This is a genomic window from Neorhizobium turbinariae, from assembly GCF_023223505.1.
Lineage (GTDB): Bacteria > Pseudomonadota > Alphaproteobacteria > Rhizobiales > Rhizobiaceae > Neorhizobium > Neorhizobium turbinariae.
Map to the genome: position 1 here is coordinate 226,856 of NZ_JALPRY010000010.1, position 56,591 is coordinate 283,446.

Sequence of the window (56,591 nt, forward strand, 5' to 3'; positions counted from 1 at the left end):
AGGCCGCGGGCAAGCTTGCGCGGTACGCCGGAGCCTTGGACGGCGATGACGCGCTTGGCGATGTTCTTGCCGAGATCTCCGACGCGCTCCAGATCGGCCGCGATGCGCAAAGTGCCGACGATTTCGCGCAGGTCGGCCGCCATCGGCTGCCTCTTGGCGATCGTCAGGATTGCCTTGTCCTGGATCTCCCGCTCGGCCTGGTCGAGGATCACGTCGTCCGAGATCACCTTCTGCGCCAGCCCCGTGTCGGAGTTGATGAGGGCGCGCAGGGCGTCGGAGCACATCTCCTCGGCAAGGCCGCCCATCTCGGAGATGCGGCGGCTCAGGTATTTCAGCTCTTCGTCATAGGCAGACAGGATATGCGTCGGTGCCATTTATCGGTCCTCAAGAAAATGCGGCGGGCGGATGTTTCGGCAGGTCAGCCGAACCGGCCCATGATGTAGTCCTGGGTGCGCTGGTCATCCGGATTGGTGAACATCTTGTCGGTCTCGTTTTCCTCGACCAGCTGGCCGAGGTGGAACATAGCGGTGCGCTGCGAAACGCGCGCGGCCTGCTGCATGGAGTGGGTGACGATGACGATCGTGTAGTTCGCCCGCAGTTCGTGGATCAACTCCTCGACCCTGGCGGTTGCGATCGGGTCGAGGGCGGAGCACGGTTCGTCCATCAGGATGACTTCCGGTGACACGGCAATGGCTCGGGCAATGCAGAGGCGCTGCTGCTGGCCGCCGGACAGCCCGGTGCCGGATTCATGCAGGCGATCCTTCACCTCCGTCCAGAGACCGGCACGCTGCAGGCTGGCTTCAACGATATGGTCCATGTCCGCCTTGTTGCGGGCAAGGCCGTGGATCTTCGGGCCATAGGCGACGTTTTCGTAAATCGACTTCGGGAACGGGTTTGGCTTCTGGAAAACCATGCCGACGCGGGCGCGCAACTCCACGACGTCGATTTCCCTATCGTAGATGTCATCGCCATCGAGGGTGATCCTGCCGGTCACCCGGCAGTTTTCGATCGTGTCGTTCATGCGGTTCAGCGTGCGCAGGAAGGTCGACTTGCCGCAGCCCGATGGGCCGATCAGCGCCGTGACGGTGTTTTCGCGCACGTTCAGGTTCACGTCGAAAAGGGCGCGCTTGTCGCCGTAGTAGACGGAGACGTCCCGGCCGACCATCTTGTAGGACACTTCATTCATCTTCTCGTCCAGCGCCTTTTCAACTGCTGCTTCCGACATCATGTTCATTTTGGGTGTTCCCTACCAGCGCCGTTCGAAGCGGCGCCGCAACAGGATCGCGCCGACATTCATCACAATCAGGAAAAGGAGCAGGATGATGATCGCTCCCGAGGTGCGCTCGACAAAAGCGCGCTCCGCTTCATTGGCCCACATGTAGATCTGCACCGGCAGCGCCGTGGACGGATCAAGCGGCGTCGTCGGGTAGTTGGCAACGAAGGCCACCATGCCGATCAGCAACAGCGGTGCGGTTTCACCAAGCGCGTGAGCGAGGCCGATGATGGTGCCGGTGAGGATGCCGGGCATGGCGAGCGGCAGGACGTGGTGGAAGATCGTCTGCATCTTGGAGGCGCCAAGTCCAAGGGCCGCGGCGCGGATCGAGGGTGGCACCGCCTTCAGCGCCGCGCGCGTCGCGATGATGATCGTCGGCAGCGTCATCAGTGTCAGCACCAGGCCGCCGACCAGGGACGCCGACCGCGGCAGGCCCGCGAAGTTGATGAAGACGGCCAGCCCGAGCAGGCCGTAGACGATCGACGGGACGGCGGCGAGATTGTTGATGTTGACCTCGATGAGGTCGGTCAGCCGGTTCTTCGGGGCGAACTCCTCGAGGTAGATCGAGGCGGCAACGCCGATCGGCAGCGACAGGACGAGCACGATCAGCATCATGTAGAAGGAGCCGATCAACGCCACGCCGACACCCGCAGCCTCCGGCCGGCTGGAATTGCCGTTGACGAAGATGCCGGTGTTGAAGTGCTTGGCGAGTGCACCGCTTTCAGCGAGCTGGTTCATCCAGCCCACCTGCTTGTCGTTCACCTTGCGGTTTGCCTCCGGCACATCGAGGCTGATCTGGCCCTTGAAGGCGGAGTCGAGATCGCCGGCGGCAAGCAGGGAGACCGTTTGCGTGGTGCCGATCAGCGCCGGGTTGGCGACGACCATGTCGCGCAGCTGCGAGCGTACGCCGTCCGAGATCATCTTGTTGACGTCGCGAAGGCCCGCACGGTCATTTTCGGCAACACCCAGCACCCTGGCGACGGCGTTGCGGGCCAACAGCGGATAGTTCGCGGTCATCAGCTTCTGAGGGTTATCCGCACGCTCGTTCTTCGGATCGATGATCGCTTCAGTGAACTCCACCGGCACGGTGATCATCGTCTGCTGGAAGGCCGTGTAGCCCTTGGAGACGACCGAGGAGACCAGTAGGAACAGGAAAACGATGCCGAAGGTGAGCGCGGCAATGCCATAGGCGCGGAAGCGGCGTTCGGCGGCATAACGGCGCTTGATGCCGATGTCGCGCCGCGCAGGCCTGGGCCTGGCGAGCCCGGCTGCGGAGGAGATGGCATCGGTCATTCATACTGCTCCCGATACTTGCGCACGATGTAGAGCGCGTAGATGTTGAGGCACAACGTGATGGCAAACAGCGTGATGCCGAGCGCAAAGGCGACCAGCGTCTGCGGCGAAGTGAATTCAAGGTCGCCCGTCAGCTGGCTGACGATCTTGACGGTGACGGTCGTCATCGGCTCGAACGGGTTCCACTGGATGCGCGCGGCGACACCTGCCGCCAGCACCACGATCATGGTTTCACCGATGGCGCGCGAGGCGGTCATCAGGATCGCGCCGACAATACCGGGCAAGGCCGCGGGCAGCGTGACGCGCTTGATGGTTTCGGAGCGAGTGGCGCCAAGGCCGAGCGAGCCGTCGCGCAGGGCGCGTGGTACGGCAGTGATGATGTCATCCGACAAGGACGAGACATAGGGGATGAGCATGATGCCCATGACAAAGCCGGCCGTCAGGACGCTTTGTGCCTGGATGAAGTTGGCATAGTTGCCGGTGACCAACCCATTGAGCTGGGAGGACAGGTCACGCAGGAAAGGTCCGACGGCCGTCAGGGCAAAGAAGCCGTAGACGATGGTCGGGATGCCGGCCAGCACTTCGAGCAGCGGTTTTGCCACCGAACGCACCTGCCGCGATGCGTATTCCGACATGTAGATGGCCGAGAACAGGCCAACGGGCACCGCGACCAGCATGGCGACAAAGCCGATATAAAGCGTGCCGAGGAGAAGCGGGATGAGGCCGAACTGGCCTTCCGAAGCGGTGGCGCCGGCTGCTGCAAACCGCGGATCCCAGACGGTGCCGAAGAAGAACTCCCAGGCGGGGACGCGGGTGAAGAAATGCGTCGCTTCCGTCAGCATCGACAGGACGATGCCGATCGTCGTCAGGATGGCGATCGAAGAGGCGACGATCAGGCTTGCCAGAACCGCCTTTTCAACCTTGTTGCGGGCCCGGAAACGCGGCGCGACCCGGCTCAAGCCGAAGAAGGCTCCCGCCAGCGAGACGGCAAGCGCGGCGACCGTCACCATAGTGCGGCTTGCTGCGGTCATCTGGTTGAGTTCGCCTGCAGCCTGCACCATGAAGGGTTTCGGCTCGCCGGCCAGCGGAACACCTCTGGCGCCGAGGGCCGCACGAAGCTCGGCAGGATCACCGCCGATGCGATCGATTTCTTCTGTAGACAACACCGACATGCCGCGGGCAAGCGAGCTGACCATGCCGAAGTTCAGGCCCTGTTCGGCCTGCGACAGCGTCGTTACCTCTTCCGGGAATTCGGAGCGGACGGCCGCGTTGATATAAAGCGGGCTGGCAATCAGCCATAGGACGAGAAGGGCAAGTGCCGGAAGCAGCGCCCAGAGCGCCACGAAGGAACCGTAATAGCCGGGTCGGGAATGCATCCTGGAAGAGGCGCCGCGGGCAATCGCATTGGCGCGCCAGACGCCGGCGGCATAGGCCGCAACACCGATGACCGCCAGGATCAGCAAAAGGATCGATGTACTCATTCTATCTCCCGGCGCCCCGCCAGCGACTCCTTGCCGCCAACTCCGCCACATGAAAATCGGCGCCGCCCCTGGAGGCGGCGCCGCAGGCGATTACATGGTCTTGCCGGCCAAAACGTCGTTGCGCACCTGTTCGCGCTGGTCATCCGGCGCGGCAACCAGGCCATATTCGGCAAGCGGGCTGTCCGGGCCGATCATGTCGTCGGACACGAAGAACTCGACATATTCCTTGAGGCCCGGGATCACGCCGAGATGCGCCTTCTTGACGTAGAAGAAGAGCGGCCGGGATACCGGGTATTCGCCCGACGAGATCGTTTCCACCGACGGCACGACATCCTTGACGGTGGCGACCTTCAGCTTGTCCATGTTGTTTTCGTAGAAGGCGAGCCCGAAGACGCCGAGACCGGTCTTGTTGGCGGCGATGCGGGCGAGCGTCTCAGTATAATCGCCATCAATATCGACCGCTGCGCCATCCTTGCGGACTGCGACGCATTTGGCGGCCGCCTGCTTGGCATCGGTGATCGAAGCCTTGATGACTTCCTGGGCGCCAGCTTCCTTGCAGCCTTCCGCCATGATCTTTTCTTCGAAGACTTCACGGGTGCCGTGCTTGGAGCCCGGGATGTAGGCGGCAATCGGGCCCTGCGGCAGGGTCGGGTTGATTTCCGACCAGTTCTTGTAGGGGTTGGCGACGAGCTTGCCGTCCACGACAACTTCAGCGGCAAGCGCGTTGTACAGATCCTTCGGCTCGATCTTCATGTCGCCGTTGCTGGACGCGGCCGCAAACACGATGCCGTCATAACCGATGCGGATTTCCTGGATGTCTGTGACACCCGCTGCCTTGCAGGCCTCCAGCTCATTCTTGTTGATCGGGCGCGAAGCATTCGCGATGTCGATCGTGCCTTCGCCAACACCGGCACAGAAGGCCTTGAGGCCGCCGCCGGTGCCGCCGGACTCAACCACCGGCGCCTTGAAGTCCGGGAAGGTTTCGGCAAACGTTTCAGCGACAATCTTGGCATAGGGAAGAACAGTCGAGGAGCCAGCGATCTGGACCTGGTCGCGTGCGGCGGCGGCGCCAGCAAAGGCAACAGAGGCCACGAGGGCTGCTGCAGAAAGTTTCAGCATGGTCATAGGTGTCTCCCGAAAGGGCTGGTGTGAATGCGGAGGTCGCCAGCTCTGGCTTTTGCCGATGTCCGGCCCGCATCTCTTAGCTCCCGTAGCTCCACCCTTTTATGTCAGTTCGGTGAAACATTTGTGACACGCTAACGTGCTGACTTCGCTTGCCTTTCATGGAGGCCTCATCGAGGTGAAGGCCGTTTATGTCAGAAGCGGACGGTGAACTCGCTGCCCTCGCCGACCTGCGAGCGGACAATCAGCCGTGCGCGGTGGCGCGTCAGGATGTGCTTGACGATCGCAAGCCCAAGGCCGGTGCCCTTCTTGGAGCGGCTGTCGGCCACGCTGACGCGGTAAAAGCGCTCGGTAAGCCGCGGCACATGCTCGGACGGGATGCCGGGGCCACGATCGGTAACAATCACCTCGGCCGGTTCATCGCCGCCGCCCTTCAGGTGCACGTCCACCACTTTTCCGTCCTGCCCGTATTTGCAGGCGTTCTCGATGAGGTTCTCGAAGACCTGGACAAGCTCGTCCCGGTCACCCAGCACCTCCACCGGCTCCTGCGGCAGGTGCATGCGGATCTCGACCCCCAGATCATCGGAAAGCGGCAGCAGCGCGTCGCGCACATGGCTCAGTACCGGCTTCAGGTCGATCCTCTGGTCGGGCGCGATATGCGACTTCAGCTCGAGACGGGAGAGCGACATCAGGTCGTCAACAAGCCGGCTCATGCGGGTCGCCTGTTCGAGCATGATGGAGAGAAACCGTTCCTGCGCCGCGGGATCGCCCTTTGCCGGCCCCTGCAGTGTTTCGATGAAGCCCCGCAGCGAGGCAAGCGGCGTGCGCAGTTCATGACTGGCATTGGCAACAAAATCCGAACGCATGCGGTCCAGGCGCCGCAGTTCGGAGATGTCGCGGAACGACAGGAGATAGAGCTTGCGGCGATCGGCACTGATGCTCATGCCTTCTGGTTCGACCACCGGGATGGGCGCGATGCGTGCGATGAAGACCCGCTCCGACGGCAGGCGCTCGGAATGCTCCAGCTGGTCAGGTTCATCGCTTGTAATGGCGTCACGTACCATGTCGAGAATCCCGGGCGAGCGGATGCGGGCCGTGAGGTGCGAGCCGAAGGGAAGCGAGCCGAAAGCGACCTCAGCCGCCCGGTTCTGGAACAGGACGCTCGCATCGTTCGCAAGCACGAAGCCCGGAGTGTCATAGGCGCCAAGCGTGGCCGCGATGGGCGGCAGCGGATCGTAGTTGAGGACGTCCTCTTCCACGACAACCGGAACCGGTGCCGTGGCATCATCCGGCTTGCGCAGAAGCACCACGATGACAAGCAGCGCCCAGGCAAGCACGACGGGCACCCACGCGACGCCGGACACGAGGGCGATCAAGCCGACGAGCGTCAGAAGCAGCAGCAACAGCCGTTCGCGACGAACCTGCCGCCTGATCTGCGGCAACCGCTGACGCCACTTCTCCCCCACCAACACCACCTGACAACCCGCTGCTCTTCGACATCAACCTGCGCAGATATACGCGCTTCATGACAGATATGCATCGGGTGCCGTGGTTATGGTGAAAAGTCCTCGAAGCGCGGTGGTCGAGACCTGATGGCGCCATAGATAACCGCGTCAGGCCCTGACCGAGGACAAGAGACCATGAAGGAAGCCGAGACCAGCCGCGCCGTGACGCTCGATATCAGAGGCAAGTCCAGGCAGTTTGATATCGACAACCCCGAACTGCCGGGCTGGATCAAGGACCATGCGCTCAACTCCGGCGGCTTTCCTTATGACGACAAGATGGACAAGCAGAAATACCGGAAGCAGCTGGAAAAACTGCAGGTCGAGCTTGTTAAGGTGCAGTACTGGCTGAAGTCGTCTGGCAAGCGTGTCATCGCGCTGTTCGAAGGCCGGGATGCCGCCGGCAAGGGCGGCATGATCTCGTCCATCCGCGCCTTCCTCAACCCACGCTCCGCCCATATCGTCGCGCTCGACAAGCCGACCGATCGCGAACTCGGGCAATGGTATTTCCAGCGCTACATCGCGCACTTCCCAAGCGCCGGCGAAATCGTGCTCTTCGACCGCTCCTGGTACAACAGGGCGATCGTCGAGCCCGTCATGGGTTTCTGCACCCCGCAGCAATACGAGGACTTCCTCAAAGCCGTGCCGCGCTTCGAGGACACGCTTCACGACGAAGGTTTCATCTTCTTCAAGTTCTGGCTCGATATCGGCCGGGAAATGCAGCTGAAGCGCTTCCATGACCGCCGGCACGAGCCGCTGAAGGTCTGGAAGCTGTCGCCAATGGATATCGCCGCACTCGGCAAGTGGGACGAGTATACCGAAAAGCGTGACGTGATGCTGGACCGGACCCACAACGAGGAGACACCGTGGGTGGTCGTGCGGGCCAACGACAAGCGGCGCGCCCGCATCAACCTCATCCGGCACATGCTGCTGTCGCTCGACTATGACGGCAAGGACAAGGACGCGATCGGCGAGATCGACGACAAGATCCTCGGCTTCGGCCCGAACTTCCTGAGTTAAGCCTCTACTGGCCGGGCAGGATCCGCACCGAATAGATGAGCACCGGGCGGTCAGCGCCATCGATGCCCGTGTTGACGATCAGCCGGCCCGGCTGGTTGGGCGCCAGTGACCGCTCGAAGGTGACCTTGAACAGGGCATCCAGCCGTTCCTGCGTCGCCGTGAAGCGGTGGCGGCTGCAACGCCCGAGGCTGCCGAACTCGCAGCGCACGGAGAGCTGCGTCGAACGGTCCTCGCCCGACTGCAGCGAGAGCGCGATCGTGGAGGTCTTGCCGGCCATTTCCTGCAGCACCTCGACCGGCACCTCGAAGGCCACGTCTCCGCCCTCGCCCGGCACCGCCGATGTGAGACGCACCGCCTGGCCTTCCGAACCATCGAGCGTTTCGACACGGGCCTGCGCGCCCGGCTTCAGCTGCGCACTGGCGGAGGGCTTGAAGATCTCCACCCATTCGTCGGAAAAGCCACGGCGCGGATCAAAGGCTGTCGACGCTTGGCCAGCGCGGTTGCTGCCCGCTTCGTCGGCCGCCTTTACCGCTTCATCGATGATCGATTGCACCATGCCTGACTGGTAGAACCAGAAGCAGGCCGCGCCGACTACCGCAAGCGTGATGACCCAGGTCATCAGGTGCGACAGGAAGCTGCGACGCCGGCGTGGCTTGGCGGCCCGTTCTGCCGGCACATCCAGCATGGTGTCCGACGCGCCGCGGCCTTTCCTCGTCGGCTTCCTGCTTTTCCTGCCTTTGGCGACAACCTCTTCGGTCGGCAGCGGTGCATCGATGCGTTCTTCCGGCGTCGCGCCGAAATCAGCAAACCCACCGGATTGATCCTCGACCTTCGTTTCAGGCGCTGAAACGACGGGGGCATTGGCGACACGTCGCAACCCGTCGTCGGGTGCAACCGCTGGCGCCTGCATCGGGGGTTCGGACCGCGCGCCAACCGGAGGATCGACCGAAACCGGCGTAACACTGGCGGGGTTGGCGACAAACGCCTCCGCCTCGTGCTCCTCAGAAAGGCGGCGCACCTCTTCCATCTCGATCTCGTGGATCTTCTGCTCCAGCAGCTCGCGCTGCTGCATAATCATCAACCTGTCGGAGACGCCCTGCTTCTGCAGCCCGGCATCCAGCGCCTGCCGCGCCGACTGGTAGATGCGGGCCCTAATATCCCGATCTGCCCGATTCGAGCGATCCAGTGCATTCCTGATGGCCGTTTCCAAACCGCTCAACTGCCGGTCCTTCTTCACGTTTCGCATATGCCGAAATTTAAGGTTTCGGTAACCTCTCCGGGGTGCGACTGCAAGCTCTGCCCGACCTGCCATCCCCCGGAACCTTGGCCGCGACTGTCGATCATTCCCCTCATGGGCAGTAATCTCGTCGCAAAAATGTCTTCAACGCCGCTTTTCCGGCAGACGCGCATCTGCTAGTTCAACGATTGACGTTTGCGTAAACGTAATTCGGGGAGGTCAAGATCATGTTGCCAGCAATCCTGAAAGACGGACTGCGCCTGCCGGTGGTGGCATCGCCGCTGTTCATCATTTCCCATCCCGAACTGACGCTGGCGCAATGCAAGGCGGGCGTCATCGGTGCGTTCCCGGCGTTGAACGCCCGTCCGGAAAGCCAGCTCGACGAGTGGCTGGCGATGATTACCGAAGAGCTTGCCCGCCACAACGCCGCCAACCCGGAACGTCCCGCCGCGCCTTTCGCCGTGAACCAGATCGTGCACACGTCCAACAAGCGCCTCGAACACGACCTGATGATGTGCGTGAAATACAAGGTGCCGATCGTCATCTCTTCACTGGGCGCCGTGCCGGAAGTGAATGCAGCCATTCACTCCTATGGCGGCATCGTGCTTCATGATGTGATCAACAACCGCCACGCCAATTCGGCGATTCGGAAGGGCGCCGATGGATTGATCGCGGTTGCGGCTGGCGCCGGCGGCCATGCCGGCACCCTGTCTCCCTTCGCCCTCATCCAGGAAATCCGCCAATGGTTTGACGGACCACTGCTGCTCGCAGGGGCTATTGCGACGGGCGGCGGCATCCTTGCGGCCCAGGCGATGGGCGCGGACATGGCCTATATCGGCACGCCCTTCATCGCGACGCGCGAGGCACGCGCCGTGGACGGTTACAAGCAGATGATCGTCGATTCAAATGCCGCCGACATCGTGTATTCGAACTATTTCACCGGCGTGCACGGCAACTACCTCAAGGGCTCCGTCACCGCCATGGGCCTGGATCCGGATGCCCTGCCGGTTGCCGATCCGACCAAGATGGACTTCGACCAGGCTGTGACTGGCCCGAAGGCCTGGAAGGAAATCTGGGGCGCGGGCCAGGGCGTCGGCTCCTTGAAGGAGGTCGTTTCGACCGCTGAGCTCGTTGACCGCCTGGACGCCGAATACCAGGCGGCGCGCTCTCGGCTCCTGGGATAACGGCCCCGGTCTTTCGGGAAAAATGCCGGGAGGCAAAAAGGCCGCTTGAAAATCAGAGTCATTGGCTGTATCAGCCGCATCACATCGCAGCCGGTTGTTACCAGATGCTGCGTGGGCCGCTTTAGCTCAGTTGGTAGAGCACATCATTCGTAATGATGGGGTCACGTGTTCGAGTCACGTAAGCGGCACCATTTTCCTTCCAGAAAACAAAACTAGTCAGCGCAAAGAGCCGAGCAATGCCTGCTTGCGCAGGCACCAATCCTAAAGCCCTGCGACGTTGTAGTTCTGGCCGATGAAGCTCAGCGCCTGTTCCTCGCTGGCGTGTTTCTTCATGGAAAGGATCACGCCGCCTTCGGGCGGGCGGGTGCTGACGACCCAGCCGCAGCGCTTGCGCTCGATGACAATGGTGTTTTCGGTGAATGCTTCGGGTTTCGACATCGTGCCTCCGTCCGAAACTTCTTAAGATTTTATGAATCGGATCACGAGGCGCGTTCGCCGCTATCCCCAACAATCATGGTGAGGGAGCAGAAGCAGAAGGAAACTGGCGGCGCTAGAGCTTGCGGTAGCGGCGCGCCACGTAGACGACACTGCCGTTTTTCAGGCCCTTGTAGAGCATCGAGCCTTTCGAGCCTGAGAACTCGCTCATGAAGCGCTTCATGCCCCAGGACCTGTTGATGCGTTCGCTCTTGCGGGCTTCGGCGGCGTCAAGTGCGGCCAGGACCCGGGCGCTGATGTCCCGCCGCTCGACGAGTTCAAGGCCAGGAACCGCGAGATGCTCGTCGAGGGCCGTGAGCTGGTTCTTCGGACGCATGTCGGCGAAGGTGAACCAGCCGCCTGGCTTCAGCACCCGCGCCACTTCGCGCCCAAAGGCCGGCACGTCGCCGTAACAATGCGAGGATTCAATGTTGACGATGATATCGAAGCTCTCGTCCCCAAACGGCATGGCTTCAGCATCACCGTTCTCGAAGGAGAGCCCTGGGGTATCGTCGTTCAGCCGGCGCGCGCGGCGCACGGTATCGGGCGAATAATCCATGCCGGTGACGGAGGATGGCGAGTAGTAGCGGGCGATATAACGCGAACCGCCGCCTCGCCCTGAACCAACCTCGAGCACCCTGGCACCCTCAACGGGCAGGCCGGCGACAGCCTGCTGGTAAAGCCCGATGAAGACGCGCTCCGGCTCGTCCTCCGGCTTCAACGGAAACGGCTCGCCTTCCGGCAGGTAACCGTAGTTCATGAAGCGCCAGTCAGCGTCCGTCCAGAACAACGACAGGAGGTTATAGACGCGACGCCACACCCATTTCTGGGCGCGCGGAAACTTGCCCGGCGTGGCGATGTCGAGGACGCTTGCAAAAAGGCGGCTGGCCATCCCTTGCCCGCCCTCAGACAGACGGCGTTGGTGCGCCGGCCTGTTCCTTGAGGGACAGAAACTCCTTGTAAAGCCAGTCGCGGCCCTTGCGGACCAGTTCGTGATCGTCCTTGTTCGCCGGGTTGAAGCCCGGCAGGTAATATTTCAGCACCAGCGGCGCGCATTTACGCCAATAGCCGGGCGAGATGAACAGCACATAAAGCAACCGCAACCAGAACTTAGGACCGGTCTTGATGCCGTCGTTCTTGGCAAAGATCTTCAGGTTGCGCAGCGTGATCATCAGGAACTCGAAGGCCACCACATTGAAGGCCATGGTGCGCAGCATGTAACGCTTGATTGGCGAATATTTGCGGGTCGCCATGGCGAGCACATCGAGCGCCACCGCCTTGTGCTCCAACTCTTCCAGCGCATGCCACATCCACAGCCGCCGGTAAGCCGGTGCGGCGTTATCGAAGAGATGCGGGTTGCGCAGCGTCACAGTCGACAAGGTTGCCGTCAGATGTTCGATGGCGCAGGTGACCGCCAGCCGGAAGACCGGCAGGTTGTCTGTCCGCAAGGTCTTGCGGATCGGCGCTTCCATGGTCTCGACATCATAACCGAGCTTTTCGAGCGCCTTGTTGTAGTCCTCGTGCTCGCGGGTGTGGAAGGCTTCCTGCACGGCATAACCGTTGATTTCGGCAGCCAACTCCTTGTCGTCGAGCTTCGGCGCGTAGTGCTTCAGGGAGCGGATGAAATAACGCTCGCCTTCCGGGAGGAAGATCGACAGGCCGTCGATCAGCGCAGTCTTGTGGAAGTCATTGTCGAGCCAGTGCCGCGTGGGGTTTTCCAGGATGCCGAAGCGAATGTCGCGCGGGATGATATCCTCGTCGTCATTGCCGGGAGACGCACCATCCCACCTCGCGCTGCTGCCGATTCCATTGGACGCTACCGTCGCCATGTCACTATTCCTGCTGTGTCTGCCAAAGATACGCCCGATCGGACGAAGGCTGTTCTTCTCAACCTTAACTTTACCCAAAGCGGGCACGGCGGGCAACCGGAAGGAAATCCTCCACTTCAGCCGCGGCGTTCCTTGACGAAGCTACGGGCACAACGGAATATCCCGCCGCTGCCGTTCGGCGGCTCATTGATACCCCGAGGAGAATTCATGCCGCTTGATCCGAAAATCATCGAAACACTGAAAGGCGTTTCCACCGCCACCCTGACGACGGTCCTTTTGAAGAAGGGGCTCCGAAACGTCTGGATGCGCGGTACCAAGCCGATGAAGCCGGGTCAGGGGCGGGTTGTCGGCCAAGCCTTCACGCTGCGTTTCGTGCCGGCGCGCGAAGATCTTGCGACGCCTGAAAGCTGGGCTTCGCCGATTTCCACCCGTGCTGCGATCGAAGCCATGCCGGAAGGCTGCATTGCGGTTGTCGGCGCCATGGGCGTGCTCGATGCCGGCATCTTCGGCGACATCTTGTGCGCTCGGATGGTGAAGCGCGGCGTGGCCGCACTCGTCACCGATGGCGTGGTGCGCGATGCCGAAGGCGTGCTCGGCACGGGCATGAACGTGTGGTGCAATGGCGTGGCTGCTCCGCCGTCCGTCGCGGGCCTCACCTTCGTCGGCTGGCAGGAGCCGATCGCCTGCGGCGGCGTGGCGGTCTATCCCGATGACATCGTGGTCGTTGACGAGGATGGTGCGGTGCTGATCCCGGCAAAGCTTCTCGACACGGTTCTGGCGGAGGCCGTGGAACAGGAGCGCATGGAAGGCTGGATCATGACGGAAGTCGATCGCGGCGTGCCGCTGCCCGGGCTCTACCCGATGAATGCCGAAACCAAGGCGCGTTACCAGGCTTGGAAGGATGGCCAGAAATGACATTCGGAACGCAATCAAAAGGCGTTTACGCCATCGCCACCACGCCCTTCTTCGAAGACGGCTCGATCGATTTCAACTCGATCGACAAACTGACGGATTTCTACCAGGACAGCGGCTGCACGGGCATCACCATTCTCGGCATCATGGGCGAGGCGCCGAAGATGGAGCCGGACGAAAGCCGCGCCATCGTCAAGCGTGTTGTTTCTCGCGCAAAGATCCCGGTGATCGTCGGCGTGTCCGCGCCCGGTTTTGCAGGCATGCGATCGCTGGCGCGCGAGTCGATGGACGTGGGTGCTGCCGGGGTGATGATTGCGCCGCCCCCGGCGCTTCGGACCGACGACCAGATCGTCAACTACTTCGCCGGCGCCGTGGAAGCGGTGGGCGAGGACGTGCCGTGGGTGCTGCAGGATTATCCGCTGACGCTGACGGTCGTGATGTCGCCGGGCGTGATTGCCAGGATCATTACCAACCACCCCTCCTGCCTGATGCTGAAGCACGAGGACTGGCCGGGACTTGGGAAGATCTCGAAGCTGCGCGCCATGCAGAAGGCGGGCGAGTTGCGGGAATTCTCGATCCTCTGCGGCAATGGCGGCATGTTCCTGGACTTCGAGCCGGAGCGCGGCGCCGATGGCGCGATGACCGGCTACGGCTTCCCCGACATGCTGACCGAACTGGTGCAGCTTTCTGCCGACGGAAAGCGCGACGAGGCGCACGACCTGTTTGACGCACACCTGCCGCTCATTCGTTATGAGCAGCAGCTTGGTGTGGGCCTTGCGGTTCGCAAGCACGTGCTGAAGCGTCGCGGCGTGATCGCCACGGACGCACAGCGCAAGCCGGCGCAGATGCTGACGCCGACGGCCAAGGCCGAAGTGGATTATCTGCTGGCGCGCATCGCGAAAAAGGACAAGCGCGCCGCGCTGTGAAAAACCGGCGCGCCTCCTAAAGGGCGAGGCGCGCCACCCTTTCCGCGATCGCAAGCGATGCGGTGAGCCCCGGGCTTTCGATGCCGTAAAGCGCGATGTAACCGATGTGACCGGTCTGTCCGGGACCCTGGATGATGAAGTCGCCCCCACCTCCCCCATCTGGACCAACGACCTTCGGGCGCATGCCGGCATAGGCTGGCTGAAGCGCGCCGTCCGGCAGGTCCGGCCAATACCGGCGGATCGCCGCATAGAACTTATCGGCGCGGCTCGGGTCGACATCGTAGTCGATGGTGTCGACCCACTCGACGTCCGGGCCAAAACGCGGCTGCCCGGCAAGATCGATGGTGAGATGCACGCCAAGCCCGCCCGGCTCAGGGACCGGGTAGATCAAGCGACTGGCCGGAGCGCGACCTGCCAGCGAGAAATAACAGCCCTTGGCATAATGACGTCCGGGGATCGTCGAGCGTTCGAGGCCGTCGATCGCATCCGACACACTCCAGGCGCCGAGGCCGGCGGCGTTGACGACAAGCCGCGCCTCGATCTCGACCGGATCATCGCCACCGACCGAAAGGCGCACGGCGCCATCGGATAAGCTGCCAGCGGTAACCGGCGAATTCAGGATGATGTGCCCACCGTTCGCTTCGATGTCGGTGCTGAAGGCTTCCATGAGTCCATGGCTGTCGATGATGCCGGTGGATGGCGACACCAGCGCGGCGTAACCCCGGATCGCAGGTTCGATCCCGCCCAGTTCCTTGCCGCCGATGAGATGGCAATCATCGACGCCATTGGCATCTGCCTGTTGCAGGAGCTTTTCGAGATAGGCAACCTCCGCCTCGTTGGAGGCCACGACGAGCTTGCCGCAGCGCCGATGCGGGATGTGCCGGGCGGCGCAATAATCATAAAGCTTGTTCTTGCCGGTGACGCAAAGTTCGGCCTTCAGGCTGCCGGTTGGATAATAAAGGCCAGCATGGATCACCTCGCTGTTGCGCGATGAGGTCACGCTGCCGATCATCGGTTCCGCTTCGAGCAGCACCACCTCGCGGCCGGCGAGCGCCAATTCCCGGGCGATGGCCAATCCGACCACGCCGCCGCCGATGACGACGCAATCCAGTTCCAGCAACTCTGCCATTCACGCTCCGCGGTCTTGCCTTTCGACGTTCAAGCCGGATGATATACGACCAAGATGCTTCGGCTACGCCCATTTCCCGCTTCGGAGGAGAATTCACGACATGCAGGATTTCGCCCAGTGAAGATCGTGTTCCTTGATCGCGATACGATCGGCCCGTCGGTGACAATCACCCGTCCCGCTTTTGCGCATGAATGGGTGGAATACGGCAAGACCGCCGCCGAAGACGTGGCCGAGCGCATTGCCGAGGCGGACGTGGTCATCACCAACAAGGCGCCGGTGCGCGAACAGGCGATGGCCAGCGCGCCCAACCTCAAGATGATCGCCGTGGCAGCCACGGGTTACGACGTCATCGACCTCAGTGCCGCCAAGGCACGCGGCATCGTTGTCTCGAACGTGCGTGGATACGCGGTGAACACCGTACCGGAACACACGTTCGCTCTGATCTTCGCGCTTCGGCGCTCGATCATCGGCTTCCGCCAGGACGTCATCGATGGCGAATGGCAGCGCGCCAACCAGTTCTGCTTCTTCAACCACCCGATCAAGGATCTCGCCGGCTCGACGCTTGGGATCTTCGGGCGCGGCACGCTTGGCCAGTCCGTCGGGCGGATCGGCGAAGCGCTGGGCATGAAGGTCGTCTACGCGGCCCGCAAGGATGCAAGCGAGGTTGGGCCGGGTTACACCGCATTTAACGAGGTGCTGGAGACTGCTGACATCATCACCTTCCACATGCCGCTGACGCCGCAGACGCGCGACCTGATCCGGCTTGAGGAATTCCGGCGGATGAAGAAGCACCCGCTGGTCATCAACACGGCGCGCGGCGGGCTGGTGAACGAAGCCGATCTCGTGACGGCGCTCGATGAAGGGTTGATTGCCGGCGCCGGCTTCGACGTGCTGACCAAGGAGCCTCCGGCGTCGGATAATCCGCTCCTGAAGATCCTCGAACGGCCCAATGTCATCGTGACGCCGCATGTCGCCTGGGCGAGCGACGAGGCAATGCAGACGCTCTGGGGGCAGGTGATCAGCCATATCGAGAATTTCCAGAAGGGTGAGCCCAGCAACGTCCTCTGAGACAAAGGATAAAACGGCCTCCACTGGCAGCCGCCTGAAGGATTACAACCGGCTTTAGCGAAACATTTAGGTGTCGCGTCCAAGATGTGTTCCAGATCAATGGCAATGTTTCTGGGAGAAGGCCGCCATGACGGAGGCAATCGAAGATACAGTCCGTGAATTCATCGCCGAAAACTTTCTGTTTCGGGCAGATGCCGAGGTATCGGACGAGCAGTCGCTGCTCGACACCGGCGTGATGGACTCGACCGGGGTGCTCGAACTGATCGCGTTTCTGGAACAGACCTACGGCATCACGGTTGCTGACGAGGAAATCGTGCCGGAAAACCTCGACAGCATCAGCAACATGACGAGTTACCTTTCGACCAAGCTCGCTGCTGCCTGAGATGCGCATCGAGGCTCGCCTTCGGGACAGCGTCAGACGTTTCGCCGCCAAGACAGCGCTGGTTGTCGGCGATCACCACCTGACCTATGCCGAGCTTGATGCTTTCTCGGATCGTCTCGCCCATTCCCTGATCTCCCAGGGCGTGCAGCACGGCGATCGCGTCCTGATGTTGCTGGAGAACGGCACTGAGGCTGTGGTCTCCTTTTTCGGCATCTGGAAGGCCGGAGCGGTCGCCTGCCCGCTGCATCCGTCGACCAAAGCCGACAAGCTCGCCGCTATCATCGACAGCACGGACGCGCGTGTCCTCATCACCCAGGCGCGCCATCGCAACACCGCCGGCGCCGCCGTCGAAAAAGCAATTTCCAAACCCCTCCTCGTCGTGGCGCAGGGCGAGGACAGCGGCGTACAGTGCTTTGAGGACATGATGACGGGAGCGCCCGATGCTCCGCTCCCGGTCTTTCACGACTGCGACGAGCTGGCGCTGCTGATCCATACCTCGGGTTCGACCGGGCTGCCGAAGGGCGTGATGCTGAGCCACGTCAATATCGATGCGGCCTGCACCGCTATCGCCCGTTACCTCAAGAATTCGGCCGATGATGTCGTGCTGAGCGTGCTGCCCCTCTCCCACGGCTACGGTATCACCCAGATGGTCACCATGGCGTCTGTAGGCGGAACGCTGGTGCTGGAGAAGAGCTTCGCCTTTCCGCGCAAGGCGATGGAGCGCCTCGCGGAGGTAAAGGCAACCGGCTTCCCCCTTGTCCCGGCGATGGCGGCGATGATCAACGGCATGACGGACCTGCCGCCGGGGTCGTTTCCGCATCTTCGCTACGTGACCAGCGCGGCCGCGGCCATGCCACCCACCTTCATCCAGCGGCTGCAGCAACTTTTGCCGCAGACCGAACTGTTCATCATGTACGGCCAGACGGAATGCCTGCGGGCGACCTATCTGCCTCCGGACGAACTTGAGCGCCGGCCGCTTTCGGTCGGAAAGGCCATTCCCGGCACGCGAGCCTTCGTGGTGGATGAGGATGGCCTGCCGGTGCCGCCCGGCGTGGTGGGCGAGTTGGTGATCGAGGGGCCGCATGTGATGCGCGGTTACTGGGGCGACGGGCTTGCAACCGTGCGTGCCTTTCAGCCGACGACGCAGGGGCAACGGTTGCGCACCGGCGACCTGTTCTCGATGGATGAGGACGGTTTCCTGTATTTCATCAGCCGCAGCGACGACATCATCAAGACGCGCGGCGAAAAGGTCAGTCCGCAGGAGGTGGAGCGGGCGCTCTACGCCCTCCCGGGTATCAAGGAGGCGGCCGTCGGAGGGATCGATGATCCGATCTTCGGCCAGACGATACGAGCCTATGTCGTGCTTTGCGAGGGCGCCATGCTCAGCGAGCGGGACATCATCCGCCACTGCGCGGGCGTGCTTGAGGATTTCATGGTGCCGAAAAGCGTGGAGTTCCGGGACGCGCTGCCACGCACCCCAACCGGCAAGATCCGCTTGAGTGCAGACAAGACAAGATCAACCGAACAAGGAAACGTGGCATGAGCCAGAGCCTGATGCGTGCGCCGACAGCAAGCCGTTTCTCTGTCGACGCCCTGAAACTGGATGTGGAAGCGGAGATCGAACGCATCTGCGGCTGGCTGCGGGAAACAGTACTCAAGGATCTTCGCAAGCGGGGCGCGGTGCTTGGACTTTCTGGCGGCATCGACTCCAGCGTCACGGCAGCCCTTTGCGCCCGCGCTCTCGGACCGAACAAGGTGACCGGCATCTTCATGCCCGAACACGACTCCGATCCGGAAAGTCTTCGGCTTGGCCAGGCACTCGCGCAGGCGATCGGGATCGAGACGGTGCTAGAGGATATCGGTCCTGCGCTGGCTGCCGCCGGTTGCTACGCGCGGCGCGACGGCTTCATCCGGCAGGTCGTGCCGGAGTTTGGCGAAGGCTGGGGCTGCAAGGTGGTTCTGGAAGATGCGCTGACCGGGCGCGGCTACAACATCTCCTGGCTGGTGGTAGCCAACCCGGCGGGCGAACAGAGCCGCCACCGCATGCCGCTCGATGTCTATCTCGGGATGATCGCGGCCGCGAACATGAAGCAGCGAACCCGCAAGCAGATCGAATATTACCACGCCGACCGGCTGAATTTTGCCGTGGCCGGCACCCCGAACCGGCTGGAATATGACCAGGGCTTCTTCGTGAAAAACGGTGACGGCGCGGCCGATTTCAAGCCGATCGCGCATCTCTACAAGAGCCAGGTCTACCAGCTGGCGGAAGCGTTGGGTGTTCCGGCCGAGATCCGCCGCCGGCCGCCGACGACCGATACCTGGTCACTGCCGCAGGGACAGGACGAATATTACTTCTCGCTACCTTACGACAAAATGGACCTCTGCCTGTTCGGCCTCAACCAAGGGATTTCCCGCGAAGAGGTTGCCGATGCGGTGAACATCACGCCGGATCAGGTGGACGCCGTGTGGCGCAATATCGCCGCCAAGCGCAAGGTCGCGCATTACCTGCACGCCGAACCGGCGACCATGCTCTGAGGGACTTCAGTCGAACCGATCGCCGATCAGTCGCATCCAGCTTTCGCCGGCAATGCCGCTGATCAGGGCTTCGCCGGCGCGGATCGGCTCGAGCAGTGTCTTGTCGCGCGCGGCGGCGACATAAAAGGAACGTGCCTGGAAGACCGCCTGGCGCAACATCAGGCCGGGCGTTAGCCACGGATGGGCGGCGCCACGAACGGCAGCACAGCCGTAATCGTAGGCGTGGGCCAGAAGATCATCGAGCAGGTCATCGACGTATTTTGGTGCGGCCACGGCCTGGAGCACCCAGCCGACCTGTCCAACCGCGGCGAAATAGGCGTAAGCGGCAACCGGCCGACCATCGGAAGCATAACCCACCCGCCACTCTGGATAACCGAGATTGCGCTTCTGCTCCGCATGCCGAAGGAGCCAGCCGAGCGTGTCGCCATTCCAAGCGGGGCGCAGGGGATAAAGATCCTTGAGCGCGAGGAGCGCCTGGCCGAACACCTCGGGCGTCACGTCCTTGAACACCACCTTGCCGCTTACGGCTCGCTTGAAAAATGCTCCGCGCCCAAGGCCGATCGCCCGGTCAGCAATGCGCCCCAGCGGCCGGAGCAGCCTTGCCGCGGCGACCCGCCGCTCCATGAGTTGCACACCCGTGGAAGACGGTCGCAAGACCTTCATCCAGTTCATGCTGTAGCCGGGATCGAGCGGGTGACCCGCCTTCTGCCACATGCCAACGGCGGTCACGTTTGCCGTTTCGGTCAGCGAAAGATCCTGCGGACCCGACAGAAAGGAGCGCACGAGCCGCGCGCCCGCCAGCGGGTTTTCCCTGCCGTTCTCCACCATCAGCGAGCCGGCAAAGGCTGCCCGGATCTCGCGTCCCGAAAGCTCAAGCCGCGATGGAAGCACGCCCATGAAGCCGGTGACCTTGCCGCCAGCCTCCTCGTGGACCTTGGAGCGAATCTCAGGATCCGCCCATGGATGACCGAAGAACGCTTCTTCCAGGTAACCCGGAAGCGTTGCCGGCATCTTTTTCGACCCGCGAAAGGTCTTCTGGAACAGTCGAGCGACTGCTTCGACGTCCCTGCGCTCGAAGTCGCGGACTATGCCCGCTTCCCTACCTGCCGCCATGGTAGCTCCCTTAACTGTACCACCATGTATCAGCACAATCGAACAGGTGAAAAGAGGCCCGTTCGGGCCTCTCTTCAAAGTGTTGTTTTACATCCAGTACGGCGGAACGCCGTAGTAGTCGTAGATCGTCCGGCCCTTGTCGTCGAACCAGGCATCGTCGTTGAGGTCGCGATAGCGGGGAGCAGCCGTGATCTGGTCCTTGGTCAGGTCGATGCGGTAGCCATCAAGCTGTTCGTCGTAATGCAGCTTTTCCCAAGGCAGCGGGTAATAATCATCACCAATCCCGAGGAAGCCGCCGAAGCTCAGCACCGCATAAGCGACGCGGCCACCGCGCTTTTCCAGAAGAACGCGGGCGATCGAGCCGATGTGCTCGCCATCAGCGCCGTAGACGCGTGTGCCTTCCACCTTGTCGCTGGCGATCAGCGACGGCGTGTCCTTCACGTAAGGGTCCTGGCCGGCCTTCGGTTCATGATGCAGCATGACGCAGCTCCTTGTTTCTGTTCGATCGGTACCGCTGAAGAACGCGGCTGTGCATGACCCGGTTCCGCCGCTCTCGGAGTCGTTTGACGTTTACGTCAAAGTTATATAGCTGTTGAAAATCGAGGCTCTGGCTATCGGCCTCACGGACGTGGCATAGTCTCATACCTGCAGCAAAGTGGAGGCTTTGCCGCGGTCGTGCGAACAGCGCGAACAAGAGAAAAAGAACAAGGAGGGGTTGGCAATGAATGAAGTGACGGCACAGACGCAAGCGCAGCCTGCAAAGTTTTGGCTTGCCTCTTACCCACCCACCGTACCGGCCGAGATACCGCCGCTGAAGCATCAATCGCTGGGTGAACTTTTCGAAGACAGCTGCCAGCGTTATTCAGACCGCCTCGCCTTTACCAGCATGGGCAAGTCGCTGACCTTCAGGGAACTGGAGGTCGAAAGCCGCAAGGTTGCCGCCTGGCTGCAGGCGAAGGGCCTCACCAAGGGTGACCGCGTCGCCGTGATGCTGCCGAACGTGCTGCAGAACCCCGTCATCGTCTACGGCATCCTTCGGGTCGGCATGGTCGTCGTCAACGTCAACCCGCTCTACACGCCGCGCGAGCTCGCCCACCAATTAAAAGATTCCGGCGCCAAGGCGATCTTCGTTCTTGAAAACTTTGCCCACACCTTGCAGCAGGCATTGCCGAGCACGGACGTGAAGCATGTGGTCGTCGCCACCATGGGCGACATGCTCGGCATCAAGGGGCACATCGTCAACCTGGTCGTGCGCAAGGTGAAGAAACTGGTGCCGCAATGGGCCCTGCCCGGCTCGACGAGCTTCAAGCAACTGGTTGCCGAAGGTGCACGCTTGTCTGTGACGCCGGTGGAGGTTTCCTCGTCCGACGTCGCGTTCCTGCAATATACCGGCGGCACGACCGGCGTTTCCAAGGGCGCGATCCTGACCCATGCAAACCTGCTCGCCAACAAGGAGCAGATGGCCATGTGGCTGGAGACGGCCTTTCTCAGCAAGCCTCGGCCGGATCAACTGCAGTTCCTCTGCGCCCTGCCGCTCTACCATATCTTCGCGCTGACCGTGAACTCGCTGATGGGCGTCGCGACCGGCAGCCACAATATCCTGATCGCCAACCCGCGCGATATTCCGGCCTTCGTCAAGGAACTGCAGAAGTACAAGGTCCACGTCTTCCCGGGCCTCAACACGCTGTTCAACGCGCTGATGAACAATGCGGATTTCCAGAAGCTCGACTTCTCGTCGCTGCTGCTGGTGTTTGGCGGCGGCATGTCGGTGCAGCGGCCGGTTGCCGAACGCTGGCTGAAGATGACCGGCTGCCAGATCACCGAAGGTTACGGCCTGTCGGAGACCTCGCCGGTCGCCACCGCAAACCGGCTCGACACGAAGGAATTCACCGGCATGATCGGCCTGCCGATCCCGTCGACGGAGGTTTCCATTCGTGACGATGACGGAAAGGAAGTCGAGCTTGGTGATGTCGGAGAGATCTGCATCCGCGGACCGCAGGTCATGGCCGGTTACTGGAACCGGCCGGACGAGACAGCCAAGGTGATGACCGCGGACGGCTATTTCCGCACCGGCGACATGGGCTACATGGACCGTCAGGGTTACACCAAGATCGTTGACCGCAAGAAGGACATGATCCTCGTGTCCGGCTTCAACGTGTACCCCAACGAGGTCGAGGAAGTCGTCGCCATGCATCCGGGCGTGCTGGAATGCGCCGCGATCGGCGTGCCGGACCAGCATTCGGGAGAGGCGGTCAAGCTCTTCATCGTGAAGAAGGACCCGAACCTGACTGAAGCCGACGTCAAGGCACACTGCGCAACGAACCTGACCAACTACAAGCGGCCGCGCTATATCGAGTTCCGCACTGAGCTGCCGAAGTCGAATGTCGGCAAGATCCTGCGCCGGGAGTTGCGCGGCTAGGCTTCAAAGCGTTGCAAGGCTGCGACAGAGCACGGCCAAGCATATCAAGACCAGCGTCCACTGGTGCTTTCGCGGTGGACGTTGGGCTGCTTCATGGCCTAGGCCATCTCGTTGGTTGACCCGTGGAGTGAGCGTGAAAAACGACCCCGTGAGATTATCCCGTTGGTTCTGCGCGGTGCTTGTCGTCGCGCTGCTGGCGGGTTGCGCCGGGCGGCCGGAAGGCGTGCTAATTCCAACAACCGAGCGCGCCGCCGGCACCTCACGCGTCGATGTACTGGTTGCGACCACGCGGCGTCCGAGCGAAGAGCCGGGCATCCTGTTTTCCGGCGAGCGCGGCAAGGAACCGCAGGTTACCGAAATCGCAGTCTCCATTCCGCCTGACAGCAAGCGCGAAGTGGGCCAGGTTCAGTGGCCGAAGAAACTGCCGCCGAACCCGGAGAAGGAGTTCGCGACGGTTTCGGTGACACCGCTGGAGACGGCCGGTGCCACGGCATGGCTGAAGCGCACCCTGCCGAAGAGCCGGCGCGTGCTTGTCTTCGTGCACGGCTTCAACAATCGCTATGAGGATGCGGTCTACCGCTTTGCGCAGATCGTTCACGACTCGAAGGCGGATGCAGCACCGGTGCTGTTTACCTGGCCGTCGCGCGGCAGCGTGTTTGCCTATAACTACGACAAGGAAAGCACCAACTATTCCCGCGACGCTCTTGAAGCGCTGCTACGCAGGCTGGCGCGGGAGCCGGCCGTCGGCGAAGTCACCATCATGGCTCATTCCATGGGTTCGTGGCTGACGGTCGAAGCGCTGCGGCAGATGGCGATCCGCGACGGACGCGTGGCACCGAAGATCCAGAACGTCATCCTCGCTTCGCCGGACCTCGATGTGGATGTCTTCAGCCGCCAACTGGCGGAGATCGGCCCGAAGCGGCCGAGCTTTACTCTTTTCGTGTCGCGCGATGACCGGGCGCTCAGCCTGTCGCGCCGCATTTCCGGCAACGTGGACCGGCTCGGCCAGGTCGATCCGATGGCAGAACCCTATCGCACCGAGTTCGAGAAAGCCGGGATCGTCGTCCTCGACCTCACGGCACTGAAGGGCAATGACCAGCTCAACCACGGCAAGTTCGCAGAAAGCCCGGAAGTGGTGCGGCTGCTCGGCAATCGCCTGATTGCAGGCCAGACGGTGACGGATTCCCATGTCGGCTTTGGCGAGCGGCTGGGTGCTGTGGCCTTCGGCGCGGCGCAGAGCGTCGGCAGCGCGGCAAGTGTCGCCGTCAGCACGCCGATTGCGGTTTTCGACCCGACCACGCGTCGCAACTATCGCGATCAGGTGGACCGTTTCGGCAACTCCTTGGGCGGAACAGTCGTTACGGCTGTGGGTCAATAAGATCCACATAATGGTCCGGCATGGCCCATGACATGGCTTGATTTGGAGGGGAAAGGGAATAGGTTCCCGCCATACCTTCCGAATGCGAGGACATGCCATGCAGGCCATCATTGAAGAGCTGAAGACAACTGCTGCCCGGACCAATGCGACCGATATACGGGCCGCCTTTGCAGCCGATCCCGGCCGTTTCGACAAGTTCAGCGCCAGCTTCGATGACCTAATGATGGACTATTCCAAGACCGCGGTGAACGATGACGTGTTGCGGCTGCTGGAACAGCTGGCGGAGACGGGCGGCGTTGCCGACAAGCGCGAGGAAATGTTCTCCGGCGCGCCGATCAACTTCACCGAAGGCCGCGCGGTTCTGCACACGGCGCTGCGCAACCGCTCCAACACGCCGGTGCTGGTCGACGGCAAGGACGTCATGGCGGACGTCAATGCGGTGCTTGCCGCCATGGATCGGTTCGCGGACGGCATCCGCTCCGGCGCGCTCAAGGGTGCGACGGGCAAGGCGATCACAGATGTCGTCAACATCGGGATTGGCGGCTCCGACCTTGGCCCGGTCATGGCGACGCTGGCGCTTGCGCCCTTCCACGACGGTCCGCGCGCGCATTTCGTTTCGAATGTCGATGGCGCCCATATTGCTGATACGCTGAAGCTGCTCAATGCCGAGACGACGCTGTTCATCATTGCGTCCAAAACTTTCACCACCATCGAGACCATGACCAACGCTGCCTCGGCGCGCGCCTTCATTGCCGACAAGCTCGGCAACGACGCGGTCAAGCATCACTTCGCGGCCGTTTCGACCGCGCTGGACAAGGTAGCCGCCTTCGGGATTGAACAGGACCGGGTATTCGGCTTCTGGGACTGGGTCGGCGGACGTTATTCGATCTGGTCGGCGATCGGCCTGCCGCTGATGATCGCCATAGGTCCGGACAACTTCGGAAAGTTCCTCGACGGCGCGCATGCCATGGACACGCATTTCCGCAGCGCTCCGGTTCGCCAGAACCTGCCGATGCTGCTCGGCCTGATCGGCTTCTACCATCGCAACGTGCTGGGTTATTCAACGCGCGCGATCCTGCCTTACGACCAGCGTCTGCTGCGTTTCCCGGCCTATTTGCAGCAGCTCGACATGGAATCGAACGGCAAGGGCGTGACGATCGACGGAAAGCCCGTCGAAGCCAATTCCGGACCGGTTGTCTGGGGCGAGCCCGGCACCAACGGCCAGCACGCCTTCTACCAGCTCATCCACCAGGGCACGAGCATCATACCGGCCGAATTCATGATCGCCGCGAACGGCTTCGAGCCGCATCTGCGCCACCAGCACGACCTGCTGATCGCCAACTGCCTGGCGCAATCGGAAGCCTTGATGAAGGGCCGCACCTTCGAGGAAGCCAAGGCGCAGCTCACTGCCAAGGGCATGGACGACAAGCAGGCCGATTTCATCGCGCCGCATCGCGTCTTCACCGGCAACCGTCCGTCGATCACCTTCGTTTATGACAAGCTGACACCGTTTGCGCTCGGCCGCCTGATCGCGCTTTACGAGCACCGGGTGTTTGTTGAAGGCGTGCTTTTCCGCATCAACTCCTTCGACCAGTGGGGCGTGGAACTGGGCAAGGAATTGGCGACGGGCCTGCTTCCGGTTGTGGAAGGCAAAGAAAGCGCAGAGAGCCACGACTCCTCGACCCAAGGCCTCGTCAAGGCACTGGCCGGGATGAAGAAGGCCTGAGAGTTATCTGTCAGAAGCGAGCACCCCGGATAAGGCCGGGGTGCTCCTAAAGAATACCGGCTTAGAGCCCGATCTCGTGCGCGAAGGGTGGGTTTGCGCCAGCGCGTGATACAGTGACGGCCGCGGCCTTTGCGCCAAGCGCCAGCGCCTTGTTCACCTGATCCTCCGTCAGCGCCGCAATCTTTTCCTTCGTGAGGAGGTCCTGCATCTTGAACGATGCGAGGATGCCGGCATCGAAGGTATCGCCAGCGCCGACCGTATCCACCACCGTCACGCGCTCGCTCGGCACCGAGGTCTTGAAGCCCCGCGTATACCCCGTAGCGCCCTCGGCGCCGCGTGTCAGCACAACAAGCTTGGCGCCTGCGTCCAGCCAGTGGTTGGCAAGCGTGTCATGGTCGCCTTGCATGCCGAACCATTCCAGGTCCTCGTCGGAGAACTTGATGATGTCCGACATCGCCGCCATGCGGCGCACGCGGTCGAGATGCTTTTGCTTGTCCTTGATGAAGCCAGGGCGGATGTTCGGGTCAAAGGAGATGACGCGCTTGCCATGCTCCCTCGCCATCAGCGCCTCGTAGGTGCTGCCGCATGGTTCCGGGATGAGACTGATCGCACCGAAATGCATCGCCTCGCAATCATCCCCCAGCGCCGGCAGGTCGTCGAGGCTGAGCATCCGGCCAGCGGTTCCCTCGTCATAGAAGGCATAGCTCGCCTGCCCGTTGACGAGTTTGACGAAGGCGATGGTCGTCGGACGCGAGGAGACAGCCGAGAAGCTGGCGTCGACATTGCTCTGCGCCAGCGTCTCGCGCAGAATGTCGCCCATCATGTCGTCCGAGAGGCCGGTAAAGAAGCCGGTCGGCTGGCCGAGCCTGCCAAGTGCGATCGCGGTATTGAAGACCGCGCCGCCCGCATAAGGCGCAAAACCCTTCTCTCCCAGCGTGGTTTCACGCGGCAGCATGTCAATCAAGGCTTCGCCGCAGCACAGGATCATTCTTCCCTCCCGGTCTTGTTCCTGCTTCTCGCTTAACTGAGCTTTTGTCGCTTGCCTAGAGCGAAAGCTCACTCACGCCGCCATTGCGGCCGGACCAGGCGAGAGGTGCATCGAGGAAGGCTTCGACTTCGCGCAGCGTCGTTTCGTCAAACAGCTTGCCGTTGCGTGCGACCGCCAGCACGTTGCGCCAGGTGGCGATACGGTGAAGCTGGACCTTGCCATTGGCAAGACGCTGCCCGGCTTCCGGGAAAATGTCATAGAAGAAGAGCGCAATGCCGTGGTCGACCACGCCGCCGGCGGCACGGATGGCGTCGATGAAGGTGAACATGCTGCCGCCAGCCGTGGTCAGGTCCTCGATGACGAGGACGCGAGCACCTTCTGGCATATAGCCTTCGATCTGCGCGCTGCGGCCATGGCCTTTCGGCTTCTTGCGGACATAGATCATCGGCAGGCCAAGCCGCTCAGCCAGGAAGGCCGCGAAGGGAATACCGGCCGTCTCGCCACCCGCGATGCAATCGAACTTCTCGAAGCCAGCGTCGCGCATGATGGTCGCGGCTGCAAAATCCATGATCGTGGAGCGGATACGCGGGTAAGAAATGAGCTTGCGGCAATCGATATAGACCGGGCTCATCATGCCGGAGGCCAGCTTGTAGGGCTTGTCCGCACTGAAATGGACGGCGCCGATTTCCCAGAGCATCTTGGCCATCAGCTCTGCCATCACGTCACGATCGGGAAATGTGGTCTGTATCATCCGCGCTATCCTTCTAAAGAACCACGCGCCGCAATAGCAGGATGCTGGGATTGCCGCCAGACGAGCAGAGAAATAAAGCCTGGATCAGGCGCTGGTTCGTGTCCCGGTGACGGTAACCGGCCGCAGGTAGTCGGCAACCACCACGCGATCACGCCCGCCGCGCTTTGCCTCAAAGAGCGCGTTGTCGGCTCGGCTGAGCACTGCCTCGAATGGCTCGCCACCGGCTGACCCGACCGCGATGCCGGCGCTGACGGTGCATTGCAGGATCGCGTCTCCAACCGGAATGGTCCTGGCGGCGAAGGCGCGGCAGATATCCGTCGCCACCTTTTCCGCCCTGCCCGGCAGGACATTCTCCAGGATCATCGTGAACTCTTCGCCGCCGAGGCGCGCAACCGTCTGGCCCGGCGTGATCCCGGACCTTAAGTCTTCGGCGAACAGCTTCAGGACCAGGTCACCGGTTGCGTGGCCGAAGCGGTCGTTGATCGACTTGAACCGGTCGACATCGAAGACCACGACGGCGGTCGATGGCTTCAGGACGCGGTGGCCGTTTTCCTCGAACAGGGCACGACGGTTCATCAGCCCGGTCAAGGCATCCGTCATCGCCTCGTGACGATGGTGGGCTGCCATGCGCCATTGATGCAGGGCAAGCGACAAGGCGCCGATCCCGGTCATGCCGGCGATGCAGACGCCGAGGTTGAGGTTTTCAGCCCAATTGTCCGGCGCCTGGCCAAGGGTCCATTGCTTTTCCGTGATCAGCACCAAGGCGCAAAGGACGAAGCTCAGGCCGCTCAGGGCGTAAAGGATTGCCATGCCGCATAACGGGCCGGGCGCTTCGCGGCGAGCGGCGACATATTGCCAGCCTGTGCCGACCAGGAGGGCCGCGGCAGCGACGTTCATGACAATCAGTCCAACACCATCGAGATCTGCCAGCAACGGCGGCAGGCCGACGGCGATGCAGAGGATGGAAAGAACCGCTGCCAGCATCCAGGGCTTGCGCCCGGTCCGGAACTGGACTGAGGCGGCATAGGTCGCCGAAAAGCCGGTGACCAGGAAGATATACGCCATGCAGACCCACATCTCCCCGCTCTGCAACGTATAGGAGCTATAGGCGAAAATGCCGGTGACAATCAGCGCCAGCGCCACCACCAGCGTGAGCAGAAAGGAATCTGTTCGCCGTGAGAACCACGTGCCGAAAAGCGTCACCACCAGGCATGCTGCGGATACGCCAAGCGCCAGCAGGAGAGACTTGTAGTCAAGCATGCTCTAAGGTTCTTTCTAGCGTGACAGCGGATGATACGGCTGCACGCTAGTTCTCGATCCTTCCCAAATGGTTACCAGCAAGAATAAAATGCAACCAATTTGACGTGTTGCCGCAATTGCTAAACCACGTGCCAGTGAAGCGGGTACATGGGGTCGAAGACCGTGATTGCACCTGCTTCGGTATCCCGTTTGTCAGGATAGACGGCCGGCTCGTCACGCTTTTCGAGTGTGATCGTTTCTTCATTGACCGGCAGGCCGTACCAGGCCGGACCGTTCAGCGAGGCGAAGGCTTCGAGCTTGTCGAGCGCCTTCTCCTCTTCAAAAACATGCGCGAGGCAGCTCATGGTGTTGAGCGAGGTATAGATGCCGGCGCAGCCGCAGGCACATTCCTTCAGCGGATCGACATGCGGTGCGGAATCGGTGCCGAGGAAGAACCGCGCGTCGCCCGAGGTTGCCGCGGCCCGCAGGGCGAGCCGGTGGTTTTCCCGCTTGGCGACCGGCAGGCAGTAATAATGCGGGCGGATGCCGCCGACGAGGATAGCATTGCGGTTGATGATGAGGTGGTGCGTGGTGATCGAGCCCGCGAGATTGCGCTCTGCCGACTTGATGTAGTTGATGCCGTCCGCCGTGGTCACATGCTCCACGGTGACCTTGAGCTCCGGCAGGCGGCGACGCAGCGGCTCCAGCACCGTTTCAATGAACACGGCTTCGCGGTCGAAGATATCCACTTCCGGATTGGTGACCTCACCATGGACGCAAAGCGGCAGGCCGATCTTGGCCATGCGCTCCAGCACCGGCATGGCATTATCAAGATTGCGAACACCGCCATGGGAGTTGGTCGTCGCACCCGCAGGGTAAAGCTTCACGGCGGTGATCAGCCCGCTCTTCTTGCCCTCCTCCACATCATCCGGCTGCGTATGCTCCGTGAGATACAGCGTCATCAGCGGCTGGAAGCGGTCGCCAACCGGAAGCGCGGCCATGATGCGCTCGCGATAGGCCTTGGCATCCTCAGTCGTCACCACCGGCGGCACGAGGTTCGGCATGATGATGGCTCGGGCGAAATGGCGGCTCGTATCGCCGATGACGCCCTTGAGGACGGCGCCATCGCGCAGGTGCAGGTGCCAGTCATCGGGGCGGCGAAGGGTGAGGGTCTTCATGGGGAGCACTTCCGAGAGGTCATCGATGCCCTCGCCATACCATCAAGCGGCGTCTTGAAACAATCCGAAGCGATGCTCCAAACGCGTCATTCACGCGGCGGCAGCGGCTGGTGCTCACAAAAATGTGCGGGGATCAGGGGGCGCGTACATTCGAATACGCTGAAGTACTCGGAACCGACTCGCGGTTCGGGCGTTCGTTAAGCAATCTGAAGAATGTATGAATCGGGGCGCACAATGACTTTCAGCGCATCTAAAGTCAACAAGGGTTTCGCATTATTCACAAGCACGGCGGTGGCCTTGTGCGTGTTGACGGTTTCACCCGGCGCGGAAGAGCGCGCCCAGTTGCAGCTCGCGTCGGCCATGCAGTCGGATTGCGACCGGCTTGCCGGCAGCCCGTTCGACCAGCAGCGCAACAGCGAGTTCTCGCCGGTCGGCATCGGCGAGATCGATGGCGCCGCCGTTGATGCCTGCCGCGTGGCCTTCGAGACCACCGGGAACCCGCGCTTCGCCTACCAGCTTGGCCGCGCGCTGAACAACGCCCAGCAGGCCGACCAGGCGATGAGCGCCTATAACGCCGCAGTCCAGGCGAATTATCCGGCCGCCAAGGTGAACTTCGGCATGCTGATGGGCCGCCTTGGTGACGAAAAGGCCGAGTTCCAGCTTTACACGGAAGCCGCACAGGGCGGCAACGTGCTCGCTGCATATAACCTCGGCGTCGCCTATCGCGACGGCCTCGGGACGGAAAAGGACGTCAACAAGGCGCTCGAGTGGTTCGAAAAGGCCGCCGCCGAAGGTGACGACACTGCCGCCTTCAATATCGGCGCGATCTATGATGAAGGCCAGCTTGTTCCGGCCGACGACCAGACGGCGATTGCTTGGTACGACCTTGCCGCCCAGCGCGGCAACAAGGACGCGATGATCAACCTTGGCCTGATGTATGAGGCGGGCGAAGGCATTGAGCCGAATGCGCAGAAGGCAGCTGAGATGTATCGCCAGGCCGCCGAGCATGGCGACCTGTTCGGGGCCTACAAGTTCCTGCAGATGCAGGAACTCGGCGTCGTGCCGGCTCCCTCCAACCCGGCCATGGCCGAAGGCGTCAACTCGCTGGTGCTGAAGCCTGGCGATGCCACGGACACCCTCAACTCCAGCGCCAGGGAGATCTGATCAGATCTCCCCTGCGGATGGCCCCCAGACATCGGTCATCGCAAAGCCGTCCGAGAGCGGATCGAACGGATCGAGCGCAATCTGGTGAAGCCCGAAGGTGAACCCACGGCCGGTGATCGTTGGAACGATTGCCGGCTTTCCTGCGACCTCGGTTTCCGCCGAAAGCCCTACCTCGAATTGCGAGCCGATGATGGAACGCGACTTAAACAAGTCGCCCACTTTGACCTTGCCCCGTGCGTGAAGTGCCGCAAGATTGGCCGAGTTACCCGTGCCGCAGGGTGAACGGTCGGCGCGGCCCGGCCACATGGTGGTGCAGGTGCGCACCGTGCCATCCGCCTCCGTATCGCGAAACATCACGTAAGCAACGCCGGAGATCGCGGGGATATCCGGGTGAACCACCGTCATTTGCTGGTTGATGAGGCTCTTCAGCACCATGCCTGCCTCGACAAGTGCTGCCGCATTGCCCTTCTCGATCGTCAGGCCAATCTGGCCGACATCCACCAGTCCGTAGAAGATACCCCCGTAACACAGGTCCAGCTTGATCTCGCCCCAGCGCGGCGTCTGGAGCGTCACGTCCAACTGGTGCACGAACGACGGCACCATAGTGAGCCTGACCTTTTCGCAGCGCCCGTCGCGGCAGGTTGCGGTTGCCTTCACCAATCCGGCCGCGGTTTCAAGCGTGACGATAGTTTCCGGCTCCTGCATCTCGACGATACCGGCCTCCAGCAGCGCGGTGGTGACGCAGATGGAGTTCGAGCCCGAACTTGCATGCGCCTGGTCCGGCTGCAGGATGATAAAGGCAGCATCTGCATCCGGATGCTTGGCCGGCAGCAGCAGGTTTACCGAGCCGATCGGCGCTCCCCGCGGCTCCAGGCACAGGAAGCGACGCAGTTCCTGCCCCTTCGGATCGGTATTCAGCCAGTGCAACTGTGCTGCGACCGTCTCGCCGGGGATCTTCGGAACGCCGCCGATCGCCACCTTGCCGATTTCGCCTTCACAATGAACGTCCAGCAACTGGATCGTACGCTTCCATCTCATGCGGGTATGTCCTGATTACACGTGCCGGGTGATGCCGCCATCGACCCGGATGTTCTGGCCGGTGATGTACCCGGCTCCGTCCGACAGCAGGAAGGCAGCGGTCTTGGCAATCTCCTCGACCTGACCGATACGCTTCATCGGCACCTTGTCTGCTGTTTCCGGCTTGTGGTTGAGGCTGTCGATATAGCCCGGCAGGATGCAGTTCATGCGGATGTTGTCGGCCGCGTAACGATCGGCGTAGAGCTTGGTGAAGGCGCCGGCCGCGGCACGATAGGTGCACGAAATCGGGAAGATCAGCGAGGGCTCGAAGGCGGCGAAGGTGGTGATGTTGACGAAGGCGCCCTTGCCTTGTTTCTGCATCACCGGCGTCACCAGCCGCGCCATGCGCACCAGCGACAGGATCATCATGTCCGAGCCGAGCGTCCAGTTCTCATCGGTGATGTCGAGCAGGTCGCCTTTCGGCGGATGGCCGGTATGATTGACGACGGCGTCGATGCGGCCATAGGTCTTCATCGTCAGGTCGAAGATCGCCTGGATGTCTTCCGCCTTTTCGGCCACGCCGCGCGAGGCGACACCGCCGAGTTCCGCGGCAAGCCTCTCGCAGCTTTCCGACGGCGACATCAGCGCCAGCTTGTAGCCCTGGGAATGAAGTTCGCGTGCGATCGCCTCGCCCATTCCACGACCGCCGCCGGTGATCAGCGCGACCTTTTCCGTTTCCGCCATTGCCATTCCCTCTCCTGATTTTCGCAGATTTGGCGCAGCCTTAAGGAGCAGCACCCAGCCAGGCGTAACCTAGCCGCAGTTCGGTCTTACCGTCTCCAAAAGAAAAGGGAAGCGCCAGCGTTTTTACCGGCCCGGGAGCGAGCCCCAGTGCCTCGACCTGCGAGAGGTTGATCGGCAGAGGTTCGCTTCCAGTTGAGCCGTTATCGTGCCAGACCACAAGCACAGGCGCCTTCATCGCCTCGCGTGCCGGGAAACCGGTGATGACCTGATCGGCATCAATCACCGGCACATCCGGAAACTGCATGCGCATATTGCCAGCGAGATGCATGCCCGCCGCCACGATGAGGGCCGGCTGACCTTCTGTCTTCAGGATGTCCGCAGCCGCCGCGAAAGGATAGTTGATGCGCGTGTAGGAGCCGGTCAGCCCGCCTGTTACCGTCTTGCCTGGCAGCGGCAGAAGCGTGATGGCCATGATGACAAGGAATACGGGCATCAACCGCTTCAGGCTGCCTCCAACATCCGCTCCGACGTTCTCCAGCTTCAGCAACAGGTAAAGCGGGAATACCAGGAGATAAGGATCAAGCCAGCGTTCGGTGATCTTCGTCGTGCCCGCAACCAGGATGACGACTACGACCCCCAAGAGCGAGATCAGCATGATCCGGCCAAGCAGCCGCGTCACCTGCGTGCCTGTTACGAGGCTGCGCTTGAACTGCCCCTTGAAGGCGATGCCGAAGATGATGACCGTCAGCGCGCCAAAGGCGATGCAAGCCAGCGCGAGCGACCCGAGCGCGCGGATGATGCGAGCCATGCCTTGCGGTGCGTTCGCCTCGACCATCTTGCCGATCGTGCCGGCACTGGCGAGATCAAGGTTGCCGAGCAGCCAGAGCCCGTGGGGCAGAACCACGATTAACCCGGCGAGCGCCGTCAGGAGGATGCGGGGATCGAGCAGCCGCTTGCGCCATTCCCGATCTGCCAGGACAGCAATGAAGGTCGCCGCCGGCAGAAGCACGAAGTTATATTTCGAGATGGTGCCGATGCCGGCCGCAAGCCCCAGGATCAGGTAACCCAGCAAATCCGGCCGCATCAGAATGCGGAACAGCCCATAGAGAAAGAGGGCAGTTGCCATCAGAACCGCGACCGTGTGGGTCAGGTCCTGCTGCGGCATGTAGGAAACCTGCGGCAGCGTCAGCAGGCTGAGCGTCGCAACCGCGACGAAACCGGGGCGATGACCCAGCTCACGCACCGCCAGGCAGAAGAAGGCGTAGGCCAGGAACAGCATCGCGAATTTCGGCAGGACGAGCGCGAACAGCGAGATGCCGAAAACGCTCACGACAGCGTTCTGCACCCAGTTGAAGAACGGCGGCTGCGGCCCGTAACCCAGCAGCCAGTATTGCGAGAACAGGGATTGCTCGGCTTCATCCAGCGTCAGCGCGTTCGGCAGCGCGAGGCGCACGAGCATGCTGAGGATGCAGTAGAGCCCGATGAAGACGAAGAGCGACCACAGGCCCTGCGATAGAAAGCCGGCCAGCTTGCCGGCTCCACCAGAGCTTTCGAGCGATCCCGCCGCTCCGTTCCGATCGCGCATCTTCGACCCCCGACGCATCCCAAGTGCTGCAGCAGGTGGCACGCCACAGGACGCCGATCAACCGAAAAAACGTCCGTTCGATCAGACCTGACGGATCAGGCTGCCTTGCTGAAGGAGCGTCCCGCCTGGTTGAGGTATGCGTCAAAAGCCGATGCGGCGGCGCGCACGATAAAACGATGCTCCTCCGAGATCGTAATGCGGCCACCATCGCGCTGGATCAGCCCGTCACTTTCCAGTTCATCCAGCCGGTCGTTGTGTCGGAGAAGATCATTTGCCTCAAAACCATGTGCGCAAGCGAGCGCTTCGACATCAACCGCAAAGTCGCACATGATCCTTTCGATGATGGCGGCCCGAAGCCCATCCTCTGCCGTAAGGTGGTAGCCCTTGGCTATAGGCAACTCGCCACTCGCGACGCGGCTCGCGTAAAGCCCGTGCGGCACTTCATTCTGAACGTAACCCTGCGGCAGGCGGCCGATGGACGAGGCGCCAAGGCCGATGAGGGTTTCGCAGTTATCGGTCGTGTAACCCTGGAAGTTGCGATGCAGCCGGCCTTCCGCCTGTGCGAGAGCCAGATCATCATCCGGCAGCGCGAAATGGTCGAGGCCGATTTGCACATAGCCGGCCGCAATAAGCGCCTGCGCCATCGCCGCAGCCTGCAAGGCACGCTCCGGAGCATTCGGCAGCGCTTCTTCCTGGATCAGGCGTTGGTGCTTCTTGAAGCTCGGTACATGCGCATAACCGAACACCGCCAGACGATTCGGCCGCATGGCAACCGCGGCCTCGACGGTCTCGATGCAGGACTCCACCGTCTGATGCGGTAGGCCATAGATCAAGTCAAAATTGATCGCATTGATGCCGACGCCGCGCAGGCTCGAGACCGCCGCCATGGTCTGCTCGACGCTCTGGACGCGGTTGATGGCGCGCTGCACCTTGAGATCGAAGCTCTGGACGCCCAGGCTGGCGCGGGTCACACCGGCTTCGGCGAGCGCGGCCACCATATCAGACTGCAGCGTGCGCGGATCGATCTCGATGGCGGTGTTGACGGTGGGCGCAAAACCCAAACGATCACGGAAGGCATGTACCAGTGCCACGAACTCGTCAGGCTTCATGATAGTCGGGGTGCCGCCACCAAAATGGATCTCCCCGATCGAGAAACTCTCGTTGCGTGCCAGCGCCAGGAGCTCGACTTCCCGATGCAGCGTTTCCATGTATTCGATGATCGGTCGATCCTTCTGCGTCACCGCCGTGTGGCAGCCGCAATACCAGCACATGGCACGACAGAAGGGGATATGAACGTAAAGCGAGGTTGGTTCATCCTGCGGAAGGGCCTGAAGCCATTGCGGATAGACCGAGCCATCGAAATTCTTCGTGAAGTTCGGCGCCGTGGGGTAGCTCGTGTAGCGCGGCAGCCGCGCGTCGCCATATTTCTCGATGATCGCCGCAGACATGGCAGCTCCTCTGCAAATCCTGTTGGCAGAGGTTGTAACCGCAGCGGCGGCCCTTCGGTTTGTGCAAGATCAATCGACCTGATCTCTTCTTACGGCCTGATTTCGATCTCGCCCTCCAGCCGGGTGATGTCGAAGTCGGTGATCAGCACATCGAGGCGCAGGCTCCACCTGGCCGCCAGCGGCAGCACGAGATCCGCCACCGTCCAACCCGCTTCGGTCTTCTCCGCCTTGCGTCGGATCGGTTCAACGCCGGCCTGTGGATTGCCCAGCACCGCCGTGACCTCGACGGGATCGAGCGGTTGCCCGTCCTTGCCAGTGATCTTGATGGAAAGGGACACCGCGCCGCCGTCACCCCGGCGAACGGTCACGTCGGCGGCCGCCTCGGCGTTCTGCAGACGCACGACGACATCACGCTGAACCTGGGAAACCAGGCTGCGCGGCGGCGGCGTGAAACGCCAGGCAGCAGCGACACCGAAGATCAGCACCATGACCAGCGTTTCGGCCGCAATCAGCCGGACGAGCATGGAGATGGCCTTCGGCTCTCCGCGCCGCGAGCGCTGCGTCAACCGCCAGCGATTGGCCGCAGCAAGGACGAAAAGTACGACAAGCAGCACAAGCTTGATGAGGAAGGCAATGCCGTAGGCGGTCGTGACAAGAGCCGATGGCGTGCCGACCTGGACATAAGCCAGCACACCGCCTGCGGCGATCAGGATCAGCACGGCACAGGGGATGAAGACGGAGAAGCGCTGCAGGCTGCCCGCCGCTTCCGGGCTCTTGGTTCGGAGTTGCAGCATGAGCGGCAGGAGGGCGCCCGCCCAGATGGCGATGGCGGCGACGTGAAGGAAGACCGCGGGGCGCATGATCCACTGCGGCGGTGCGGCACTCGCATGGCCACTGAGGCTCAAGGAGAAAGCAGCGGTGAGGACGGCAGAGAGCGCCATCCATCGGGCCTCCCGGCCCTTGCCGCTCAACAGCGCCAGCGCTGCCAACGCAAATCCGACGCAAACGAAGATGACCGTCGGCCCGAGACTTGTGCCGAGCCCTGCCCGCCATGCCGAGCCGGAGAACAGGAACGGGATACCCTCGTCCACCGCATCGAGGCCCTGGAAGCCGAGCGAGATCAGTGCTCCCGCTGAGCCAATGCCGAGCGCAATCAGGCTCGGCTTCCACGTCGCCGTATCGCCGCCGACAAACCAGAAGATCGCGAACACACCGCCGATGCCAAAAAAGATGCCGAGATACAGCATGACCTTGCCGGTCCACAGGCCGGCCCAGACCGGCCAGCCGGAATCAGCGGCAGTATCCGGAGGCGGCCCGCCTGCGTGACCCACCGAGAAGAGGAAAGATCCACCGATCGGGTGACCGTCTTCCGACACGACGCGCCAGGAGAGGAGGTGGGTACCGGTCTGCAAGTCTGCCGGCGGGGTGATCTCCAGCGCATTGCCCTTGACCACAACATCCTCAAGCGGAACGCTGCTTCGGTCGGGCCTGGTCAGCTTCAGGCTCGTCGGCGACACCGGCTCGTTGAAGATGAGCCGGATGACGCCGGGTGCCGCTGCCACGACTGCTCCATCTGGCGGTTCGGTCGAATTGAGCGAGGCATGCGCAAAGGCTGCCGAGGCGAGCGGAAGCCACAGCAGCATGACGAGCAATGCGCGGTAAAGCGTGGAAACTACAGACCACGCTCGGCAGCCGACGGCACTTGGCATCATGCGCCCGGCCGCAATCAGTTGGCCGCGGGAATAAGCTTCAGGCCGGGCGCCGGAAGCTCGAGATCGGACGCCTTCTGGCCGGCAGCGGGGATCTCGATCCAACGCTCCTTGGCACCATCCGGGCATTCCTGCACCACCGGGAAATACATCATCTCGCCCGGTTTCAGGTCCGCCGCGATCGTGCCCCGGAAAACAAACTCGTCGTATTGATCATCAGGCAGATTACCGCCGCTCCAGACGACTTGCTTGACGCCTTCACTGACCTTCGAACCGTGGTTGTCGTAGGCCTTTTCGTAAGGTCCCTTCACGGTTTCCAACGTCCAGCCGGCTTTCGGCTGCGGTTTTACGCCATAAAAGCCTTCCGGTATCTGGACCCGCACCACCTGCGTCGGCTTGCCTTCGCAGCCGTGCGGCACACGCAGCACGACCTTGTAGGTGGAGCCGACCGGGGCTTCCTTGCCTTCCAGGGTGACATGGGCAAAGGCGGCGGCGCTGCTGCATGCTGCAATCGCGGTGGCGGCGATGATGGTCTTGAACATGGGTTCTCCTTGGCCAGATCGGACATGGCCTGCTCGAAACGCTGGCTGCAAACTGCGCCGGCGTGAATTGGATGCATGGGATGAACAATGATCTTCGCGTTCGCCGCTTGTCGCGGGACCGGAGCGGCTCGGCCGAAGACCACAAGCGACTCAGGCAGCCACTGGCGGAGCGCGCGGAACACTCGGCAAGACTTCCGGACGCTTCGGGAAATGTTCGTCCGCCTCAGCGACAACGGTCGAGAGATCAGTGCCCAGCCTGTTGCTGACGAAATGAGCCGGAGGATTTGGGACCAGGAACTGCGCCGTGGCATAACAGGCGGCCGCGCAGCAGCCTGGCAGCTTCGGCTGGGTGTCGCCCTGGGAGGTGCCAACGTCGACGGTATGCGAGATGCAGAGCGGATTGCCGAAATCATCAAGCGTCGGCGCCGCCATGGCTGGGCTGGCAAGCGCGGAGGCGAGCAGCATTTGCAGCACAAGCGCGTAGCTCGCCAGGCAGGCGAATACGAGGCTTAAAACTGAGGTGCTGCGCTTCTTCACGATCCCTCGCGACACGACCAAGAACGGCGTCCTTGATGGCATGGCTATGTCGCGCCTGTCCATGCGTTGTTGCGCCACAGGCGCGCACGCGCAGGCCAAAACGACAACAAGCCCGGCAATGCCGGGCTCGTGGAGAACGTTCATTCAGGGAAGAAAGAATGGCGCACCCGAAGAGATTCGAACTCCTGACCCCCAGATTCGTAGTCTGGTGCTCTATCCAGCTGAGCTACGGGTGCGTGAGCAAGTGGTGTGTTCCGCTTGCGTGGCGATCCTCTAAAGGCTGACGCGGAGGATTGCAAGCGATTTTGATGTCGCCAATATCATTTTACGGCTAATTCTTTCACAACCCACTGATTTCGCACTCACATTTACATCACGCGCGAACGCGGTAGTCGTCGAGGGAAACCGGGCGGTCGGGAATTTCGATGCGGAACTGCGTGCCGGGCCCGGGTTTTTCGACGAGCGCAATCGTGCCGCCGTGGGCAAGAACCAGTTCCCGCGCGATCACTAGACCGAGGCCCGTACCACCCGAACGTGCCGATCCACGGAAGGCGGAGAACAGGTTTTCGCGGGCCTTGCGCGGCATTCCGGGGCCGGTGTCATCAATGGTGATGCTGACGACACTACCGACGCGGTGGGCGCTGACCGTGATCCGACGCACGACCGATCCGTCTTCAGGATCGAAGTTGACCAACGCTTGGTGGGCATTGCGGCACAGGTTGTGAATCACCCGGAAGATCTGCTCGCTATCGCAATCCACCTCGAGGTCGGCGGCGATCTGTTCCACGAACTCGATGCCGCTGTCCTGATCAATCCCCAGCATCTCGCGCACTTCCTGGGTGAGCGACGAGATTTTCACACGACGGCGCCGCGGCGCCGCTTCGGACGCCTGTCCATAAGCGAGTACTTCATTGGTATAACCGACGGCGCGGTCGATCGTGCGCAACAGCTTTGGCGCGAAGCTCCTCACCATCGGGTCCTCCACATCCGTCAGGCGGTCGGACATCAGCTGCGCGGAAGCGAGGATGTTGCGCATGTCGTGGTTGATCTTCGAGACCGCGAGCCCGAGATCGACGAGGTTTTTCTGCTGCTTCAGCGTCCGCTGCAGTTGAACCTGCATTTCCGTCAGATGTCGTCCTGCCACGGCAAGTTCACCGCGCGACCGGTCGCCGCCAAACACCCGGGACGGATCTTCAGGCTCCTCGGAGAAAAGCTGCATGCTCCGCGTCAGCCGGCGGATTGGCATGATCATCATGCGGTTGATGGCAAGGAAGATCATGACGGCGGTCAGCAGCGAGATCAGCAGCGACACCAGGAACATCATCTTGGCGTATTTCAGCATGTCCTTGCGCAGCGCGTCCTCGGTCATGACCAGTTCGATGATCATGTCGCTTTCGCCGATCGGGCCGTAGACACGCATGGTCCGGCCGCCGCCCAGCACCAGCGTATCGAGCGCATCACGCATCGCGCCAAGGAAGGACGTACCCGCAAGGTCAAAGACCTGGTCGATCTCGGGCTGGGTATCGGTGGCCGCGAGCAGGCGTGACGTGCCGTCCTTGCGCAGCGCCAGCACCTTCGTGCCGGTAGCGAGAAGCGTGTCATCCTGCACGCCGCGTGGAAGCTCGGAAGTCTGCAGCCCGTCGATGACGATACCGGCGGCGGCCGCCGTATCCAGCCTGTCGCGCAGCCAGTTCATCCGCATGGTGGCGACACTCGGGACGAAGATCAGCACTTCGGCCATCATGACGAAGATGACGGTCAGCCAAAGCAGCCGGCCCGAAAGGCCGCGAAAGAGACGCGGCATCTGCTCCGGCGCACGCGCATCCGGTTCAGTACGTGCGATGCCCGAGGTCCTCGCCTCGTCGTTCATCGTAGTCTCCGTAACGTGAAGGCGCGTCGCCACATCGAGAGGCGACGGTTTCAACGCCTATTCTAGGGATTTATGGCAAATTTACCAGTCTTTGCCGCAGCGCAAAAAGAAACGGAGGCAACCCGTGCCTCCGTTTCCTCAGATCGCGATGAAGATCTTGATCAGAATTCTTCCCAGTCACTCGCTGCGGTCGATGCCGCTGCCGCGGGAGCCGCTGCTCCTCCGCCACCGAAGGCGCGTGCCAGTGCACCCGTCATCTTCTTGACTGGGGAAACCCGGGCGCGATGATCGGCCGTTGCGACAGTCACCGGCTTCTTGAAGGGTGCCGGCGGCTGCGAGAAGCTAGCCGGGGTGGCCTGCGGCCGTGGGCTTGCCTGCGCCTGGCCATCTTCCTGACCGATGTTGAACTGCGATACAAGCGCGAAGAGGCTGTCGGCATCGGCCGAGAGCTTGCTCGTGGCCGCCGAGGTTTCTTCCACCATGGCCGCGTTCTGCTGGGTCACCTGGTCCATCTGGTTCACCGCCGTGTTGACCTCGGCAAGGCCCGTGGCCTGCTCGCGGGAGGCAACGGCGATCGAATGGATATGGTCGTTGATGCGCAGCACGCGCGCTTCGATCTCCGACAAGGCTTCGCCCGTCTTCTGGACCAGATCGACGCCAACCGCGACTTCATCACCAGACTTGCTGATCAGCGACTTGATATCCTTTGCCGCACTTGCCGAACGCTGGGCAAGCTCACGCACTTCCTGGGCAACGACCGCAAAGCCCTTGCCCGCATCACCGGCGCGCGCTGCTTCAACACCAGCGTTGAGCGCCAGCAGGTTCGTCTGAAAGGCGATCTCATCGATGACGTTGGTGATCTGGGCGATCTCACGTGACGCCTGTTCGATCCGACCCATGGCCTCGACCGCGTTGCGAACGACGGCACCCGACTGGACGGCGCTTTCCTTCGCCTCGCTCACCATGACGGTCGCTTCCTGGGCGCGCTCGGTTGAGGTCTTTACGACGGCGGTGATCTGGTCGAGAGCAGCCGAGGTTTCTTCCAGCGCTGCCGCCTGCTGTTCGGTACGGCGCGACAGGTCGTTGGTGGCGCTGCTGACTTCCGAGGCGCTGCCATTCATCGAGCCGGTCGCGACTCGGACGTTCGACATGGTCGTTCGCAGCGTCGACATCGCAGCGTTGACGTTGTTCTGCAGTTCCTCGAAGGCACCCTTGAAGTTGCCACGCATGGTATCGGTCAGATCGCCATTGGCGAGGCTGCGCACCACACGGCGTGTTTCCGAGACGCCGGCATCAACGCTTGCCACCAGTTCATCGACATCGTGTGCGAAACTGTCGAGGCTTTCGACGCCCCACTGCTTGTCGATGCGGCGGGTAAAGTCACCTTCGGCGGCTGCCGCAACCACAATGGCCATGCGGGACTGAAGGTCATCGCTCTTGGCCCGCAGTGCGGCATCGGATGCATTCATGCGCGCCACTTCCAGGCCGTTCCTCTTGAAGACCTCGACGGCAGCGGCCATGTCGCCGATCTCGTCCTTGCGGCCGGTCGGGATTGCGGCGTCATAATCGCCGTCGGCAATCTTCTTCATCGACGCGGTCAGTTCGAGGATCGGACGGCTTAGCTGGGTGCGGCCCATGTAGAGACCGGCGGCGGCACCACCTGCGACACCAATGATGGCGACGGCGAGAACGCTGTAGAAGATCATGCTACGGAAGGATTCCATCTCGGCGCTCAGCACCTTGAGTTCGTCCTGGTCCATCTTCACGACGGCGTCGATCTCGGCCTGATAGGCCTTGCGGTTCGCGCGGTTGGCTTCGTTGTTGCCCTGGACGTTCGCGACTTCGGGGCCTTCCTCCTGGCTCAGCCGGGCCGTCTCGGTGCGGAAAGCCTTGAACTCCTTGGAGCGCTCCAGAAGCTTGTTGAACATTTCACGCTGTTCGGCCGGCACCTTCGGCTGCCATGCCGCGAACAATTCGTCGCTGCTCACCAGGGACTTCAGCACGCCATCGGCAAACTGCTTGGCCGAAGCGGAATCCTTGGCGGCGTAAATGCCGCGGGCATCCATGACAACGGCCGTGACCAGCCGGTTCAGATGCTCGCCGTTGTAAACACGCTCGGCGACATCAGCATATTGCTGCGCGCGCTTCTGGTACTCCCCCACCGCGAACAGCGCCATTCCACCAATCAAGATAGCGACAAGACTCATCAAGCCGACGAGCAAGTTTATTTTCGAACTGATCTTCACGCGAGAACCCCCATTACAGCGTGCTTAAGGGCATCTGCGCTGTACGAACGCTCGTACCCTCCATGGCTGTGAGATCTAGCAGTCAGCTGTTAATAAAGTTTGAGTGGAGTAAAAGCCGCAAAGAGGTTCGTTTCGAGCAAAGTTTATTACGCAACGTACAGTTGTTAGATTGATCGTCTTGATTTTCGTCAAATCTCGATAGGTGAGGACAATTTTTTGCTCCCGAATACATCGGTGCTTGCGTTAATGGATTAGTTAGAATTGAAACAATGTCAGCGGGCACGTTCCGGGATCTTCAAGAAGGTTCAGTTCCGGCTCAGCCGTTGACTTTTCAGGCTTACCTCTCTAGTAAGCCGGCCACGTTCCGCTCAGCGAGTTCAGCGTTTGCTGTCGCGTGGGCAGAACGATAATCCGAAACGCTCTTGCCGTCGTGATGACGGCAAACTTCAAGAAGGGCCGCACACCGCGGTATTAAATAAATGAAGCGTACCTACCAACCGTCCAAGCTTGTTCGCAAGCGTCGTCACGGCTTCCGCGCCCGCATGGCTACCAACGGTGGCCGCAAGGTTCTGGCTGCTCGCCGCGCCCGTGGCCGCAAGCGTCTGTCGGCCTAAAGGCCGAATTGCCCGGGGTTTTCGGGCATGACGAATAAAAAAGACTCCAAGACGACTGTCGGGCGGTTGAAAAACCGGCCGCAGTTTTTGGCCGTGCGGCAAGGTGAAATACGCCGCGGACGAACTTTCCTGCTGGAAGTTCTGGACCGGCAGCAGCCGGACGAGCCGCCTCGCGTCGGCTTTACCGTGACGAAGAAGCACGGCAACGCAGTTGAACGCAACCGGATGCGCCGCCGCCTGAGAGAGGCGGTGAGGCAATCTGCCGGATTTGCAATGAATAACGGACACGACTATGTGATCGTCGCGCGGCGGGACGTGCTGACGGCTCCCTTTGCGGATATGACGGCACAGCTTATCGAGCGTATCGAAGGCAAGCCGAGACACAAGCGGTCCGAGGAGACCCGTTCCAGGAAAGCATGATGGAAAAAAACCGCAACTACTTCATCGCGATCGCACTCTCCGTGCTCATCGTTCTTGCCTGGCAATTCCTCTACATGAACCCGAGGATGGAAGCTCAGCAGCGCGCCGAGGAAGCTCGCCAGGCGCTGCAGGGCGATGCCTCGCAGACCTCTTCCCCCGAGAGCCCCGGCGCCCAGAGCACGGGTGGCGGCAATCTCCCTGGCGGACCGGCTTCGGGCCAGGCAGCGGTGGTGACGCGTGACCAGGCACTGGCCAAGTCGCAGCGCGTGCAGATCGAAACGCCGGCTCTCGTAGGCTCCATCAACCTGACGGGCGCTCGCCTTGATGACCTGAAGCTGCGCGAATACCATGAGACGGTCGACGACAGCAGCCCGATCATCACGCTCTTCTCGCCGGCCGATACGACGGACGGCTACTTCACCGAACTCGGCTACATCCAGAACGAGTCGATCGGCGCGACGCCGGGTGCGACGACGCAGTGGACGCTGGCCAGCGGCGACAAGCTGACCCAGCAGAAGCCGGTCACGCTGTCGTTCACCAACGACAAGGGCGTCACCTTTACCCGTACGATCTCGGTCGATGACCATTACATGCTGACGATCACCGACAAGGTGGACAACCAGGCCGCCGCACCGGTGACCCTGACGCCTTACGGCCGTGTCAGCCGCAACCATAAGCCGCAGACGCCTTCCGTCTGGGTTATCCATGAAGGCTTCATCGGCGTCATGGGCCAGGACGGCAAGCTGTCCGAGCACGCCTATTCCAACATCGAAGACGAGCAGTACACGCACGAAAAGGCGACGTCCGGCTGGTTCGGCATCACCGACAAATACTGGGCGGCCAGCATCGTGCCGCCGCAGAACGTGCCTTATGTGGCTCGCTTCTCGCACTTCACCGGTGGCCAATCCAGCTACCAGGCCGACTACAAGGGCGACGACCTGACGATCCAGCCGGGCCAGTCGACCGAGCTCAAGAACCTCGTGTTCGCCGGCGCCAAGGAAGTGCCGCTGATCTCGAAATACGAGACCGACCTTTCGATCCCGCAGTTCAACCGCCTGATCGACTGGGGTTGGTTCTACTTCATCACCAAGCCGATGTTCCAACTGATGGATTTCTTCTTCCGTCACGTGGGCAATTTCGGCGTTGCGATCCTGCTGACCACCGTCGTGGTCAAGGCGCTCTTCTTCCCGCTCGCCAGCAAGCAATACGCCTCCATGGCCAACATGAAGCGCGTGCAGCCGAAGATGGAAGAGCTGAAGGCCAAGCATGGCGACGACCGCATGGCCATGCAGCAGGCGATGATGCAGCTCTACAAGGAAGAGAAGATCAACCCGATCGCCGGCTGCTGGCCGGTGCTCCTGCAGATCCCGGTCTTCTTCGCGCTCTACAAGGTCATCTACGTCACGATCGAGATGCGCCATGCGCCGTTCTTCGGCTGGATCCAGGACCTTTCGGCTCCCGACCCGACGTCGCTGTTCAATCTCTTCGGCCTGCTGCCCTACGACGTGCCGCACTTCCTGATGATCGGCGTCTGGCCGATCGTGATGGGCATCACGATGTTCGTGCAGATGCGCATGAACCCGACCCCACCGGATCCGACGCAGGCGATGATCTTCACCTGGATGCCGCTGGTCTTCACCTTCATGCTGGCATCCTTCCCGGCCGGCCTGGTGATCTACTGGGCCTGGAACAACACGCTGTCGGTTCTACAGCAAGGTTTCATCATGAAGCGCCACGGCGCCAAGATCGAGCTCTTCGACAACCTCAAGAGTCTCTTCAGGCGAAAACCCGCGGCGACCAAGTAAATCCAATAAGCCCCGCTCCGGCGGGGCTTTCTGTTTCAGCATCCGGCGTTGTGCACCTTTGCGAACTTGACTTTGCATGGCAAAACCCGGAAGCCCTGCCTTCCAAGACTAAAGGACGAACATGATGGCCGCAGAAAAGAACATGGACAGCAAGCCGCTCTTCGGCCGCCCCTGGATCTTTATCCGCGGCGTTCCTTCGATGAAGTTCCTGCCTCCCGAGGGCCCTCTCGAAGTCGCGTTCGCCGGGCGCTCGAATGTCGGCAAGTCATCGCTGATCAATGCGCTCGTCGGGCAGAAGGGGCTGGCCCGTACCTCCAATACGCCGGGCCGCACCCAGGAACTGAACTACTTCGTTCCCGATGGCTATTCCGGCCAGGACGGCGACCTGCCGCCGATGGCGCTGGTGGACATGCCCGGCTATGGTTATGCGCAGGCTCCGAAGGAAAACGTCGACGCCTGGACGAAGCTTGTCTTCGATTATCTGCGCGGTCGCGCCACCCTAAAGCGCGTTTACGTGCTGATCGACAGCCGCCATGGATTGAAGAAGAACGACGAGGAAGTGCTTGATCTTCTCGACAAGGCTGCCGTCTCCTACCAGATCGTCTTGACCAAGACCGACAAGATCAAGGAGCCGGCGGTGCCGAAGCTTCTCGCCGAGACGGTGGAGAAGATCCGCAAGCGCCCGGCCGCTTATCCTGAAGTGCTGTCGACCTCGTCCGAAAAGGGTAAGGGCATCGAGGAGCTGCGCGCCGAGATCAGCAAGACGATCGGCTATTCCGCTCCCTGACAAGACGAAGCCGGCCACCCTTTTGGAAGGCGACCGGCTCCGCTTCAGCCGTAAGAGTTACGGTACGGCTTACATCTTCGGCAGCAGAACCTTGTCGACGACGTGGATCACGCCGTTGGACTGCTTGACGTCGGCGATCGTGACGGTGGAAACGCCGCCCATCTCGTCCGTCAGGGTGATCTTGCCCATGCTTTCCTTGGCCTTCAGCACACAGCCGCCGACCGTCTGGACGTCATGCGTGCCATTATCGTCCTTGATCATCTTGGCAATCGCCGTCGACATGGCGTCGGCGGCAACGACGTGGCAGGTCAGCACCTTCGTCAGTTGAGCCTTGTTTTCCGGCTTCAGCAGCGTTTCGACCGTTCCGGCTGGCAGAGCGGCAAAGGCTTCATTGGTCGGGGCGAAGACGGTGAATGGGCCCTTGCCCTGCAGCGTCTCGACGAGACCTGCTGCCTTCACGGCAGCAACGAGCGTCGTGTGGTCCTTCGAGTTCGCGGCGTTCTCGACGATATTCTTGTCTTCAGCCATCGCAGCGCCACCCACCTGCGGGTTGGCAGCATTGGCGCCGGCAGCGGCGGCCGAGATGACGGTTGCGACGGTGAGCAGACGGAGTGCAGACTTCAACATGTGATTTCCTCTTCCAGAATGGGAAGCCCCGGCGCGAGCAGCGCGCCTCCCGAGGGCTGCCCCTGCCGATGCAGGAGCAGAACAAGGGACGGAGAGGAGGGAAAAAGAGTTTCAGCAGCCGTGAAAATCTTGGCACTCGCGAGCCAAGATATTGAAGATGCATAGGAATTATTTCTGCGCGGCTGCCTGCCCTGCCGCAATGACGGGACCTGTCGCCTGGCCGGTTGGCGATCCGCCAAACGGCTCAAGGCTCACCGCAAAGGTCACGCCCTCGCGAACCTTGGCGCGCAGTGCTGCGGGTATTTCCACCGAACCATCGCCTGCCTCCGGGAGGACGCCAAGCGAGATTGGCAGGCTGGTCGAATCCGGCACCAGCCAGAGTTCCAGCGACCGCGGTTCGTTGGGCCTGGAGGCAACCGGAGTTACCTTCAGCTGGCCGCTGCCGGCATCGTATTGCGCAAGCAGGTTGATGTCGCCTGTCGTGCTCGACATCTGCGCCACCAGAGGCGTTGCGGGCTCACGCGCGCCGATCCAGCCGGACTGGAGTGAGACATAGGTGATGAGCAGCGCCAGCGACGCGAAGGTGAGGCCCCGCCAGAGAAGCAGCGAGTTCCACCAGCTTCCTGCCGCGGCAAGTTCTTGTGCGAAGGATTTGTGCTGGCCGGGCTGCGGGCCGAACAGCCGCGCCTCAATCCTGGAGAACACCGCATCCGGGGGTGTTTCGTCCATGTAGTCGCCGTTGAAGTCGGCCAGGTTTTCCTGCCAGCGCGCCACGATGCGGGCGAAGGTCTTGTCCTGCCTGAGGCGCGCCTCGACCCGCGCGCGATCCGCCTGCGACAGCACGCCCAGCACGTATTCGCCGGCGAGAAGCTCGTCGCGGGAGCGGTCTCCTTCGCTCTGTTCGGGTCTGCTCATCGATCGAGGCACTCTCTCAGCTTCAAAAGGCTGCGCCGGAGCCACGTGCGCATCGTGTTCAGCGGCACGTTGAAGCGATCCGCCAGTTCCTGGTAGCTCAGGCCTTCCACATAGGCGCTACGCACGGCCACCGCCCGATCAGAATCCAACTCTTCCATACACCTGTCAATGCGCTTGCCCTCCCCCTTCAGCACGGTTTCGGCCTCCGGGTCGCGCGCCGTATCGGCAAGGTCGAAGTTGTCCTCGATGTTGTCGGCCACCGGTTTTCGCGCCCGAAGGACATCGATCGAATGGTTGCGGGCAATCGTGACGAGCCAGCCGGCCGGGCTTGTGGTCGACAGGGCGAACTGGTCGGCGCGGTGCCAGATTTTCACGAAGACCTCCTGCAGCGCGTCTTCGGCATCGCTCCTGTCTTTGAGGATACGAAGGCAGACGGCAAAAAGTTTCGGAGACGCGGCCGCATAAAGGGACGAGAGCGCTGCGCGGTCCCGCAGGGCAACCCGGCCGATGAGCGCGGCGATGTCTGTGTCGGTCCCCAAGCTCATTCTCCGTCCGGCGCCGGTTTGAAGACACGCGCACTCTTCCATTAGTTCGTAAAACTTCTGGCGATATTATTTTCTCCGTCAAGAACATGCGTTAAAAGGCCCCCACTTAAATGAGGGGAATTCGATGACGGCTTCCGATAGCGAACTTCAGGCCAAGCTTCTGGCGCAGGCGCTGCCTTACATGCAGCGTTACGAGAACAAGACGATCGTCGTGAAATATGGCGGCCATGCCATGGGCGACAACGCGCTTGGCAAGGCTTTTGCGGCCGATATCGCTCTCCTCAAGCAGTCGGGCGTCAACCCGATCGTCGTTCATGGCGGCGGCCCGCAGATCGGCGCGATGCTCACGAAGATGGGTATCGAATCGAAGTTCGAAGGCGGCCTGCGCGTCACCGACCAGAAGACGGTCGAGATCGTCGAGATGGTGCTGGCTGGTTCGATCAACAAGGAAATCGTCGCGCTGATCAACCAGACCGGCGAATGGGCGATCGGGCTCTGCGGCAAGGACGGCAATATGGTCTTCGCCGAAAAGGCCAAGAAGACCGTTGTCGATCCGGACAGCAATATCGAACGCGTGCTCGACCTCGGCTTCGTCGGCGAGGTGGTGGAAGTCGACCGCACCCTGCTCGACCTGCTCGCCAAGTCGGAAATGATCCCGGTCATCGCACCGGTGGCGCCCGGCCGCGACGGCGCTACCTACAACATCAATGCCGATACTTTTGCAGGTGCCATCGCCGGTTCGCTGAACGCCACCCGCCTCCTCTTCCTCACCGACGTGCCGGGCGTGCTCGACAAGGAAAAGAACCTCATCAAGGAACTGACGGTTGCCCAGGCGCAGGCGCTGATCAAGGACGGCACGATCTCGGGCGGCATGATCCCCAAGGTCGAGACCTGCATCGATGCGATCAAGGCCGGCGTGCAGGGCGTCGTCATCCTGAACGGGAAGACCGCTCATTCCGTGCTGCTCGAGATCTTTACCGAGCACGGCGCCGGCACGCTGATCGTTCCCTGAACCGCGTCAGCCTGTTTCCCGATATGGAGTGCCGGCCGAGATGCCGGCATTCACGAAAACAAAAGACCAAGGATGCCGCAGACGATCAGCAGGCATCCAGCGACTTCCATGCGCGTCACCCGTTCATGAAACAGGAAGTATGACGCCATGAAGGTGAAGACGAGCTCGATCTGGCCAAGTGCGCGCACATAGGCCACCTGCTGAAGCGTCATGGCCGTGAACCATCCGGCTGAACCGACAACGCCCGCCAAGCCCACGAGCGAGGACGAGCGCCAGCTGCGAAGCACCTCGACGATCTCCCGCTTGTCCTTCCAGAACATCCACACCAGCATGAACGCCGTCTGGAATGTCGTGACGCAGGCAAGAGTCACCGCCGCCTGCATGATCGAGTTCGGCCCGTCCAGCGACAGCGACGCCGACCGGTAGGCCACGGCGGAAATGCCGAAGACGGCGCCAGAGGCGATGCCGATCAGTGCGGTGCGGCTCGCCAACGCCCTGAACATGTTGCCCCAGGAGAGCGGCATGCGCGCCATGGAGATCATCATCACGCCGATGACACCGACGATGATGGCCCCGATCGCGCCGAGCGTCAGTTTCTCGCCGAGGAGAACGAAGCCAAAGATCGCAGCCTGCACCGGCTCGGTCTTTGAATAAGCGGTGCCGACCGCGAAGTTGCGCAACGAGAAGAGATGCACGAGCAGCATGGTGGCGAAGATCTGCGCCAGCCCGCCGATAACCGCCCAGAAGGCGAAGGCCCAGTTCAGCGCCGGGAAGGAAAAGCCGAGCCCAAGGTGCAGGCACATCACGTAGAGGATTGCCACCGGAAACCCGTAGCCAAACCGAACGAAGCTCGCGCCTCGCGTGCCGAGCTTGCCCTGCAGGTGCTTCTGCAGCGCCGACCGCAGGTTCTGCAGAAAGGCCGCAGCAATGGTGATGGGGATCCAGAGTTCCATTCTTACCGCGCTAGCACGCGGCCAGGTTCTCCGCCAAGTCGGGTGGAAGCCGCACCCGTCCTCTTTTCATGTTTTCTTTTGGGCACGTCCCGGTGCATAAAGCGGCATGGAAAAGAAACCGAAGACCTCGCCTGATCCCGCCGATTTCGCCAATGTTCGTGACTGGGTCTTTGACCTCGACAACACGCTTTATCCGCATCACATCAACCTCTTCGCGCAGATCGACGTCAACATGACGGCCTATGTGCAGGAACTGTTGCAGGTGGAGCGGGAAGAGGCACGCGCGCTGCAGAAGCGCTATTACCACGAGCATGGCACGACGCTTCAGGGCCTGATGCTGAACCACGGCATCGATCCGGACAGCTTCCTGGAGCGGGCGCATGCGATCGATTATTCGGCGCTGCTTCCCGATACCGACCTCGGCGACGCAATCAAGGCACTGCCGGGCCGCAAGTTCATCTTCACCAATGGCAGTGTACCGCATGCCGAAGCGGCCGCACGGGCGCTCGGCATCCTCGATCATTTCGACGACATCTTCGACATCGTGGCGGCTGGATATGTGCCCAAGCCCGCGGGTGAGACCTACGACAAGTTCGCGAGCCTGCACCGTGTCGACACGGCCAATGCCGTGATGTTCGAGGACCTGCCGCGGAACCTGCAAGTCCCGAAGGCGCTCGGCATGCGGACCGTTCTCCTGGTGCCGCGCAACCTCGATACGGTACTCATCGAGCGTTGGGAAACCCTCACGGAAGAAGACGACCACATCGACTACATGACGGACGACCTTACGTCGTTCCTGAAGGGCATGCAGCCGACCCTCTGAGAGCTTACTGAAAGTTCATCTACATTACAGAGCTTTAAGTGGCTCTCTGTGATCGCCGGCCGTACCTTGACGCTATCGGAAACCAGCGGAAAGGACCCTCCCGATGAACGCAAGGAAGATCATTCTGACGACGCTCAGCGCCGCCCTCGTTGCGGGCGCCGCCATTCCCGCTTTTGCCGCTCCAGGCGATCGCGGTCGCCATGCCGTCCCCCGCGGCGCTGCCATGCAGGACGTGATGTTCGTACGGCTCCTGAAGAAGGCCGACACGAACAAGGACGGCAAGATTTCCAAGGATGAGCTCACCGCGTTCCAGGACCAGCTGTTCACCGCAGTTGATGCCAACAAGGACGGCACATTGACGCGTGGCGAGATGCTGGACTACCGCCAGGCCAAGCGGGAAGAGTTCCGCAAGAACGCCCGCGCCGCAGCAAGCGAGGCGCAGACCGAACAGGCCGCTCCGGCAAAGCCCGGTGACGAGAAAGCCGAAGCGCCTCGTGACAAGCGTCGTGACCACCACCGTCGTGACCGCGAGCATGCATGGCGCCATGGCGGCGACCGCGGCCCGCACCATGTTCGCTGGGACCGGCACGGTCACCGCCCGATGGGTGCTGGCATCTTCCGGATGATCGACGACGACCGGGACGGCAAGATCACCAAGGCGGAAGCCTCGGCTGCAACGGACAAGCTGTTCGCCCGCATGGACAAGAACAAGGACAACATGATCACGATCGACGACCTGCCGGACCGCCCCCTCTAGTTCTTTGCGCCCATTCAGCGCTCAAAGACTAGTTCCGGCACATGTCGCCTGAAGGACCCGCCCCTGCTGCCGCCCGCACGGGCGGGCTCCTTCGTTTTCAGAGTTTGTAGAATTCCGCGATTGTCTTCCAGGCGTCGTCGGCCGTTTCGGCGAAGCTGATGAGGTCGAGGTCGCCGGGCGCGATGGTGCCAAAATCAACCAGCGCCTCGAAATTGATCAGGCCGCGCCAGAATTTCTCCGAAAACAGGATCAGCGGGATCCGCTCCATCCGCTTGGTCTGGATCAGGGTCAGGGCCTCGAACATTTCGTCGAGTGTTCCGAACCCGCCGGGGAACACAGCCACCGCCTTTGCTCGCATCAGGAAATGCATCTTGCGGATGGCAAAGTAGTGGAAGTTGAAGCTGAGGTCCGGCGTGACGTAAGGGTTCGGTGCCTGCTCATGCGGCAGCATGATGTTGAGGCCGATGCTTGGCGCCCCCGCATCCGCCGCGCCGCGATTGCCGGCTTCCATGACGCCCGGTCCGCCGCCGGTCACCACCACGTACTCCTGGTGATTGAACCGGGCCGAATGCAGGCCGCAGAGTTCGCCGAACCTGCGCGCCTCGTCATAATAAACCGACGCCGCCTCCAAGTTCTTCCGCTGCGTTTCGTTATGCGCCGCCCATGCGGCCTGGCCCGGTGCCGGAATGCGCGCGCCGCCGAACAACACCACCGTGGATTTGATGCCGCGTTCGGCAAGATTCATCTCCACCTTCATGAGTTCCAGCTGGAGCCGGATCGGGCGAAGCTCCTCGCTGCTGAGGAACTCATCATCGGCGAAGGCCAGGCGATAGGTCGGCGAGAGCGTCTGCGGCGTCTTCGGCAGGGTCGCGGCGGCATGCTTGTCTGCCTTGTTGTCCTTCAGCGGGTCCCACACCCCGCCCTTGCGCCACAATCCATCATCACTACGATCTGCCATTCCAGCTATCCTTCCAGCGCCAACCCCTGTTGACGCCAATTCACATTGACGCTTGAGTGCCTCTCGCCTAGAGCACTTGAAGCCCGCAGCGAGTTTTCTTGCACCACATATAGAGCGACGTTTAAGGATTCCCCATGAGCAGCCCTGACTTCTCTTCCCTCGAAAAGACGATCGAGACCGCCTTCGACAACCGCGACAGCGTGACGATCTCCACAAAGGGTGAAGTCCGCGATGCCGTCGAGGAAGCGCTGAACCTGCTCGACAGCGGCAAGGCACGCGTTGCAAGCCGCGGCGCCGATGGCAACTGGACCGTTCACCAGTGGCTGAAGAAGGCCGTGCTCCTGTCCTTCCGCCTGAACGACATGGAAGTCGTCAAGAACGGCCCCGGCAACTCCACCTGGTGGGACAAGGTGCCGTCCAAGTTCGAAAACTGGGGCGAAAGCGAATTCCGCGCTGCCGGCTTCCGCGCGGTTCCCAATGCCGTAGCCCGCCGCTCCGCCTTTATCGCCAAGAACGTCATCCTGATGCCGTCCTTCGTCAACCTCGGCGCTTATGTCGATGAAGGCACGATGGTCGACACCTGGGCCACCGTCGGCTCCTGCGCCCAGATCGGCAAGAACGTGCATCTTTCGGGCGGCGTCGGCATCGGCGGCGTGCTGGAGCCGATGCAGGCCGGCCCGACGATCATCGAAGATAACTGCTTCATCGGCGCCCGTTCCGAAGTCGTTGAAGGCTGCATCGTGCGCGAAGGCTCCGTGCTCGGCATGGGCGTCTTCATTGGCAAGTCCACCAAGATCGTCGACCGCGCCACCGGCGAGATCACCTATGGCGAAGTGCCGCCTTATTCCGTCGTTGTTGCCGGTACGATGCCGGGCAAGCCGTTCCCGAATGGCGAGCCGGGCCCGAACCTCTACTGCGCCGTGATCGTCAAGCGCGTGGATGCACAGACCCGCTCCAAGACCGGCATCAACGAACTGCTGCGCGACTAAAAGACGCCATTCATGTCCGTTTCCGATCCCGTCGCCAATCTTCAGGCCCTCATTCGCTGCCCCTCGGTGACACCCGCCGAGGGGGGCGCGCTGTCGGCGCTTGAAGCCATGCTCACCCCGCTCGGCTTTGTCGTAGAACGCATGGTGGCCTCGGAGCCCGGAACACCGGACATCGAAAACCTCTACGGCCGGCTGGGTACAGAAGGCCCGCACCTCATGTTTGCGGGCCATACCGACGTTGTGCCGACGGGCGACGAAGCGTCCTGGACGCATCCGCCCTTCGCGGCCGCAATCGACGGCGACATGCTTTATGGTCGCGGCGCCGTGGACATGAAGGGCGGCATCGCCTGCTTCGTGGCAGCGGTTGCCCGCCACATCGAGAAGCATGGCCCGCCGAAGGGATCGATCTCCTTCCTCATCACCGGCGACGAGGAAGGCCCGGCCGTCAACGGCACCGAGAAGCTCCTGAAATGGGCAGCCGACAAGGGTGAGCGCTGGGACGCCTGCCTTGTCGGCGAGCCCACCAACCCGGACCAATTGGGCGACATGATCAAGATCGGCCGCCGCGGCTCGGTCTCGGGACGCGTCACGGTTCACGGCATCCAAGGCCACGCCGCCTATCCGCATCTTGCCGACAACCCGGTGCGTGGTTTGCTACCGCTTGCCCAGGCTCTGATGGACCCGCCATTCGACGGCGGCACGCCGGAATTTCCTGCCTCGAACCTGGAAGTCACGTCGGTCGATGTCGGCAATCTGGCCACCAACGTTATTCCCGCCAAGGCGACCTTTACCTTCAACATCCGCTTCAACGACACCTGGACGGCCGACAGCGTCAAGGCTGAGATCCTGCGCCGCCTGGAGATGGCTGCCGCGAGCAGCCCGTTGCGGCCGAACCGCGAACCGGTGCGTTTCGAGGTTGTCTGGGCCGAGCGCCCAAGCCATGTCTTCCTTACCCGCAACAACGGCCTGATCGCTTCGCTGTCCGGTGCGGTCGAGAGCGTGACCGGCAAGACGCCTGCGCTTTCCACCACCGGCGGAACCTCAGACGCACGTTTCATCAAGGATTATTGCCCGGTGGTCGAGTTCGGCCTCGTCGGCCAGACCATGCACATGATCGACGAACGGGTCGCCCTTGCCGATCTGGAGACGCTCACCCAAATCTACGGGACCTTCATCTCCCGCTGGTTCGATAATGCCCTCCTATCATGAAGTAAGGCTCTACCTGAGCGGCCTCTGGCTGCTGATCAAGGGCGACGCGCAGGGTTTCCGCCTGCTCGATGTTTCCGACCGCGGCATGCTGCGGTCCTTCTGGGCGATCCTCTGGTGCCTGCCGGCAGCGGTCGCATCCTGGCTGTGGCTGCACGAACTGGTGCGGGCGAGCCTGCCGCAGGACAGCCGCCTCGGTGGCCTGTTCTTCGTGCGCACGGCGATGCTGGAAGTCTTCAACTGGATGGTGCCGCTGATCCTCGCCGGCGTGCTTTGCCTCATCGCAGGAACGCAGCGAAAATTCCCCGCCGTCGTCGTTACCATGAACTGGCTTTCGGTGCCGTTCTCCTGGGCCTATGGCGCGATGTGCGTCATCATGCTGCTGGCGCCGGCGCTGCTGCCGCTGATCGGCCTTTTCCAGCTTGCGCTCATCATGGCGCTGGTGATCTCGTTTTCGCGCATCATCCGCATGATCCACGGCCCGAAGCCGCTGATGATCGTTGCCTTCGTGCTGGTGCTGATGGTGCCGAACATGATCCTGACCGAAGCGCTGCAACGGTTTCTTGGGATCTACCCGTTCTGACGCTCAGGCGTCGCCAGGATAGTCGACCTTCATGAAGTAGAGCCCGTCCGGCGGGGCCACGGGCCCGCAGGCGGCGCGATCGCGCGCCTCAAGCGCGGCACGCACGTCCGCCGGCGTCATCTTGCCGTCGCCGGCAAGCTTCAGCGTTCCGGCGAACGAGCGGATCTGGTTGTGGAGGAAGCTCTGGGCGCTGGCCCGGATCTCGATGAGGTCGCCGTTGCGGGTCACGTCCAGCCGGTCGAGCGTGCGCACCGGGCTTGCTGCCTGGCAATGAGACGAGCGGAAGGTGGTGAAGTCATGGTGGCCGACGAGCGTCTGGGCCGCGGCATGCATGGCTTCATGGTCGAGCGGACGCGCCACCCACCAGGCGCGCTTGGCCTCGATTGCGAGCGGCGACGGCCGGTTGATGATGCGGTAGAGATAGTGCCGCCGAAGCGCCGAAAACCGTGCGTCGAATTGGTTGTCGACCGCCTGCACGTCCAGGACCGAGACACGTTCCTCGGCCATCGCCAGATGCGCGTTCAGCGCGTTGCGCAGCTTGTATGGCTTCCAGTCTCGCGAGAGATCGGCATGGAT

At 62.0% G+C, this 56,591-nt stretch carries 54 protein-coding genes and 2 tRNA genes (2 of these 56 running past the window's edge); 23 read left to right on the top strand and 33 right to left on the bottom strand.

Features of this window, described 5'->3' with window-relative positions:
- The 6 genes from phoU to phoR form a co-directional block, all read right to left on the bottom strand.
- Positions 1-374, bottom strand: partial view of a phosphate signaling complex protein PhoU gene (gene phoU, locus M0654_RS09715; protein WP_248682910.1) — the 5' portion only. 340 nt of this gene lie to the left of the window's left edge; only the first 374 of its 714 coding nucleotides appear in the window; its start codon is at positions 372-374; its stop codon lies off the left edge, out of view.
- Between the two features lie 44 nt (positions 375-418).
- Positions 419-1,234, bottom strand: a complete 816-nt coding sequence (gene pstB / locus M0654_RS09720) for a phosphate ABC transporter ATP-binding protein PstB (protein WP_248682911.1) — start codon at positions 1,232-1,234, stop codon at positions 419-421.
- A 12-nt stretch (positions 1,235-1,246) separates the two neighbouring features.
- Positions 1,247-2,566: a phosphate ABC transporter permease PstA gene (gene pstA / locus M0654_RS09725; RefSeq protein WP_248682912.1), complete on the bottom strand. Its 1,320-nt coding sequence runs from the start codon at positions 2,564-2,566 to the stop codon at positions 1,247-1,249.
- The gene (pstC, locus tag M0654_RS09730; RefSeq protein ID WP_248682914.1) at positions 2,563-4,047 is read right to left on the bottom strand and encodes a phosphate ABC transporter permease subunit PstC; all 1,485 of its coding nucleotides are present in this window, start codon (positions 4,045-4,047) and stop codon (positions 2,563-2,565) included. Before pstC ends, pstA begins: the two co-directional genes overlap by 4 nt.
- Positions 4,048-4,137: 90 nt before the next feature.
- The gene (locus M0654_RS09735) at positions 4,138-5,172 is read right to left on the bottom strand and encodes a substrate-binding domain-containing protein (protein ID WP_248682915.1); all 1,035 of its coding nucleotides are present in this window, start codon (positions 5,170-5,172) and stop codon (positions 4,138-4,140) included.
- Positions 5,173-5,363: 191 nt separating this feature from the next.
- Complete coding sequence (gene phoR, locus M0654_RS09740; RefSeq protein WP_248682916.1) at positions 5,364-6,635, bottom strand: phosphate regulon sensor histidine kinase PhoR; 1,272 nt, start codon at positions 6,633-6,635, stop codon at positions 5,364-5,366.
- Positions 6,636-6,809: 174 nt separating this feature from the next.
- Between phoR and ppk2 the strand changes: the two genes are divergently transcribed.
- Positions 6,810-7,691 (top strand): polyphosphate kinase 2, encoded by an 882-nt coding sequence (gene ppk2, locus M0654_RS09745; RefSeq protein ID WP_248682917.1) that lies wholly within the window; start codon positions 6,810-6,812, stop codon positions 7,689-7,691.
- A 4-nt stretch (positions 7,692-7,695) separates the two neighbouring features.
- Here ppk2 and M0654_RS09750 read toward each other — a convergent pair whose 3' ends face one another.
- On the bottom strand, positions 7,696-8,910 hold the full coding sequence (locus M0654_RS09750) for a hypothetical protein (protein WP_248682918.1): 1,215 nt from the start codon (positions 8,908-8,910) through the stop codon (positions 7,696-7,698).
- A gap of 245 nt (positions 8,911-9,155) precedes the next feature.
- Here M0654_RS09750 and M0654_RS09755 point away from each other — a divergent pair, with 245 nt between their 5' ends.
- Positions 9,156-10,112, top strand: coding sequence for an NAD(P)H-dependent flavin oxidoreductase (locus tag M0654_RS09755; RefSeq protein WP_248682919.1), 957 nt, complete (start codon positions 9,156-9,158; stop codon positions 10,110-10,112).
- A 115-nt stretch (positions 10,113-10,227) separates the two neighbouring features.
- Positions 10,228-10,303, top strand: a tRNA-Thr gene (locus tag M0654_RS09760).
- Positions 10,304-10,373: 70 nt separating this feature from the next.
- On the opposite strand, the gene M0654_RS09765 is transcribed toward M0654_RS09760, so the two are convergent.
- From M0654_RS09765 to M0654_RS09775, 3 genes are all read right to left on the bottom strand, one after another.
- Positions 10,374-10,550, bottom strand: a complete 177-nt coding sequence (locus M0654_RS09765; RefSeq protein WP_199925168.1) for a hypothetical protein — start codon at positions 10,548-10,550, stop codon at positions 10,374-10,376.
- A 112-nt stretch (positions 10,551-10,662) separates the two neighbouring features.
- Positions 10,663-11,478: a class I SAM-dependent methyltransferase gene (locus tag M0654_RS09770; protein ID WP_248682920.1), complete on the bottom strand. Its 816-nt coding sequence runs from the start codon at positions 11,476-11,478 to the stop codon at positions 10,663-10,665.
- 13 nt (positions 11,479-11,491) lie between these two features.
- Positions 11,492-12,415 (bottom strand): metal-dependent hydrolase, encoded by a 924-nt coding sequence (locus M0654_RS09775; RefSeq protein WP_118848588.1) that lies wholly within the window; start codon positions 12,413-12,415, stop codon positions 11,492-11,494.
- A gap of 207 nt (positions 12,416-12,622) precedes the next feature.
- On the opposite strand from M0654_RS09775, the gene M0654_RS09780 reads away from it, so the two are divergent.
- A complete protein-coding gene (locus M0654_RS09780; protein WP_248682921.1) occupies positions 12,623-13,330 on the top strand; it encodes a ribonuclease activity regulator RraA in 708 nt (235 codons plus the stop codon).
- The gene (locus tag M0654_RS09785) at positions 13,327-14,253 is read left to right on the top strand and encodes a dihydrodipicolinate synthase family protein (RefSeq protein ID WP_248682923.1); all 927 of its coding nucleotides are present in this window, start codon (positions 13,327-13,329) and stop codon (positions 14,251-14,253) included. Before M0654_RS09780 ends, M0654_RS09785 begins: the two co-directional genes overlap by 4 nt.
- A 16-nt stretch (positions 14,254-14,269) precedes the next feature.
- Here M0654_RS09785 and M0654_RS09790 read toward each other — a convergent pair whose 3' ends face one another.
- On the bottom strand, positions 14,270-15,382 hold the full coding sequence (locus M0654_RS09790) for an NAD(P)/FAD-dependent oxidoreductase (RefSeq protein WP_248682924.1): 1,113 nt from the start codon (positions 15,380-15,382) through the stop codon (positions 14,270-14,272).
- Positions 15,383-15,499: 117 nt separating this feature from the next.
- Here M0654_RS09790 and M0654_RS09795 point away from each other — a divergent pair, with 117 nt between their 5' ends.
- From M0654_RS09795 to nadE, 4 genes are all read left to right on the top strand, one after another.
- Positions 15,500-16,450, top strand: coding sequence for a D-2-hydroxyacid dehydrogenase (locus M0654_RS09795; protein ID WP_248682925.1), 951 nt, complete (start codon positions 15,500-15,502; stop codon positions 16,448-16,450).
- A gap of 127 nt (positions 16,451-16,577) precedes the next feature.
- Entirely contained in the window at positions 16,578-16,832 is a 255-nt protein-coding gene (locus M0654_RS09800) for an acyl carrier protein (RefSeq protein WP_248682926.1), read from the top strand.
- A gap of 1 nt (position 16,833) precedes the next feature.
- Complete coding sequence (locus M0654_RS09805) at positions 16,834-18,375, top strand: class I adenylate-forming enzyme family protein (RefSeq protein WP_248682927.1); 1,542 nt, start codon at positions 16,834-16,836, stop codon at positions 18,373-18,375.
- 11 nt (positions 18,376-18,386) lie between these two features.
- On the top strand, positions 18,387-19,367 hold the full coding sequence (gene nadE, locus M0654_RS09810) for an NAD(+) synthase (protein ID WP_248683060.1): 981 nt from the start codon (positions 18,387-18,389) through the stop codon (positions 19,365-19,367).
- 6 nt (positions 19,368-19,373) lie between these two features.
- Here nadE and M0654_RS09815 read toward each other — a convergent pair whose 3' ends face one another.
- Positions 19,374-20,480 carry a hypothetical protein gene (locus tag M0654_RS09815; RefSeq protein ID WP_248682928.1) on the bottom strand — a complete coding sequence of 369 codons (1,107 nt, stop codon included), beginning with the start codon at positions 20,478-20,480 and terminating at the stop codon, positions 19,374-19,376.
- 87 nt (positions 20,481-20,567) lie between these two features.
- On the bottom strand, positions 20,568-20,960 hold the full coding sequence (locus M0654_RS09820) for a PRC-barrel domain-containing protein (protein ID WP_118848581.1): 393 nt from the start codon (positions 20,958-20,960) through the stop codon (positions 20,568-20,570).
- 241 nt (positions 20,961-21,201) lie between these two features.
- On the opposite strand from M0654_RS09820, the gene M0654_RS09825 reads away from it, so the two are divergent.
- From M0654_RS09825 to pgi, 3 genes are all read left to right on the top strand, one after another.
- Positions 21,202-22,899, top strand: coding sequence for a long-chain fatty acid--CoA ligase (locus M0654_RS09825; RefSeq protein ID WP_248682929.1), 1,698 nt, complete (start codon positions 21,202-21,204; stop codon positions 22,897-22,899).
- A 148-nt stretch (positions 22,900-23,047) separates the two neighbouring features.
- Positions 23,048-24,277 carry an alpha/beta hydrolase gene (locus M0654_RS09830; protein WP_248682930.1) on the top strand — a complete coding sequence of 410 codons (1,230 nt, stop codon included), beginning with the start codon at positions 23,048-23,050 and terminating at the stop codon, positions 24,275-24,277.
- A 97-nt stretch (positions 24,278-24,374) separates the two neighbouring features.
- A complete protein-coding gene (gene pgi, locus M0654_RS09835; RefSeq protein WP_248682931.1) occupies positions 24,375-26,003 on the top strand; it encodes a glucose-6-phosphate isomerase in 1,629 nt (542 codons plus the stop codon).
- 61 nt (positions 26,004-26,064) lie between these two features.
- Here the strand turns inward: pgi and M0654_RS09840 are convergent, their stop codons facing one another.
- The 4 genes from M0654_RS09840 to pyrC form a co-directional block, all read right to left on the bottom strand.
- The gene (locus M0654_RS09840) at positions 26,065-26,991 is read right to left on the bottom strand and encodes a carbohydrate kinase family protein (protein WP_248682932.1); all 927 of its coding nucleotides are present in this window, start codon (positions 26,989-26,991) and stop codon (positions 26,065-26,067) included.
- Between the two features lie 55 nt (positions 26,992-27,046).
- Positions 27,047-27,742, bottom strand: coding sequence for an orotate phosphoribosyltransferase (locus M0654_RS09845; RefSeq protein WP_248682934.1), 696 nt, complete (start codon positions 27,740-27,742; stop codon positions 27,047-27,049).
- 84 nt (positions 27,743-27,826) lie between these two features.
- The gene (locus M0654_RS09850) at positions 27,827-29,002 is read right to left on the bottom strand and encodes a GGDEF domain-containing protein (RefSeq protein ID WP_248682935.1); all 1,176 of its coding nucleotides are present in this window, start codon (positions 29,000-29,002) and stop codon (positions 27,827-27,829) included.
- Positions 29,003-29,121: 119 nt separating this feature from the next.
- A complete protein-coding gene (gene pyrC, locus M0654_RS09855; RefSeq protein ID WP_248682936.1) occupies positions 29,122-30,159 on the bottom strand; it encodes a dihydroorotase in 1,038 nt (345 codons plus the stop codon).
- A gap of 234 nt (positions 30,160-30,393) precedes the next feature.
- Here pyrC and M0654_RS09860 point away from each other — a divergent pair, with 234 nt between their 5' ends.
- Complete coding sequence (locus tag M0654_RS09860) at positions 30,394-31,323, top strand: tetratricopeptide repeat protein (RefSeq protein ID WP_248682937.1); 930 nt, start codon at positions 30,394-30,396, stop codon at positions 31,321-31,323.
- On the opposite strand, the gene M0654_RS09865 is transcribed toward M0654_RS09860, so the two are convergent.
- The 10 genes from M0654_RS09865 to M0654_RS09910 all read right to left on the bottom strand — a co-directional run bounded on the left by M0654_RS09865 (position 31,324) and on the right by M0654_RS09910 (position 43,021).
- Positions 31,324-32,361 carry a 4-hydroxyproline epimerase gene (locus M0654_RS09865; protein WP_248682938.1) on the bottom strand — a complete coding sequence of 346 codons (1,038 nt, stop codon included), beginning with the start codon at positions 32,359-32,361 and terminating at the stop codon, positions 31,324-31,326. It lies immediately after the preceding gene.
- A gap of 15 nt (positions 32,362-32,376) precedes the next feature.
- A complete protein-coding gene (locus M0654_RS09870; RefSeq protein ID WP_248683061.1) occupies positions 32,377-33,084 on the bottom strand; it encodes an SDR family oxidoreductase in 708 nt (235 codons plus the stop codon).
- Between the two features lie 40 nt (positions 33,085-33,124).
- On the bottom strand, positions 33,125-34,669 hold the full coding sequence (locus tag M0654_RS09875) for a glycosyltransferase family 39 protein (protein ID WP_248682939.1): 1,545 nt from the start codon (positions 34,667-34,669) through the stop codon (positions 33,125-33,127).
- 95 nt (positions 34,670-34,764) lie between these two features.
- The gene (gene hemN / locus M0654_RS09880; protein WP_248682940.1) at positions 34,765-36,117 is read right to left on the bottom strand and encodes an oxygen-independent coproporphyrinogen III oxidase; all 1,353 of its coding nucleotides are present in this window, start codon (positions 36,115-36,117) and stop codon (positions 34,765-34,767) included.
- Positions 36,118-36,206: 89 nt separating this feature from the next.
- Positions 36,207-37,829, bottom strand: coding sequence for a copper resistance CopC/CopD family protein (locus tag M0654_RS09885; RefSeq protein ID WP_248682941.1), 1,623 nt, complete (start codon positions 37,827-37,829; stop codon positions 36,207-36,209).
- Positions 37,830-37,843: 14 nt separating this feature from the next.
- Entirely contained in the window at positions 37,844-38,368 is a 525-nt protein-coding gene (locus M0654_RS09890) for a YcnI family copper-binding membrane protein (protein WP_248682943.1), read from the bottom strand.
- A gap of 150 nt (positions 38,369-38,518) precedes the next feature.
- Complete coding sequence (locus tag M0654_RS09895; protein ID WP_248682944.1) at positions 38,519-38,905, bottom strand: hypothetical protein; 387 nt, start codon at positions 38,903-38,905, stop codon at positions 38,519-38,521.
- Between the two features lie 159 nt (positions 38,906-39,064).
- Positions 39,065-39,141 (bottom strand) — tRNA-Arg (locus M0654_RS09900).
- 137 nt (positions 39,142-39,278) lie between these two features.
- Positions 39,279-40,775: a sensor histidine kinase gene (locus tag M0654_RS09905; protein ID WP_118848567.1), complete on the bottom strand. Its 1,497-nt coding sequence runs from the start codon at positions 40,773-40,775 to the stop codon at positions 39,279-39,281.
- Between the two features lie 161 nt (positions 40,776-40,936).
- Positions 40,937-43,021 carry a HAMP domain-containing methyl-accepting chemotaxis protein gene (locus M0654_RS09910; RefSeq protein ID WP_248682946.1) on the bottom strand — a complete coding sequence of 695 codons (2,085 nt, stop codon included), beginning with the start codon at positions 43,019-43,021 and terminating at the stop codon, positions 40,937-40,939.
- A 479-nt stretch (positions 43,022-43,500) separates the two neighbouring features.
- Between M0654_RS09910 and rpmH the strand changes: the two genes are divergently transcribed.
- The 4 genes from rpmH to yihA all read left to right on the top strand — a co-directional run bounded on the left by rpmH (position 43,501) and on the right by yihA (position 46,647).
- The gene (gene rpmH, locus M0654_RS09915; RefSeq protein ID WP_078070738.1) at positions 43,501-43,635 is read left to right on the top strand and encodes a 50S ribosomal protein L34; all 135 of its coding nucleotides are present in this window, start codon (positions 43,501-43,503) and stop codon (positions 43,633-43,635) included.
- 27 nt (positions 43,636-43,662) lie between these two features.
- Positions 43,663-44,055: a ribonuclease P protein component gene (rnpA, locus tag M0654_RS09920; protein WP_248682947.1), complete on the top strand. Its 393-nt coding sequence runs from the start codon at positions 43,663-43,665 to the stop codon at positions 44,053-44,055.
- Complete coding sequence (gene yidC, locus M0654_RS09925; RefSeq protein WP_248682948.1) at positions 44,055-45,860, top strand: membrane protein insertase YidC; 1,806 nt, start codon at positions 44,055-44,057, stop codon at positions 45,858-45,860. Before rnpA ends, yidC begins: the two co-directional genes overlap by 1 nt.
- A gap of 124 nt (positions 45,861-45,984) precedes the next feature.
- Positions 45,985-46,647 carry a ribosome biogenesis GTP-binding protein YihA/YsxC gene (yihA, locus tag M0654_RS09930; RefSeq protein WP_248682949.1) on the top strand — a complete coding sequence of 221 codons (663 nt, stop codon included), beginning with the start codon at positions 45,985-45,987 and terminating at the stop codon, positions 46,645-46,647.
- Between the two features lie 69 nt (positions 46,648-46,716).
- Here the strand turns inward: yihA and M0654_RS09935 are convergent, their stop codons facing one another.
- The 3 genes from M0654_RS09935 to M0654_RS09945 all read right to left on the bottom strand — a co-directional run bounded on the left by M0654_RS09935 (position 46,717) and on the right by M0654_RS09945 (position 48,728).
- A complete protein-coding gene (locus tag M0654_RS09935; protein ID WP_248682950.1) occupies positions 46,717-47,274 on the bottom strand; it encodes a fasciclin domain-containing protein in 558 nt (185 codons plus the stop codon).
- 168 nt (positions 47,275-47,442) lie between these two features.
- A complete protein-coding gene (locus M0654_RS09940) occupies positions 47,443-48,189 on the bottom strand; it encodes an anti-sigma factor (protein ID WP_248682951.1) in 747 nt (248 codons plus the stop codon).
- On the bottom strand, positions 48,186-48,728 hold the full coding sequence (locus tag M0654_RS09945; RefSeq protein WP_390919912.1) for a sigma-70 family RNA polymerase sigma factor: 543 nt from the start codon (positions 48,726-48,728) through the stop codon (positions 48,186-48,188). The genes M0654_RS09940 and M0654_RS09945 overlap by 4 nt, the downstream gene beginning before the upstream one ends.
- Before the next feature lie 130 nt (positions 48,729-48,858).
- Here M0654_RS09945 and argB point away from each other — a divergent pair, with 130 nt between their 5' ends.
- Complete coding sequence (gene argB / locus M0654_RS09950; protein ID WP_248682953.1) at positions 48,859-49,746, top strand: acetylglutamate kinase; 888 nt, start codon at positions 48,859-48,861, stop codon at positions 49,744-49,746.
- Positions 49,747-49,796: 50 nt separating this feature from the next.
- Here argB and M0654_RS09955 read toward each other — a convergent pair whose 3' ends face one another.
- Positions 49,797-50,699, bottom strand: coding sequence for a DMT family transporter (locus tag M0654_RS09955; protein ID WP_248682954.1), 903 nt, complete (start codon positions 50,697-50,699; stop codon positions 49,797-49,799).
- Between the two features lie 106 nt (positions 50,700-50,805).
- Between M0654_RS09955 and M0654_RS09960 the strand changes: the two genes are divergently transcribed.
- Together M0654_RS09960 and M0654_RS09965 are read left to right on the top strand one after the other, a co-directional pair.
- Positions 50,806-51,522 (top strand): pyrimidine 5'-nucleotidase, encoded by a 717-nt coding sequence (locus M0654_RS09960; RefSeq protein ID WP_248682955.1) that lies wholly within the window; start codon positions 50,806-50,808, stop codon positions 51,520-51,522.
- A 103-nt stretch (positions 51,523-51,625) separates the two neighbouring features.
- The gene (locus tag M0654_RS09965; RefSeq protein WP_248682957.1) at positions 51,626-52,279 is read left to right on the top strand and encodes an EF-hand domain-containing protein; all 654 of its coding nucleotides are present in this window, start codon (positions 51,626-51,628) and stop codon (positions 52,277-52,279) included.
- A gap of 97 nt (positions 52,280-52,376) precedes the next feature.
- Here M0654_RS09965 and M0654_RS09970 read toward each other — a convergent pair whose 3' ends face one another.
- A complete protein-coding gene (locus M0654_RS09970; RefSeq protein WP_248682958.1) occupies positions 52,377-53,237 on the bottom strand; it encodes an LOG family protein in 861 nt (286 codons plus the stop codon).
- Positions 53,238-53,371: 134 nt separating this feature from the next.
- On the opposite strand from M0654_RS09970, the gene dapD reads away from it, so the two are divergent.
- The 3 genes from dapD to M0654_RS09985 are packed head-to-tail and all read left to right on the top strand — an operon-like array spanning position 53,372 to position 56,015.
- Positions 53,372-54,226, top strand: a complete 855-nt coding sequence (gene dapD, locus M0654_RS09975; protein WP_248682959.1) for a 2,3,4,5-tetrahydropyridine-2,6-dicarboxylate N-succinyltransferase — start codon at positions 53,372-53,374, stop codon at positions 54,224-54,226.
- Between the two features lie 12 nt (positions 54,227-54,238).
- Positions 54,239-55,435 carry a succinyl-diaminopimelate desuccinylase gene (dapE, locus tag M0654_RS09980; RefSeq protein WP_248682960.1) on the top strand — a complete coding sequence of 399 codons (1,197 nt, stop codon included), beginning with the start codon at positions 54,239-54,241 and terminating at the stop codon, positions 55,433-55,435.
- The gene (locus tag M0654_RS09985) at positions 55,419-56,015 is read left to right on the top strand and encodes a hypothetical protein (protein WP_248682961.1); all 597 of its coding nucleotides are present in this window, start codon (positions 55,419-55,421) and stop codon (positions 56,013-56,015) included. The genes dapE and M0654_RS09985 overlap by 17 nt, the downstream gene beginning before the upstream one ends.
- A gap of 3 nt (positions 56,016-56,018) precedes the next feature.
- Here the strand turns inward: M0654_RS09985 and truA are convergent, their stop codons facing one another.
- Positions 56,019-56,591 carry the 3' portion of a tRNA pseudouridine(38-40) synthase TruA gene (truA, locus tag M0654_RS09990; RefSeq protein WP_248682962.1) on the bottom strand. Its footprint extends 183 nt past the window's final position, so only the last 573 of its 756 coding nucleotides appear in the window; the start codon falls outside the window, past its right edge; its stop codon occupies positions 56,019-56,021.

Bases quoted from the DNA above. Each gene is read 5' to 3' on its own strand.
- pstB (WP_248682911.1), bottom strand. From the start codon at position 1,234: ATGAACATGATGTCGGAAGCAGCAGTTGAAAAGGCGCTGGACGAGAAG.
- pstA (WP_248682912.1), bottom strand. From the start codon at position 2,566: ATGACCGATGCCATCTCCTCCGCAGCCGGGCTCGCCAGGCCCAGGCCT.
- pstC (WP_248682914.1), bottom strand. From the start codon at position 4,047: ATGAGTACATCGATCCTTTTGCTGATCCTGGCGGTCATCGGTGTTGCG.
- M0654_RS09735 (WP_248682915.1), bottom strand. From the start codon at position 5,172: ATGACCATGCTGAAACTTTCTGCAGCAGCCCTCGTGGCCTCTGTTGCC.
- ppk2 (WP_248682917.1), top strand. From the start codon at position 6,810: ATGAAGGAAGCCGAGACCAGCCGCGCCGTGACGCTCGATATCAGAGGC.
- M0654_RS09755 (WP_248682919.1), top strand. From the start codon at position 9,156: ATGTTGCCAGCAATCCTGAAAGACGGACTGCGCCTGCCGGTGGTGGCA.
- M0654_RS09765 (WP_199925168.1), bottom strand. From the start codon at position 10,550: ATGTCGAAACCCGAAGCATTCACCGAAAACACCATTGTCATCGAGCGC.
- M0654_RS09770 (WP_248682920.1), bottom strand. From the start codon at position 11,478: ATGGCCAGCCGCCTTTTTGCAAGCGTCCTCGACATCGCCACGCCGGGC.
- M0654_RS09775 (WP_118848588.1), bottom strand. From the start codon at position 12,415: ATGGCGACGGTAGCGTCCAATGGAATCGGCAGCAGCGCGAGGTGGGAT.
- M0654_RS09780 (WP_248682921.1), top strand. From the start codon at position 12,623: ATGCCGCTTGATCCGAAAATCATCGAAACACTGAAAGGCGTTTCCACC.
- M0654_RS09785 (WP_248682923.1), top strand. From the start codon at position 13,327: ATGACATTCGGAACGCAATCAAAAGGCGTTTACGCCATCGCCACCACG.
- M0654_RS09790 (WP_248682924.1), bottom strand. From the start codon at position 15,382: ATGGCAGAGTTGCTGGAACTGGATTGCGTCGTCATCGGCGGCGGCGTG.
- M0654_RS09800 (WP_248682926.1), top strand. From the start codon at position 16,578: ATGACGGAGGCAATCGAAGATACAGTCCGTGAATTCATCGCCGAAAAC.
- M0654_RS09805 (WP_248682927.1), top strand. From the start codon at position 16,834: ATGCGCATCGAGGCTCGCCTTCGGGACAGCGTCAGACGTTTCGCCGCC.
- nadE (WP_248683060.1), top strand. From the start codon at position 18,387: ATGCGTGCGCCGACAGCAAGCCGTTTCTCTGTCGACGCCCTGAAACTG.
- M0654_RS09815 (WP_248682928.1), bottom strand. From the start codon at position 20,480: ATGGCGGCAGGTAGGGAAGCGGGCATAGTCCGCGACTTCGAGCGCAGG.
- M0654_RS09820 (WP_118848581.1), bottom strand. From the start codon at position 20,960: ATGCTGCATCATGAACCGAAGGCCGGCCAGGACCCTTACGTGAAGGAC.
- M0654_RS09825 (WP_248682929.1), top strand. From the start codon at position 21,202: ATGAATGAAGTGACGGCACAGACGCAAGCGCAGCCTGCAAAGTTTTGG.
- pgi (WP_248682931.1), top strand. From the start codon at position 24,375: ATGCAGGCCATCATTGAAGAGCTGAAGACAACTGCTGCCCGGACCAAT.
- M0654_RS09840 (WP_248682932.1), bottom strand. From the start codon at position 26,991: ATGATCCTGTGCTGCGGCGAAGCCTTGATTGACATGCTGCCGCGTGAA.
- M0654_RS09845 (WP_248682934.1), bottom strand. From the start codon at position 27,742: ATGATACAGACCACATTTCCCGATCGTGACGTGATGGCAGAGCTGATG.
- M0654_RS09850 (WP_248682935.1), bottom strand. From the start codon at position 29,002: ATGCTTGACTACAAGTCTCTCCTGCTGGCGCTTGGCGTATCCGCAGCA.
- pyrC (WP_248682936.1), bottom strand. From the start codon at position 30,159: ATGAAGACCCTCACCCTTCGCCGCCCCGATGACTGGCACCTGCACCTG.
- M0654_RS09860 (WP_248682937.1), top strand. From the start codon at position 30,394: ATGACTTTCAGCGCATCTAAAGTCAACAAGGGTTTCGCATTATTCACA.
- M0654_RS09865 (WP_248682938.1), bottom strand. From the start codon at position 32,361: ATGAGATGGAAGCGTACGATCCAGTTGCTGGACGTTCATTGTGAAGGC.
- M0654_RS09870 (WP_248683061.1), bottom strand. From the start codon at position 33,084: ATGGCGGAAACGGAAAAGGTCGCGCTGATCACCGGCGGCGGTCGTGGA.
- M0654_RS09875 (WP_248682939.1), bottom strand. From the start codon at position 34,669: ATGCGCGATCGGAACGGAGCGGCGGGATCGCTCGAAAGCTCTGGTGGA.
- hemN (WP_248682940.1), bottom strand. From the start codon at position 36,117: ATGTCTGCGGCGATCATCGAGAAATATGGCGACGCGCGGCTGCCGCGC.
- M0654_RS09885 (WP_248682941.1), bottom strand. From the start codon at position 37,829: ATGATGCCAAGTGCCGTCGGCTGCCGAGCGTGGTCTGTAGTTTCCACG.
- M0654_RS09890 (WP_248682943.1), bottom strand. From the start codon at position 38,368: ATGTTCAAGACCATCATCGCCGCCACCGCGATTGCAGCATGCAGCAGC.
- M0654_RS09905 (WP_118848567.1), bottom strand. From the start codon at position 40,775: ATGAACGACGAGGCGAGGACCTCGGGCATCGCACGTACTGAACCGGAT.
- rpmH (WP_078070738.1), top strand. From the start codon at position 43,501: ATGAAGCGTACCTACCAACCGTCCAAGCTTGTTCGCAAGCGTCGTCAC.
- rnpA (WP_248682947.1), top strand. From the start codon at position 43,663: ATGACGAATAAAAAAGACTCCAAGACGACTGTCGGGCGGTTGAAAAAC.
- yidC (WP_248682948.1), top strand. From the start codon at position 44,055: ATGGAAAAAAACCGCAACTACTTCATCGCGATCGCACTCTCCGTGCTC.
- yihA (WP_248682949.1), top strand. From the start codon at position 45,985: ATGGCCGCAGAAAAGAACATGGACAGCAAGCCGCTCTTCGGCCGCCCC.
- M0654_RS09935 (WP_248682950.1), bottom strand. From the start codon at position 47,274: ATGTTGAAGTCTGCACTCCGTCTGCTCACCGTCGCAACCGTCATCTCG.
- M0654_RS09940 (WP_248682951.1), bottom strand. From the start codon at position 48,189: ATGAGCAGACCCGAACAGAGCGAAGGAGACCGCTCCCGCGACGAGCTT.
- argB (WP_248682953.1), top strand. From the start codon at position 48,859: ATGACGGCTTCCGATAGCGAACTTCAGGCCAAGCTTCTGGCGCAGGCG.
- M0654_RS09955 (WP_248682954.1), bottom strand. From the start codon at position 50,699: ATGGAACTCTGGATCCCCATCACCATTGCTGCGGCCTTTCTGCAGAAC.
- M0654_RS09960 (WP_248682955.1), top strand. From the start codon at position 50,806: ATGGAAAAGAAACCGAAGACCTCGCCTGATCCCGCCGATTTCGCCAAT.
- M0654_RS09965 (WP_248682957.1), top strand. From the start codon at position 51,626: ATGAACGCAAGGAAGATCATTCTGACGACGCTCAGCGCCGCCCTCGTT.
- M0654_RS09970 (WP_248682958.1), bottom strand. From the start codon at position 53,237: ATGGCAGATCGTAGTGATGATGGATTGTGGCGCAAGGGCGGGGTGTGG.
- dapD (WP_248682959.1), top strand. From the start codon at position 53,372: ATGAGCAGCCCTGACTTCTCTTCCCTCGAAAAGACGATCGAGACCGCC.
- dapE (WP_248682960.1), top strand. From the start codon at position 54,239: ATGTCCGTTTCCGATCCCGTCGCCAATCTTCAGGCCCTCATTCGCTGC.
- M0654_RS09985 (WP_248682961.1), top strand. From the start codon at position 55,419: ATGCCCTCCTATCATGAAGTAAGGCTCTACCTGAGCGGCCTCTGGCTG.